Annotated in this window: 51 protein-coding genes and 1 tRNA gene (1 of these 52 cut by a window edge); 41 read left to right on the top strand and 11 right to left on the bottom strand. The window is 53.9% G+C overall.

Annotated features, from left to right (window positions below; genetic code table 11):
- From PHU01S_RS03460 to PHU01S_RS03445, 4 genes are all read left to right on the top strand, one after another.
- Window positions 1-88: the 3' end of a mannitol-1-phosphate 5-dehydrogenase gene (locus tag PHU01S_RS03460; protein ID WP_048745420.1), read on the top strand. 1,052 nt of this gene lie to the left of the window's left edge; only the last 88 of its 1,140 coding nucleotides appear in the window; its start codon lies off the left edge, out of view; its stop codon occupies window positions 86-88.
- A 46-nt stretch (window positions 89-134) separates the two neighbouring features.
- Window positions 135-1,859, top strand: a complete 1,725-nt coding sequence (gene ptsP, locus PHU01S_RS03455; protein WP_127506117.1) for a phosphoenolpyruvate--protein phosphotransferase — start codon at window positions 135-137, stop codon at window positions 1,857-1,859.
- Window positions 1,860-1,861: 2 nt separating this feature from the next.
- Window positions 1,862-2,125 carry an HPr family phosphocarrier protein gene (locus PHU01S_RS03450; protein WP_021877772.1) on the top strand — a complete coding sequence of 88 codons (264 nt, stop codon included), beginning with the start codon at window positions 1,862-1,864 and terminating at the stop codon, window positions 2,123-2,125.
- 430 nt (window positions 2,126-2,555) lie between these two features.
- On the top strand, window positions 2,556-3,035 hold the full coding sequence (locus PHU01S_RS03445) for a hypothetical protein (protein WP_127506115.1): 480 nt from the start codon (window positions 2,556-2,558) through the stop codon (window positions 3,033-3,035).
- A 302-nt stretch (window positions 3,036-3,337) separates the two neighbouring features.
- On the opposite strand, the gene PHU01S_RS03440 is transcribed toward PHU01S_RS03445, so the two are convergent.
- Window positions 3,338-3,592 carry a GlsB/YeaQ/YmgE family stress response membrane protein gene (locus PHU01S_RS03440; RefSeq protein WP_048745422.1) on the bottom strand — a complete coding sequence of 85 codons (255 nt, stop codon included), beginning with the start codon at window positions 3,590-3,592 and terminating at the stop codon, window positions 3,338-3,340.
- A 340-nt stretch (window positions 3,593-3,932) separates the two neighbouring features.
- Here PHU01S_RS03440 and PHU01S_RS03435 point away from each other — a divergent pair, with 340 nt between their 5' ends.
- The 5 genes from PHU01S_RS03435 (at window position 3,933) to PHU01S_RS03415 (ending at window position 7,758) form a co-directional block, all read left to right on the top strand.
- A complete protein-coding gene (locus tag PHU01S_RS03435) occupies window positions 3,933-4,772 on the top strand; it encodes a transglutaminase domain-containing protein (protein WP_127506113.1) in 840 nt (279 codons plus the stop codon).
- A gap of 94 nt (window positions 4,773-4,866) precedes the next feature.
- Window positions 4,867-5,526 carry a hypothetical protein gene (locus PHU01S_RS03430; protein WP_049867024.1) on the top strand — a complete coding sequence of 220 codons (660 nt, stop codon included), beginning with the start codon at window positions 4,867-4,869 and terminating at the stop codon, window positions 5,524-5,526.
- A gap of 175 nt (window positions 5,527-5,701) precedes the next feature.
- Window positions 5,702-6,367, top strand: a complete 666-nt coding sequence (locus PHU01S_RS03425; RefSeq protein ID WP_049867025.1) for a nitroreductase family protein — start codon at window positions 5,702-5,704, stop codon at window positions 6,365-6,367.
- Window positions 6,368-6,517: 150 nt separating this feature from the next.
- Complete coding sequence (locus PHU01S_RS03420) at window positions 6,518-6,877, top strand: DUF3243 domain-containing protein (RefSeq protein ID WP_048745427.1); 360 nt, start codon at window positions 6,518-6,520, stop codon at window positions 6,875-6,877.
- Between the two features lie 194 nt (window positions 6,878-7,071).
- Complete coding sequence (locus PHU01S_RS03415) at window positions 7,072-7,758, top strand: TerC family protein (RefSeq protein ID WP_049867026.1); 687 nt, start codon at window positions 7,072-7,074, stop codon at window positions 7,756-7,758.
- 40 nt (window positions 7,759-7,798) lie between these two features.
- Here PHU01S_RS03415 and PHU01S_RS03410 read toward each other — a convergent pair whose 3' ends face one another.
- Window positions 7,799-8,674 carry a LysR family transcriptional regulator gene (locus PHU01S_RS03410; RefSeq protein WP_164762958.1) on the bottom strand — a complete coding sequence of 292 codons (876 nt, stop codon included), beginning with the start codon at window positions 8,672-8,674 and terminating at the stop codon, window positions 7,799-7,801.
- 186 nt (window positions 8,675-8,860) lie between these two features.
- On the opposite strand from PHU01S_RS03410, the gene PHU01S_RS03405 reads away from it, so the two are divergent.
- The 6 genes from PHU01S_RS03405 (at window position 8,861) to phoU (ending at window position 14,096) form a co-directional block, all read left to right on the top strand.
- A complete protein-coding gene (locus PHU01S_RS03405) occupies window positions 8,861-9,775 on the top strand; it encodes a phosphate ABC transporter substrate-binding protein PstS family protein (RefSeq protein ID WP_021877762.1) in 915 nt (304 codons plus the stop codon).
- 115 nt (window positions 9,776-9,890) lie between these two features.
- Entirely contained in the window at window positions 9,891-10,898 is a 1,008-nt protein-coding gene (gene pstC / locus PHU01S_RS03400; RefSeq protein ID WP_083436337.1) for a phosphate ABC transporter permease subunit PstC, read from the top strand.
- Window positions 10,899-10,900: 2 nt separating this feature from the next.
- Window positions 10,901-11,788, top strand: a complete 888-nt coding sequence (gene pstA / locus PHU01S_RS03395; RefSeq protein WP_048745457.1) for a phosphate ABC transporter permease PstA — start codon at window positions 10,901-10,903, stop codon at window positions 11,786-11,788.
- Between the two features lie 24 nt (window positions 11,789-11,812).
- A complete protein-coding gene (gene pstB, locus PHU01S_RS03390; protein WP_083436334.1) occupies window positions 11,813-12,619 on the top strand; it encodes a phosphate ABC transporter ATP-binding protein PstB in 807 nt (268 codons plus the stop codon).
- Between the two features lie 31 nt (window positions 12,620-12,650).
- Window positions 12,651-13,406, top strand: a complete 756-nt coding sequence (gene pstB, locus PHU01S_RS03385; RefSeq protein ID WP_048745432.1) for a phosphate ABC transporter ATP-binding protein PstB — start codon at window positions 12,651-12,653, stop codon at window positions 13,404-13,406.
- A 30-nt stretch (window positions 13,407-13,436) separates the two neighbouring features.
- Window positions 13,437-14,096: a phosphate signaling complex protein PhoU gene (gene phoU, locus PHU01S_RS03380; RefSeq protein ID WP_021877758.1), complete on the top strand. Its 660-nt coding sequence runs from the start codon at window positions 13,437-13,439 to the stop codon at window positions 14,094-14,096.
- A 235-nt stretch (window positions 14,097-14,331) separates the two neighbouring features.
- Here the strand turns inward: phoU and PHU01S_RS03375 are convergent, their stop codons facing one another.
- Complete coding sequence (locus PHU01S_RS03375; RefSeq protein ID WP_048745460.1) at window positions 14,332-15,090, bottom strand: glycerophosphodiester phosphodiesterase; 759 nt, start codon at window positions 15,088-15,090, stop codon at window positions 14,332-14,334.
- Window positions 15,091-15,364: 274 nt separating this feature from the next.
- Between PHU01S_RS03375 and PHU01S_RS03370 the strand changes: the two genes are divergently transcribed.
- From PHU01S_RS03370 to PHU01S_RS03335, 8 genes are all read left to right on the top strand, one after another.
- Window positions 15,365-16,324 carry a carbohydrate ABC transporter permease gene (locus PHU01S_RS03370; RefSeq protein ID WP_083436335.1) on the top strand — a complete coding sequence of 320 codons (960 nt, stop codon included), beginning with the start codon at window positions 15,365-15,367 and terminating at the stop codon, window positions 16,322-16,324.
- Window positions 16,321-17,160, top strand: coding sequence for a carbohydrate ABC transporter permease (locus PHU01S_RS03365; protein ID WP_048745433.1), 840 nt, complete (start codon window positions 16,321-16,323; stop codon window positions 17,158-17,160). The genes PHU01S_RS03370 and PHU01S_RS03365 overlap by 4 nt, the downstream gene beginning before the upstream one ends.
- 80 nt (window positions 17,161-17,240) lie before the next feature.
- Window positions 17,241-18,656, top strand: coding sequence for an ABC transporter substrate-binding protein (locus tag PHU01S_RS03360; RefSeq protein WP_048745434.1), 1,416 nt, complete (start codon window positions 17,241-17,243; stop codon window positions 18,654-18,656).
- 266 nt (window positions 18,657-18,922) lie between these two features.
- Window positions 18,923-21,583 (top strand): DNA polymerase I, encoded by a 2,661-nt coding sequence (polA, locus tag PHU01S_RS03355; RefSeq protein ID WP_048745435.1) that lies wholly within the window; start codon window positions 18,923-18,925, stop codon window positions 21,581-21,583.
- 78 nt (window positions 21,584-21,661) lie between these two features.
- The gene (gene mutM, locus PHU01S_RS03350; protein WP_048745436.1) at window positions 21,662-22,516 is read left to right on the top strand and encodes a DNA-formamidopyrimidine glycosylase; all 855 of its coding nucleotides are present in this window, start codon (window positions 21,662-21,664) and stop codon (window positions 22,514-22,516) included.
- A gap of 119 nt (window positions 22,517-22,635) precedes the next feature.
- Window positions 22,636-23,349 (top strand): MntP/YtaF family protein, encoded by a 714-nt coding sequence (locus PHU01S_RS03345; protein ID WP_232316737.1) that lies wholly within the window; start codon window positions 22,636-22,638, stop codon window positions 23,347-23,349.
- An 82-nt stretch (window positions 23,350-23,431) separates the two neighbouring features.
- Window positions 23,432-24,028, top strand: a complete 597-nt coding sequence (gene coaE, locus PHU01S_RS03340; RefSeq protein WP_127506107.1) for a dephospho-CoA kinase — start codon at window positions 23,432-23,434, stop codon at window positions 24,026-24,028.
- Window positions 24,025-24,624, top strand: a complete 600-nt coding sequence (locus tag PHU01S_RS03335; protein WP_127506105.1) for a lytic transglycosylase domain-containing protein — start codon at window positions 24,025-24,027, stop codon at window positions 24,622-24,624. The genes coaE and PHU01S_RS03335 overlap by 4 nt, the downstream gene beginning before the upstream one ends.
- Before the next feature lie 68 nt (window positions 24,625-24,692).
- On the opposite strand, the gene PHU01S_RS03330 is transcribed toward PHU01S_RS03335, so the two are convergent.
- Complete coding sequence (locus PHU01S_RS03330) at window positions 24,693-24,914, bottom strand: alpha/beta-type small acid-soluble spore protein (RefSeq protein WP_021877750.1); 222 nt, start codon at window positions 24,912-24,914, stop codon at window positions 24,693-24,695.
- A 164-nt stretch (window positions 24,915-25,078) separates the two neighbouring features.
- On the opposite strand from PHU01S_RS03330, the gene nrdR reads away from it, so the two are divergent.
- Window positions 25,079-25,546: a transcriptional regulator NrdR gene (gene nrdR / locus PHU01S_RS03325; protein WP_048745439.1), complete on the top strand. Its 468-nt coding sequence runs from the start codon at window positions 25,079-25,081 to the stop codon at window positions 25,544-25,546.
- Window positions 25,547-25,682: 136 nt separating this feature from the next.
- On the opposite strand, the gene PHU01S_RS03320 is transcribed toward nrdR, so the two are convergent.
- Both PHU01S_RS03320 and PHU01S_RS03315 read right to left on the bottom strand, forming a co-directional pair.
- On the bottom strand, window positions 25,683-26,435 hold the full coding sequence (locus tag PHU01S_RS03320; protein WP_127506103.1) for an SDR family NAD(P)-dependent oxidoreductase: 753 nt from the start codon (window positions 26,433-26,435) through the stop codon (window positions 25,683-25,685).
- Between the two features lie 28 nt (window positions 26,436-26,463).
- Window positions 26,464-26,856: a MarR family winged helix-turn-helix transcriptional regulator gene (locus tag PHU01S_RS03315; protein WP_246029128.1), complete on the bottom strand. Its 393-nt coding sequence runs from the start codon at window positions 26,854-26,856 to the stop codon at window positions 26,464-26,466.
- 249 nt (window positions 26,857-27,105) lie between these two features.
- Here PHU01S_RS03315 and PHU01S_RS03310 point away from each other — a divergent pair.
- Window positions 27,106-27,178: transfer RNA gene (locus PHU01S_RS03310), tRNA-Ala, on the top strand.
- A gap of 248 nt (window positions 27,179-27,426) precedes the next feature.
- On the opposite strand, the gene PHU01S_RS03305 is transcribed toward PHU01S_RS03310, so the two are convergent.
- Entirely contained in the window at window positions 27,427-27,981 is a 555-nt protein-coding gene (locus tag PHU01S_RS03305) for an IS3 family transposase (protein ID WP_246029127.1), read from the bottom strand.
- Between the two features lie 204 nt (window positions 27,982-28,185).
- Here PHU01S_RS03305 and PHU01S_RS03300 point away from each other — a divergent pair, with 204 nt between their 5' ends.
- The 6 genes from PHU01S_RS03300 to PHU01S_RS26960 all read left to right on the top strand — a co-directional run bounded on the left by PHU01S_RS03300 (window position 28,186) and on the right by PHU01S_RS26960 (window position 39,348).
- On the top strand, window positions 28,186-28,917 hold the full coding sequence (locus PHU01S_RS03300) for a hypothetical protein (protein ID WP_127506097.1): 732 nt from the start codon (window positions 28,186-28,188) through the stop codon (window positions 28,915-28,917).
- A 71-nt stretch (window positions 28,918-28,988) separates the two neighbouring features.
- Window positions 28,989-29,795, top strand: coding sequence for a hypothetical protein (locus PHU01S_RS03295; RefSeq protein ID WP_127506095.1), 807 nt, complete (start codon window positions 28,989-28,991; stop codon window positions 29,793-29,795).
- 629 nt (window positions 29,796-30,424) lie between these two features.
- Window positions 30,425-35,422: a glycohydrolase toxin TNT-related protein gene (locus PHU01S_RS03290; protein ID WP_127506093.1), complete on the top strand. Its 4,998-nt coding sequence runs from the start codon at window positions 30,425-30,427 to the stop codon at window positions 35,420-35,422.
- Window positions 35,423-35,653, top strand: coding sequence for a hypothetical protein (locus PHU01S_RS03285; RefSeq protein WP_127506091.1), 231 nt, complete (start codon window positions 35,423-35,425; stop codon window positions 35,651-35,653).
- A 267-nt stretch (window positions 35,654-35,920) separates the two neighbouring features.
- Entirely contained in the window at window positions 35,921-37,873 is a 1,953-nt protein-coding gene (locus PHU01S_RS03280; RefSeq protein ID WP_127506090.1) for a hypothetical protein, read from the top strand.
- A 1,250-nt stretch (window positions 37,874-39,123) separates the two neighbouring features.
- The gene (locus PHU01S_RS26960; RefSeq protein ID WP_307721773.1) at window positions 39,124-39,348 is read left to right on the top strand and encodes an integrase core domain-containing protein; all 225 of its coding nucleotides are present in this window, start codon (window positions 39,124-39,126) and stop codon (window positions 39,346-39,348) included.
- A 471-nt stretch (window positions 39,349-39,819) separates the two neighbouring features.
- Here the strand turns inward: PHU01S_RS26960 and PHU01S_RS03265 are convergent, their stop codons facing one another.
- From PHU01S_RS03265 to PHU01S_RS03250, 4 genes are all read right to left on the bottom strand, one after another.
- Complete coding sequence (locus tag PHU01S_RS03265; protein ID WP_127506086.1) at window positions 39,820-40,338, bottom strand: SRPBCC family protein; 519 nt, start codon at window positions 40,336-40,338, stop codon at window positions 39,820-39,822.
- A 75-nt stretch (window positions 40,339-40,413) separates the two neighbouring features.
- Window positions 40,414-40,752 carry a DUF1801 domain-containing protein gene (locus PHU01S_RS03260; RefSeq protein WP_127506296.1) on the bottom strand — a complete coding sequence of 113 codons (339 nt, stop codon included), beginning with the start codon at window positions 40,750-40,752 and terminating at the stop codon, window positions 40,414-40,416.
- Window positions 40,752-41,375 (bottom strand): TetR/AcrR family transcriptional regulator, encoded by a 624-nt coding sequence (locus tag PHU01S_RS03255; RefSeq protein WP_048745442.1) that lies wholly within the window; start codon window positions 41,373-41,375, stop codon window positions 40,752-40,754. Before PHU01S_RS03255 ends, PHU01S_RS03260 begins: the two co-directional genes overlap by 1 nt.
- Window positions 41,376-41,780: 405 nt before the next feature.
- On the bottom strand, window positions 41,781-42,821 hold the full coding sequence (locus PHU01S_RS03250; RefSeq protein ID WP_048745443.1) for a LacI family DNA-binding transcriptional regulator: 1,041 nt from the start codon (window positions 42,819-42,821) through the stop codon (window positions 41,781-41,783).
- Between the two features lie 431 nt (window positions 42,822-43,252).
- Between PHU01S_RS03250 and PHU01S_RS03245 the strand changes: the two genes are divergently transcribed.
- From PHU01S_RS03245 to PHU01S_RS03200, 10 genes are all read left to right on the top strand, one after another.
- Complete coding sequence (locus PHU01S_RS03245; protein ID WP_049867033.1) at window positions 43,253-44,623, top strand: ABC transporter substrate-binding protein; 1,371 nt, start codon at window positions 43,253-43,255, stop codon at window positions 44,621-44,623.
- A 95-nt stretch (window positions 44,624-44,718) separates the two neighbouring features.
- Window positions 44,719-47,643 (top strand): extracellular solute-binding protein, encoded by a 2,925-nt coding sequence (locus PHU01S_RS03240; protein ID WP_127506083.1) that lies wholly within the window; start codon window positions 44,719-44,721, stop codon window positions 47,641-47,643.
- A 21-nt stretch (window positions 47,644-47,664) separates the two neighbouring features.
- A complete protein-coding gene (locus PHU01S_RS03235) occupies window positions 47,665-48,633 on the top strand; it encodes a carbohydrate ABC transporter permease (RefSeq protein WP_127506081.1) in 969 nt (322 codons plus the stop codon).
- A gap of 1 nt (window position 48,634) precedes the next feature.
- Window positions 48,635-49,498 carry a carbohydrate ABC transporter permease gene (locus tag PHU01S_RS03230; protein WP_021880281.1) on the top strand — a complete coding sequence of 288 codons (864 nt, stop codon included), beginning with the start codon at window positions 48,635-48,637 and terminating at the stop codon, window positions 49,496-49,498.
- A gap of 13 nt (window positions 49,499-49,511) precedes the next feature.
- Window positions 49,512-50,969 carry an NHL repeat-containing protein gene (locus tag PHU01S_RS03225; protein WP_049867036.1) on the top strand — a complete coding sequence of 486 codons (1,458 nt, stop codon included), beginning with the start codon at window positions 49,512-49,514 and terminating at the stop codon, window positions 50,967-50,969.
- A complete protein-coding gene (locus PHU01S_RS03220; protein ID WP_048745451.1) occupies window positions 50,950-51,570 on the top strand; it encodes a Yip1 family protein in 621 nt (206 codons plus the stop codon). Before PHU01S_RS03225 ends, PHU01S_RS03220 begins: the two co-directional genes overlap by 20 nt.
- A 14-nt stretch (window positions 51,571-51,584) precedes the next feature.
- Complete coding sequence (locus tag PHU01S_RS03215; protein WP_049867037.1) at window positions 51,585-54,170, top strand: DUF5696 domain-containing protein; 2,586 nt, start codon at window positions 51,585-51,587, stop codon at window positions 54,168-54,170.
- The gene (locus PHU01S_RS03210) at window positions 54,167-55,066 is read left to right on the top strand and encodes a carbohydrate ABC transporter permease (protein ID WP_049867038.1); all 900 of its coding nucleotides are present in this window, start codon (window positions 54,167-54,169) and stop codon (window positions 55,064-55,066) included. Before PHU01S_RS03215 ends, PHU01S_RS03210 begins: the two co-directional genes overlap by 4 nt.
- A gap of 24 nt (window positions 55,067-55,090) precedes the next feature.
- Entirely contained in the window at window positions 55,091-56,122 is a 1,032-nt protein-coding gene (locus PHU01S_RS03205) for a carbohydrate ABC transporter permease (RefSeq protein ID WP_127506079.1), read from the top strand.
- Between the two features lie 22 nt (window positions 56,123-56,144).
- On the top strand, window positions 56,145-57,581 hold the full coding sequence (locus tag PHU01S_RS03200; RefSeq protein ID WP_127506077.1) for a glycosyl hydrolase: 1,437 nt from the start codon (window positions 56,145-56,147) through the stop codon (window positions 57,579-57,581).
- Window positions 57,582-57,671 lie beyond the last annotated feature (90 nt).

Here is a 57,671-nt window from a genome sequence, read left to right as displayed (position 1 = left end):
GGCTGCCGCAGCCTTCAGCGAAGTGAGCGGAGTGGAATCCGGCCATCCGCTCGCCGTGAGCGTCATCGAGAAGTACAGCCGGGTATAAAACAGACAGAGACAAACGAGTGCGATAGAGAAAGAAGGAGTTCAGCATGAGCCAACTGATTACTGGAGTAGCCGCATCGCCCGGCATCGCGATTGCGAAGGCGTACCGCCTTCAGCAGTCGGAGTCGGTTCCGCCGCGCAAGACTGCCGGGGATGCCGGAGCGGAGAAGCAGCGGCTGAAGGAGGCCGTCGAGGCGGCACGGGTCGATATCGACCGCATTCGGGAGCGTACGCTGGAGAAGCTCGGAGCGCAGAAGGCGGAAATATTCGAAGCCCATCTGTTCCTGCTCGACGATCCCGACCTGATCGACGCTGCGATGGACATGATCGACAGCGATGGAGTGGATGCCGCTTATGCGCTGCATGAAGTGTCCTCGTCCATCGTCGAGGTGCTCCGATCGATGGACAACGAGCTGCTGAGGGAACGCGCCGCGGACGTGAAGGACGTCGCCGGGCGGGTCATCAGCAAGCTGGAGGGACGCGAGCACAGCGCGCTGTCGGAGCTGGACGAGGAGACGATTCTGATTGCGAACGATCTTACGCCGTCCGATACGGCTCAGCTCGATCTCGATTACGTGCGCGGCTTCGTGACGGAGATCGGCAGCCGCACTTCCCATTCTGCGATCATGGCCCGTTCCCTGGAGCTTCCCGCCGTCGTAGGGGCAGGAACTGCCGCCGCAGGAATCGAGTCCGGAACCATCGTCATTCTGGATGCGGTGGAAGGCAAGGTGATCGTGGCTCCTTCCGATTCCCAGCTTCAGGACTATCAGGCCCGCAAGCGGGAATACGAGGACTACAAGCTGCGCATGCAGCAGTTCGTGAACCGTCCTTCCGTCACGACCGACGGCCATGAGGTGGAGCTGGCCAGCAACATCGGCGGCGTCGAGGATCTGGAGAAGGTGCTGGCGAACGGCTCGGACGGCATCGGATTGTTCCGGACGGAGTTCCTTTATATGGGCCGTTCGACGTTCCCGTCCGAGGAGGAGCAGTTCACCGTCTACAAGCATGTGCTGGAGAAAATGAACGGCAAGCGCGTCGTCATCCGCACGCTCGACATCGGCGGAGACAAGGAGCTTCCTTACTTGACGCTGCCTAAGGAAGCGAATCCGTTTCTCGGCCTTCGCGCCGTCCGGCTCTGCCTGGAGCGGCAGGATCTGTTCCGCGCCCAGCTTCGCGCGCTGCTGAGGGCGAGCGCCCACGGAAAGCTGGCGATCATGTTCCCGATGATCGCTGTCGTCAGCGAGCTTCGCGAAGCGAAGCGCATCCTGGCGGAAGAGCGGGCTTCGCTGGAATCCGAGGGCGTGCCGGTATCCAATTCGCTTGAGGTCGGAATCATGATCGAGATTCCGGCAGCGGCGCTCAATGCCGAAGCGCTTGCGAAAGAAGTGGACTTTTTCAGCATCGGCACGAACGATCTCATCCAATACACGATGGCGGCAGACCGCATGAACGAATCGGTCGCTTATCTGTACCAGCCGCATCATCCATCCATCCTGAGGCTGGTGAACATGGTCATTCAAGCCGCGAAAAAGCACGGCAAATGGGCCGGCATGTGCGGCGAGATGGCCGGCGATTCGGCAGCGATCCCGCTGCTGCTCGGCATGGGCTTGCATGAATTCAGCATGAGCGCCTCCTCTGTGCTGCCGGCGCGCGAGCTGGTGTCGCACCTGTCGCAGCAGGAATGGGCCGTGCTGGCCGAAGAAGCTCTCGGCATGGACTCGCAGCAGGAAGTGCTCGATTTTGTCAACCAACAACTAAGGAGTGAAGCATAATCATGGCAACCGGAACTTTCACCGTCATTCATCCGCAGGGCTTCCATGCCCGTCCGTCCAAGCTGTTCGTCGAGAAGGCAAGCTCTTTTCCTTGCAAGGTGACGCTGCATAAGGGCAGCAAGAAAGCCAACGGCAAAAGCTCTCTCGGTCTTTTGACGCTCGGCATCGCCGCAGGCGACGAGATCACGGTGGAAACCGAAGGGGAGCAGGAAGAGCAGGCGCTGCAGGAGCTTGGCGCGATGCTGACGAAGATTTACGAGGAATAGATTATCCTGCGAATTGCATACAGGCCGTATGGCGGCGCCGCTTGAGAGCGGCTGTCGCCATACGGCTTTTTTTCATTTCGCTGCATTAGAAGGATGCTCGATGACATCGGCTTCATATGGAATCATCGAATAATAAACGGACTTTTCAAAAAATGAATTCCTGCCGAAAGGGGGAAGGGGGTGAAATAAACGTACACTAAATCCAAATCAAACAGGTCCGCGACCATAGTCATTCTTTTCTTGAGTTCTATTCTTTCCTTTCAAAGAATAAACTGAATTTAATGCCTTGTCGTTCAAGCGATGCCTATGCCGGCGAAATTTAATGCTTTCTTAAGAGTCGCTTAAACCGGGCTTAACCTATGCCCGTTACAATGAAGGTATATAAGCGGCTTGTCCGGGCATCCGGACGCCGGCGAAAGGCGGTATGAACGTGGACCAAAGACAAGGAGCTGATCTCCCGGCTGTCAACGCTGCGGCGAGGACTTCAAGGAGCGACCGCAAATCCAGGCAAGCCCGGCTCATCGCAGCCAGCGCTCTGCTGCTGATGCTGTCGATGAGCAGCGCGATGTCCGTCCCTTCCCGCGCGAATGCATCGGCAGCCGCGCTGGAGAAGACGCAGTCCGACCGGATCGACGCAAGCCGCATAGGGTGGACGGCGGCTGCCGCGCAAGCGGCGGGACTGCCTGTGGACCAGCTTGTGGAGCGGCTGAGGAACGGAGAGACGCCGGCCGAAGCGGCCAGCTTGTCCGGCAGCGCGGAGGACGCCGTCATCCGGGGCGTCTACCAGCCATGGGAGGCGGAGCTGGAGCGTCAGATCTCCGCAGGGGAACTGACCGAGACTCAGGCAGCCGCTCAAAAAAGGGCTCTCCTGACCGCGGCGCGCGGGCTTGTCACCGGCGAGTGGAGCTGAAAAAGGAACAAGCCTGAGAGAGAATCCGGCCATGAGCCAGCGTCTGCATAGGCGGAAGGAAGCTGAGCGAATCGACGCTATCAGCGATCAGCTAGCATGACAGCTCGTTCCATTGCTCCAGCGAGAGCTTGTCCGTTATATCCCTCATTGTTTCGGGTACTTCCACGGCGCATATGAACTCCAGGCTGTTGCCATCCGGATTGTTGAAATTTGCTTCGCTCTGCCAATAGTGCATGAAAAAACCGCCCAAGCCGGGCGGTTTTTTCATGCGCTATTTTGCTTAAGCGTAGCGCTGCTTCCAATTAAGAAGCTCTGCGCATGCTTCCGAGAATAAGGCTGACGATCGCGACAAGCACGATAGCTCCGATCAAAGCCGGAATGAAGTAGAAGCCTCCAACGACAGGACCCCATTCGCCAATCAGCATGGAACCGAGCCAAGCGCCGACAAAACCTGCGATGATGTTTCCGATAATGCCGCCTGGAACGTCGCGGCCAACTAACATGCCCGCCAGCCAGCCGATGATGCCTCCTACAATCAATGCCCATAACCATGCCATGATGATTTCCTCCCTTTTCTTCTTTCAGTGTCGTGTTTCCCTCATGCCAATAAGTAACCTCTGCCGCGAATTTAGAATCAGGCTGCCCGAGAGTCATTTCGGAATTTGTCCAGACGGACGTGCCGTGAATCCCGGTCTCTATTCCACCTATATAGAAGAAGCGAAAGAATGATGATAGGCCTAAAGAACTATTTCTATAGTCATATATACATTATGAAATGGTTCGATCCGAATAATCTAGTAAACAAAAACCCGCTACTTGCGAACTACAACATGATATATTGATAGTTCGATAGATACATAACAGGCGAGGCCGCGGGCTCAAACGGAGGTTATCGGAATGAAGATTATTCGCTCAGCATTCAAGGGATGGTTCAGAGGGATCGCCGCCGCAGCTGCGGCAGCCGCATGGATCGCAGCTCCCGTGCAGGCTTCCGCTGCGTCGGAGCCTGCGGCTGCAGCCGCCGTTTATGCCGCAGGAGGCGCCTATGCGGCCGGTTCCTTCGAGGAAGCGGCGTCCATCGTCTACGGCGTCATGAAGCAGGCGTACGGGACTTCCGTCACGGTCAACTATACAGGCGACACCTCCGATTTGGCCAAGCAGCTGGACAAGCTGTTCAAGCAGGTCGGAAGCAAGGACGACTACATGCGCTTTGTATTGAAAAAAATGAGCTGGAGCTGGACGAGCACCAGGAACCAGGCCTCCATCACGTTCAAGATGGAGTATTGGGAAACAGCCGAGCAGAGCGAATACGTCCGCAAAACGGCGAAGGAAGCCGTCGATTCGCTGGTGAAGCCGGGCATGACGGACAGGCAGCTGGTGAAAGCGATCCACGACTGGGTGATCGGCCGGTTCGCCTATGATTATTCGCTCTCCAGCCATTCCGCTTACGACGGCCTGGCGAAGGGCGGGAGCACTGTATGCCAGGGCTATGCTCTGATGACGCAGCGGATGCTCGAAGCGGCTGGATTCGACAGCCGGATCGTATACGGGGACTCCAAGGGATCCAAGCATGTATGGAATCTGGTCAAGCTGGGAGATTCGTGGCTCCACCTGGACACGACCCTTGACGAGGGCGGCGCCGCCAAGCCGGGAACGGCTTACCTGCTTGTGTCGGACGACGCGATCAGCAAGGATCACAGCTGGGTCCGTTCCGAGTATCCGGCGGCAAGAGGATGAAAAAAGGAAGTTTATTCCTCTGCTGAAATCGCTTTATGGCTTTCCCTTTCCTATGCGGAATGGTAAGATGGACGCATGATAGGAGGATGCGTGCATGACGACAAACCATGATACCGAAGACAAGCAGGCAGCTCCGGGAACCGAAGTTCCTGAAGGACAGCCCGGACTTACCGAAACCGAATTGATGAACATGATATCGGCGCTCTACCAGCATGGAGAGACGGCGCTTAGAACGTTTTACCAGGATGAATACGAAGTGGACGGGCAGGTCATCAGCCACCCGATGTACGGACCTCTCGTCATGTACAGGCTGACGGATCCTAACGGCAACTTGTATACATGCGGATTTTTCATGAACGAGCTCGTCCAGAACTTCCAGAAAAACGAAGACCCGGCCTTATGGCTGTCTTCTTTCTTCGTGGATATACTAAGGGGAGAACGCAGCAGGCTCGTACCGCCTCCGCCTCAAAACGAAGACGAAGCGAAGTTCCTGTTCGATCAGGTCATCGTCCCGCATATCGCCAAGACGGTCCGCGAGGAGTTCGCTCCGGAGCCGGTTCATGTCGATATCGATGTCCATCCCGAGCATGGGCCGGTTGTCGAAGCCGGGTTCCCTTCGATCACCGACGGGAACAACGTTGTCGCCCTGCCGTTCCATTACCTGCTGGCGCTCCATCTGCTCAACCGGGATACGGCGGATCCGCTTGTCACCGGCATGTACAAGATCCGCGAGGAACATGGACTGGATACGTAATCGAACGCGTGCACGCAAGTGCGGATGCAAGGCGGGCAGGTGCGGATCAGCGATCCGCGCCTGCCTCTTTTTTCAAGACAAAACCATTTATTCCTATCCGTTGACACGGATATGTGACGATGTTACTATACTGTCATCAATGTAGATACAGTTGACGATGAGGAGAGTGCAGAGAATGACCATCATTCCTGAGCAAAGCAAGGTCCAGCAGCCGGTTATCGATTTTCACACGGTCATCAAGGAACGCCGTTCCGTCCGCAAGTATGACGCTTCCCATAAGCTGACGGATGAGGAAATCCGGGAGCTGCTGTCCGCAGCCGTTTTGGCTCCATCGGGCAGCAACATGCAGCCATGGCGCTTCATCGTCATTACGGATCCGGAATTGAAGCAAAAGCTTCTTCCCGTAGCCTTCAACCAGGAGCAGATCGTTTCTTCCTCCGCCGTCATCGCCGTACTTGTCGATCTGGAGGCCTATAAGCAAGCGCCGCGCATCTATGCCAAGGCGGTCGAGGCTGGATATATGAACGAGGAGACAGCTGACAAGCTGATCGGCAATATGAACAAATTCTACGGCGGGCTCAGCCGGGACCGCGTGCTGCACGGCGCTCTGATCGACGGCGGCCTGGTGTCCCAGCAGCTCATGCTGGCCGCTCGCGCCAGAGGACTGGACACGGTGCCGATGGCTGGCTACAACACGGATCAGTTCCGCGAAATGTTCGGTGTCTCGGAGCGTTATGCCAACGTCATGCTGATCGCTGTCGGCAAGGCAGCCGAGCCGGGCCATCCTACGGTCCGTCTCTCCGTAGACGATGTGACGAGCTGGAACGGATTCCATCAATAACTTTATTCGTTCTTGAAGTTTATTCATTCATGGCTTGGAATGGACCTTCGCCGGCATGCGGCAGGTCCATTTCTTCGTTTAAGGCGAATATCCCCAGGGTAATGAAGGCTCAGGCAGGACAAACCCTTTACCCGAGAGGATGAAATGACTATGGCACAAGAGCAGGAGATCAAGAACGGCGCGGAAGCCTACGACAAAGTCAAGGAAACGATCGGAAATATGGACGAGGGCAAAAAAGAACAGATTCTCGCCAGCTTCGGCGAATTCAAAAGCTATCTGGGCAACCGGATCGATCTGGCGAGGAGAATCGGCCTCGATGAAGAGCAGCTCGCGGTAGCCGCCGAGAAAGTCGCCGATTATCTGGCCAAGCACGAAGAGCCCCGCAACAGCGAGGAGAAGCTGCTGCAGGAGCTGTGGAAGGTCGGCAAGGACGATGAACGCCACAAGCTCGCTCATATGCTGGTCCGCTTGAGCCAGGAGACGAACGAGCCTGTTATCGAGCGCTCCTAGCAGGATGAGAAAGGCATCTGTCCGAGGCTGCATCGCAGCCCGGATCAGATGCCTTTTCGTTTGACCTTCAAGACAAGCCGATTATAGGCAGGATTTGATATGGGTTTTATAATATGTTTACATAGAATAAGTTTACTCATCAAGATTATGGACGGGCAGCAGGCTGGAGCCTGCTCCGGAAAGAAGGACTTGCGTTGGAATTTTGGGTTGGATTGTTGGAATTGATCTTGATCAATATCGTCCTAAGCGGAGACAACGCGGTCGTCGTAGCGATGGCAAGCCGCAAGCTGCCGCCCGAACAGCAAAAAAAGGCGATCCTGTGGGGCAGCATCGGAGCCATCGCATTGCGGGTCATGTTGACGTTCGTGGCGGTGAAGCTGCTTTCGATTCCTTACCTGCAGCTTGCCGGAGCCATCCTGCTCGTCTATATCGCCGTGCAGCTGCTCCAGACCGGAGACAAGGAAGAGGAAATCAAGGCTGGCGGCTCACTGGGCGCGGCGATACGGACGATCATTCTCGCGGATCTCGTCATGAGCCTCGACAACGTGCTGGCCATGGCAGGCGCAGCGCAAGGCAACTACCTGCTCATCTTCATCGGCCTCGCCATGACGGTTCCCCTCATTATATGGGCAAGCAAGCTGCTCGTCATGATTATGGACAAGTATCCGATCATCGTCATTCTTGGGGCTGCGCTGCTCGGCTACACGGCAGGGGAGATGCTTCTGGACGACAAGGCGGTCGGGGAGAAGCTGTCCGGGCTGTTCGCCTACGCGGACCATGTCATCCCGGTTGTCATCGCCATTGCCGTGTTGATTGCCGGGCGTATCCTGAACAGCCGCCATTCATCCGCGGAACCGAAGCCGGAGGCGGGAGACCGCTGAGCGGACGATCGCGCTGCAAGCCGGATACGGCTTGCGCTGCTTATTCCGGCGGGCTCTGCAGCCAGGAGGAGATCGCGAGCCGTGCTTCGGATGGAACTCCGGCGCCGAGCTTGAGTTCAAGCCGATAGGGCGGAATGCCGTTCAGCGGCAGCAGCAGCATTCGTCCCGGATCCGGCAGAACGCATGTTGCCGCTTGGGCGAAGCGGGGATCCGAAAAGATAGGCACGACAGCCACGCCCAGCCCGGCTGCTGCAAGCGAAGCCGCCATGACGGCATCGGGCACCGCATGCCCTTCTTCCAGATCCAGTCCCCTTGCGGCCGCCCAGGTCAAGATTTGGCTTCGCAGCCGGGTGCCGGCAGCCGGCGCGATCCAGGGCTTGCCGGATTCCAGGGCGGCCTGTGCGGCTTGGATGCCTGCTGCCTGGGCCCATTCACGGGAGACCGCAAGTCTCAGGTCGGCATCGGGAAGGGGCAGCCAGTCTGCATCAGCCGTTTCCTGCCGCTCCCGAATACGAATATCGGCATGCATGCCGGATCCTTCTTCAATACGGAGCCATTCGATTCCGTACCCGGCCGGCTCCAGCGCGAATGCGGCGAATGACGCCATGATGCTGCTGCAAGCAGCGTCCGCGAGCAAGGACAGGCGCTTGCGGCTGCCTCCCCGGAGCCTCATCTCGCGAGCGGCTTCCTCTTGCAGCGCCAGCATCTTCAGCGCGTACCGGTGAAGCCTGCGGCCTGCGTCCGTCAGAAGGATCCGGCCTGTCTTCATTTCGAACAGAGGCATCCCCCATTCTTCCTCCATCGATTTCATATGAAAGGTCACCGTAGGCTGCTTCAGGCCCAGTTCCTGAGCAACCAAGGTGACCTTTTTCAGTTGTTCAATGAGCATTATAATTCTCCATTTGATCAACGTCATGATAAATGACCTCATTCCGGATAGAGTATAGAATAAGTATATCATTTTTAAGGGTATTCATAGAGTGCGTCTATTCAATTTTACAATTGCCTTTACAAACCGAAGATATCCCTTTAACAAGGCGCTTGTACAATAAGTCTTGTGAGGCAGAACAAACTTGGTTCTCGGAAGGGGATTTAAAACGAAATGAAGAAAACGATGTTGGTCCTGATGACGATGGTGCTTGCGCTGACGCTGGCAGCCTGCGGAAGCAAAGCAAACGACAACGGCACGAACAATGCAGCAGGCGGCTCCGAGCTCAGCGGTTCCATCCTGGCAGCAGGCTCGACGGCTATGCAGCCGCTGGTTGAGCAGGTGTCCAAGAAATTCATGGCCGACTCCAAATATTCCAGCATCACGGTTCAAGTCCAAGGCGGCGGCAGCGGCACCGGCCTGACGCAAGTATCCGAAGGCCAAGCCGATATCGGCAACTCCGACATCTTCGCCGGCGAGAAATTCAAAGATGCCGATGCAGCGAAAGCTCAAGAGCTGGTTGATCATCAAGTCGCAGTTGTAGCCATGGCAACGGTCGTGAACAAAGAAGTCGGCATCGACAACCTGACGAAGCAGCAGCTGGTCGACATCTTCACCGGCAAAATCACGAACTGGAAAGACGCCGGCGGCAAAGACGAGAAAATCGTCATCGTCAACCGTCCATCCAGCTCCGGAACGCGCAAGACGTTCGAGAAATACGCTCTTGGAACGGCATCCGAAGACCTTCCCGGCAACATTCAAGAGGATTCCTCCGGCACGGTCAAGAAGCTTGTCGGCGAAACTCCCGGAGCCATCGGCTACCTGGCTCTCTCCTACCTGGACGATTCCGTCAAAACGATCAAGCTTGACGGCGTAGACGCTACGGCCGACAACGTGAAATCCGGTTCCTACCCGGTATGGGCTTACGAGCACATGTACACGAAAGGCGAGCCTAACGAAATCGTGAAAGCTTTCATCGACTACATGCTGAGCGACGACGTTCAAAAAACCGACATCACGGATCTGGGCTACATCTCGATCCACGAGATGCAAGTAAAACGTGACGAAGCAGGCAATATTACGAAATAAGATCAGTTGCGCCAACGGCGCGCTGCAGCAGGCCAAGCGCGCGGAAACCACTTCCGCGCCTTGGCTTTGCGCCATGAAAATGCCAAGGCGTAAGGAGAGATGAGAAATGAACGCCATGAGACAACCTTCCCCGGGCGGCCCCGGAGACGCAAAGCCTGCAGCAGCGCCAGCCCAAGGCAAGCCTGATTCCGCCGGTGCCAAGAAGGGGGGGCCTTCCGCCGGCAATCCAGCTCGGCCGAAGCGTTCCAGACGCAGCCGTACGGCGAGCGAATGGCAAGGCAAAGCCTATACCCTTATTTGCGTAGCCATACTTATTGTTACGATTTTTTCCATGGTCTTTTTCGTCGCATCCAAAGGACTTGCCACCTTCTTCACAAACGGGGTCAGCGTATCGGAGTTCCTGACCGGCATCAAGTGGTCGCCGGACGGAGAGCCGCCTTCTTTTGGCGCGCTTCCGTTCATCACGGGGTCGTTCGCGACATCCATCCTTGCGGCCTGCATCGCGGCGCCGCTCAGCTTCTGCGCGGCCGTCTTCATGACGGAGCTGATGCCGAAGTTCGGCAAACGCTTCATGCAGCCGGTCATCGAGCTGCTCGCCGGCATTCCTTCGGTCGTGTACGGCTTCGTCGGCCTCAGCGTCGTCGTGCCGTTCCTGCGCTCGATCTTCCCCGGACAGGGACTCGGCATCGCGGCGGGCGCGATCGTCCTGTCGATCATGATCCTGCCGACGATCACCTCCATCGCCACGGATTCGTTGTCCAACCTGCCGCGCGGCCTCAAGGAAGGCAGCTATGCGCTCGGAGCCACCCGCTGGCAGACGATTTCCCGCAGCATATTGCCCGCTGTGCTGCCATCGATGCTGACCGGCGTCGTGCTCGGCATCGCCCGCGCGTTCGGCGAGGCGCTTGCGGTCCAGATGGTCATCGGCAACTCGCCGCATATTCCCAGATCCCTGTTCGAATCGGCTTCCACGCTGACGAGCGTCATTACGCTTAGCATGGGCAACACGGTCAAAGACACGGTGCAGAACAACGTTCTTTGGAGCCTGGCTCTCGTCCTGCTCGTCATGACGTTTGTCTTTGTCGGCATTGTACGCCTTCTGGAGAGGAGAGCACGCAGATGAGAATGTCCAACAAAACGGCAGACCGCATCGCGACCGCCGTATTCTATTTCTTCGCTTTCCTGATCATCGCCGTCCTGGCTTCGCTGATCGGATTCATCCTGTACCGGGGCCTCGGACAGATCAGCTGGCATTTCCTGACCTCTCCTCCAGAGACGTTCAAGACGGGAGGCGGCATCGGGCCGCAGCTCTTCAACTCCTTGTTCCTGCTTGTCCTGACCATGATCATAACGGTTCCCCTCGGCATCGGAGCCGGCATCTATATGGCGGAATATTCCCGTCCGGGACGGTTCACGGACTTCATCCGCCTCGTTGTCGAAGTGCTCTCTTCCTTCCCTTCCATCGTCGTCGGCCTGTTCGGCCTGCTCGTCTTCGTGCAGTATTTCGACCTTAAGTTCTCGCTGCTCGCAGGAGCGCTGGCTCTGACGGTGTTCAACCTGCCGCTCATGGTAAGGATCACCGAGCAAGGCATCCGCGGAGTGCCGCGCGAGCAGAAGGAAGCCGGGCTTGCGCTCGGCCTGACGCGCTGGCATACGATCACCAAGGTGCTGCTGCCGGTATCGCTGCCGACAATTCTGACCGGCACCATCCTCGCTGCAGGCCGCGTCTTCGGCGAAGCGGCGGCGCTGCTGTTCACGGCGGGCATGAGCTCGCCGCGCCTGGACTTCACGGACTGGAATCCGCTCAGCCCGGTATCGCCTCTCAATCCGCTGAGGCCTGCCGAGACGCTGGCGGTCCACATCTGGAAAATCAACAGCGAGGGCGTCGCGCCCGATGCGGCGCAGATCGCCGCCGGCGCCTCGGCGGTGCTCATTCTGACCGTGCTGCTGTTCAACCTCGGGTCGCGCTGGCTGGGCCGCTTCCTATACCGCAAGCTGACCGCATCTCGTTAATCTCATCTGAGGAGGCTATATTCCATGGCATTGTCTACACAGTCGGCCCCCGGGGCCCGTGCAGAGGAACACGCCGGGACGGATGCGCTTAGCGCGGATAACCTGAGCGTATTTTACGGGGATAAGGAAGCGGTGAAGAAGGTCAGCCTGCGCTTCGCCAAGGGAAGCGTCAACGCCTTGATCGGGCCTTCCGGCTGCGGCAAGTCGACGTTCCTGCGCAGCCTGAACCGGATGAACGACACCATTCCCGACGCCCGCATGACTGGGAGCATCTGGTTCGACGGAGCGGATATCAACGCTCCCGGCACCGATGTCGTCTCCTTGCGGCAGCGGATCGGAATGGTCTGGCAGAAGCCCAATCCGTTCTACAAGTCCATCTACGAGAACATCGCCTTCGGTCCGCGCTATCATGGCGTGAAGAAGAAGCGCGAGCTGGACGAGATCGTGGAATCCTGCCTGCGGCGTACGGCTCTGTGGGAGGAGACGAAGGATCGTCTCCACCAGTCCGCGCTGTCGCTGTCCGGCGGCCAGCAGCAGCGTCTGTGCATCGCCCGCACGCTGTCGGTCGAGCCGGAAGTGCTGCTGATGGATGAGCCGGCGTCGGCACTGGATCCCGTCTCCACGTCCAAGATCGAAGAGCTGATCTCGGAGCTGAAGCAGGAATACTGCATCGTCATCGTCACGCACAACATGGCCCAAGCGGCCCGTGTGTCGGACAAGACCGCATTCTTTTATATGGGCAACCTGATCGAGCACAACGATACGAACATCATTTTCACGAATCCGGAAAACAAGCAGACCGACGATTACATCTCGGGCCGCTTCGGCTAAGATTCCAAGACGAATGGGAGCAGGGGACACTATGAACCAGGTAATGGAGATCGACCGTCTTAATTTGCATTATGGAGACTTTCACGCCCTGAAGGAGATCAATCTCGGCATTCCCGAAAAAACCGTGACGGCCTTCATCGGACCGTCCGGCTGCGGCAAATCCACCTTCCTCCGCACGCTGAACCGGATGAACGACCTCGTGCCCGGCGTTCAGATCGGCGGCAGCGTCAAGCTGGACGGACAGGATATCTACGGCGCGGACACCGACGTGGAAGTGCTCCGCAAGCGTGTCGGCATGGTGTTCCAGCAGCCCAATCCTTTTCCCAAGTCGATCTTCGACAATGTCGCCTATGGTCCGCGCCTGCATGGCATCCGGGACAAATCCCGCCTGAACGATATCGTCGAGCGCAGCTTGCGCGGCGCCTCGCTGTGGGAGGAAGTGAAGGATCTGCTCGGCAAGTCCGCGCTGAGCCTCTCGGGCGGACAGCAGCAGCGGCTGTGCATCGCGCGCGCTCTGGCCGTGGAGCCTGAGGTGCTGCTCATGGACGAGGCTACGTCCGCTCTGGACCCGATCTCGACGCTCAAGATCGAGGAGCTCGTCCGCGAGCTCAAGAAAGAGTATACGATCGTCATGGTGACGCACAACATGCATCAGGCGGCCAGGGTTTCCGACCGCACGGTATTCTTCCTCAATGGAGAGCTCGTGGAAGCGGAAGAGACGGAGAAGCTGTTCTCCAATCCTACGGATGCGCGGACGGAAGACTATATTACAGGGCGATTCGGTTAAGGCTGAAGCCGGGAGAGGGAGAGAGAGAACGTGATCAAACGCAAGGAGCTTGACGAAGGACTGGATCAATTGAAGGCCATGCTGGTCGAAATGGGAGACCATGTCGAATCGGCGCTGACCAAATCCATGCATTCCCTCATCCATATCAATGCCAAGGAAGCGGCTCAGATCATCCAGGAGGATCCGGAGCTGAACCGCCTGGAGGAGAAGATCACCGAGCTCGGCTCCAAGCTGATCGCGACGCAGCAGCCGGTCGCCAAGGACCTGCGCCGCATTCTCGTGGCGTTCCGGATCTCGGGAGACCTGGAGCGTATGGGCGATCTGTCCGTCGACATCGCCAAGGTCGTCATGCGACTGGACGGCCAAGAGCTGATCAAGCCGCTGATCGACCTGCCGCGCATGGCGGAGACCGTGCAGACGATGATTTTCGAATCCATCCAGTCCTACGTGCAGGAGAATGTGGATCTGGCCTACAAGATGGCGAAGGACGACGACATCGTCGATGCCCTCTATTCGCAGATCATCCGGGAGATGTTCACGATCATGGTCGAGAATCCCCGTACGATCAACCAAGCGATGCTGCTCAGCTTTGTCGGCCGCTATATCGAACGGATCGCCGACCATGCGACGAACATCGGCGAGAGCGTCACTTACCTCGTTACGGGCAAGCGCCCGGATTTGAACGTATGATGTCCCGAGCCCCCCGCTTTCATGCGGGGGGCTTTGTTATGTTCTTTTCTACCGGTTCTCAAAAACGTGAACGCGGCCATGAACATCATGCAGGAGGAGATTTCGATCCGATTCTCCAGATACTGACTTATAGAGACATCGAGGAAGCCATCCAGCATGTCAACGAGCGGGACGCTCGAATAAAAACAAAGAACAGCCTGCACAATCGTGCAGGCTGTTTGCTTTGCGCATGGCTTCAACGGCTGCTCAGATGCTCCTTCAATCGGCCTGGATAATCGGTGATGATGCCCGTCACTCCGACGGAGACTAGCCGGTCCCACTCGGCAGGATGATTGGCCGTGTAAGGATAGATGCGGAGCCCTGCGGCGATGGCATCCCCGGCATCCTTGGCTCCGATGAGGCCGTGATGCGGATGGAGCGACCATACCTCCGTCTCCAGCAGAGCCGCATAGGAGGCATGATGGATGAGATCGGCGGCATACAGCAGTCCGATGCGGAGCTCCGGCTCCGCCTGTTTCAGCCTGAGCAGCAGCTTGTGGTCGAAGGAGGACACGACGGTGCGTTCCAGGCGATTGCCGCCGCGGAGGTAGTCCAGCAGGACTTCGTCGAGCAGCGCGCCTCCGGCATCCTTGACTTCAACGTTGATTTCGATGTGCGGCGGAAGGAGGTCGTAGACTTCCTCCAGAAACGGCACCCTTTCCCCGGCAAACGAAGGCGAGAACCAGCTCCCGGCGTCCGCCCCGCGGATGGCGTCCGAATGCAGCGAGCGGATCGCTCCGGTGCGGTCCGTCGTTCGGTCGAGCGTATCGTCATGGCAGACGATGAGCTTGCCGTCCTCCGACAAGTGAATGTCCAGCTCCACCATATGGCTTCCCTGCTCGGCCGCAAGCCTGAAGCTCGCCAGCGTGTTCTCGGGCGCCTCCCCGGCTGCGCCTCTATGCCCGATCACGATCGGGCTGCCTGCATTTCCGTCCAGCTCGATTTCTCCTGTCATCCTCTTGTTCCCTCCCAGTGTGGCTCCGTTCCGGCAGAAGCCGCTTTCGGCGATCCCGTTCGCCATCATTATATGCCGTCTCTGAAAGCCTGTCTCCCATGGATTTGAAATCTAAAGAAATCTTTAGAAAGAGATGCCTGCCATCAGGCAAGCGTTATGGCCTTTCCTAATCTTAATAAATTGCTGACATAGGGGTTACAAAAGGGCGTTATCGTTGGAGTTGCCAAGCCGACTCCGGCCATGCAATCTCTTGAAAGGGCGGTGGCAATCACCCATGGACTCATCCCTCTATAAGGACAAGCCTGAACCGGTCTTGTCCCCGGTCTCCGAGGCTGGTACCCCGATCGCCGCAGCCAGACTGAGGCGGATGCGGGAGCAGCTGCTCGGTTACTTGTTTCTGGCGCCGAGCCTGGCCGTATTCACCTTGTTTCTCTTTTATCCGATGGCCCGCTCGGTCTATCTGAGCTTTCAGCTTACCGATCCCCGCGGCAGGGTCGCCGCTTATGCGGGCTGGGACAATTATTCGCGGATGATGGAATCGTCCGCATTCTGGAACAGCCTCTGGATTACCGTCAAGTTCACGCTGCTCACCGTGCCGGCCGGGCTTGCTCTCGGCTTGCTGTGCGCAAGCCTCGTCCATGCCGCGGGCAGGGGCAGCAAGCTTTTCCGCTTCGTCTTCTCGGTTCCGCTCGCCCTCTCTGTCGGCACGGCATCCATCCTGTGGATGATTCTCTATCATCCCACTCTCGGCATGCTCAATTACTTGCTGGGCCAGGTCGGCATCGCGCCGATCCAGTGGCTGACCGATCCGTCCGCAGCGCTCGGTTCCGTCTCGCTCATGACGATATGGATGAACTCCGGGTTTCCGTTCGTCCTCCTGCTGGCCGCTATCCAAGGGCTCGACAACGATGTCATGGACAGCTCGCGGATCGACGGCGCATCGATGTGGAGAACGTTTTTCTCGATCAAGCTGCCGCTGCTGTCGCCGACGCTGTTCTTTCTTGCGGTCGTCTCGATCATGAGCGCCTTCCAATCGTTCGGCCAGGTCAACATCCTGACCCGCGGCGGCCCTGCCGGCTCTACGGATGTGCTGGTGTACTCCATCTATCGCGAAGCTTTCGTCAACTACCAGTTCGGCACCGGGAGCGCTCTGGCGATCGTCCTGTTCGCCCTTATGCTCCTGCTGACGGCGGTTCAATTCCTCGTACTTGGAAAGAAGGTGCATTACCAGTGAGGGGATACGGCCATTCGCGCCATCCGGTCCGGCTGTTCAGCCTTTACGGCTCGCTCATCCTGCTGGCGCTGTTCGTGCTGGGACCGCTGCTGTATCTGCTTGCCCAGAGCTTCATGACTCCGGCCGAAGCGGGTCAGTATCCGCCCAAGCTGCTTCCGTCCGGCTTGTACACCGGCGGGCTCAAAAACGCGATTGAAACGGTGCCGATCTTCGGCTTCATCGTCAACAGCTTTGTTCTGGCGATCGCCATCATGGTGCTTCAGGTGCTGACGGCGGCGCTGGCCGCCTACGCATTCGTCTACATCCGGTTCTCGGGAAGCCGATTCTGGTTCGCGCTGTTCATCAGCACGATGATGATTCCGTGGGAAGTGACGATCATCCCGAATTATTTGACGGTCAAAAGCTGGGGATGGCTCGATTCGTTCCAAGGGCTCATCGTGCCCTTCGCGGCTTCGGCATTCGGCGTGTTCCTGCTCCGCCAGTTTTTCCTGCAGCTGCCGCGCGAGCTGTTCGAGGCGGCGCGCATCGACGGCTGCGGGCATTTCCGCCACTTCGTCTCCGTCGTCCTGCCGTTGTCCGGGCCTGCTGCCGCATCGCTGGCCGTATATGTATTCCTGAACGGCTGGAACCAGTACCTGTGGCCGCTGCTCATCACGAGCAGCGATGCCATGCGGACGGTTCAGATCGGAATCGCGATGCTCCAGTTCGAGGAGCTGACGAGCTGGAATCTGGTGCTCTGCGGAGTGGCGCTTGTCCTGGTGCCGTCCCTCGTGCTGCTGGCGCTGGGCCTCAAGCCGCTCGTGCGGGGAATTACAGCCGGAGCGGTCAAGGGCTGATTCCAGTCCTCATACGGGTATTCGTCCTTCGGGACTTGCCATATATACAAATATTGATTCAAAGGGAGAGAAATCCAACCATGGTCAAACGCAATTGGAAAATGGCGCTGCCTGTGGCGGCTATGCTCGTGCTGCCTCTGTCTGCCTGCGCATCGAATCCGAGCAACGGCGGAACTAGCGCCGATCCGGCGCCAACCGCCGCGGCTTCCAATACGGACGCCGCCGCGAATGCGGGCGGAGCTTCCACGGAGCCTGCCAAGGAGCCGGTCAAGGTTGTCTGGTGGCATTCCATGAGCGGCGAGCTCGGCAAGGCTGCGGACAAGCTGGTCAGCGATTTCAACGCCTCGCATCCCGATGTGAAGGTGGAGGGCGTCTTCCAAGGAACCTATGACGAGAGCCTGAACAAGCTGAAGGCTTCGATGGATTCGAAGTCCGGGCCGTCCTTGATCCAGGTGTATGAGATCGGGTCGAGATTCATGATCGATTCCGGCGCCGTGACGCCGGTGCAGCAGTTCATCGACGAGGAAAACTACGACGTGTCCTCCCTGGAGCCGAATATCCGGAGCTATTACACGTTCGACGGCAAGCAGTACTCGATGCCATTCAATACGTCCAACCCGATTCTTTACTATAACAAGGATCTGTTCACAAAAGCGGGACTTGATCCGAACAAGCCGCCTGCAACTTACCAGGAGGTAGCCGACGCGGCCAAGAAGCTGACCGGCGGCGGCGTGACGGGAGCTTCCTTCGCCATCTACGGCTGGTTCGTAGAGCAGCTGCTGGCAAACCAAGGCAAGGACCTCGTCAACAACGGCAACGGCCGCGACAGCGCCGCTACCGAATCGCTCGTAAACCAGGAAGCGGCCGTCAAGACGCTGACCTGGTGGAAGGGCATGGTGGACAACAAGTCCGCGCTGAATCTCGGACGCAAGACGGACGACACGAAAAAAGCGTTCCTGGCCGGCCAGATCGGCATGACGCTGGATTCGACGGCTTCGCTGCGCGGCATCGTCGACGGCGCCGCAGGCAAATTCGAAGTCGGCACGGCCTTCCTGCCGAAGCCGGATGCATCCACCGAAGGCGGCGTTGTCGTCGGCGGCGCAAGCCTGTGGGTTCTGAACAACAAGCCGGCCGAGGAGCAGAAGGCTGCCTGGGAGTTCATCAAGTATTTGGCCGAGCCGGCTGTACAAGCAGAGTGGCACATCAACACCGGCTACTTCCCGATTACGACGAAAGCGTACGACGAGCAGATCGTCAAGGACAATCTGGCGAAGTATCCGCAGTTCCAGACGGCTGTAGACCAGCTGCATGCCTCCAAGGCGGGCACGGCCAGCCAAGGCGCCGTCATGGGCGTCTTCCCGGAAGCGCGCCAGACGGTGGAAGGCGCGATCGAGGAAGCGTTCACGGGCAAGAAGGACGTCAAGGCCGCGCTTGACGATGCGGCGAAGCAGATTACCGAGAAGATCGGCATCTACAACAAGACGGTAGCCAAATAAGGAGCGAAAGCTTCCGAACAATCAAACAGCCCCGGGATCGACGAGCCCGGGGCTGTTTTTTATCGTCCTGGATGGGTTTGGCGCTCGCTTTTGACGGTTTTGAACCGAGACGGATAGAGGCTGGATGCTGTTCAGGCTTCATAGAGCGAGGAATAGAAATCCGATTCCGAAAAGTTCGAGCCGATCGAATCGGGAGAGTCCCGTCCGGGAATCGGAGTGCCGTTTATGGTATGATGGAAGCAACCATGAACAGGACGAGGTGCCCAATGGACAAGTGGATATTGATCGACGGCAACAGTATTGCCAACCGGGCTTTCTACGCCATGCCGCCGCTGACGAACGCAGCGGGATTACATACGAACGCCGTATACGGCTTCACGACGATGCTGCTCAAGGTTCTTGAGGAGGAGAAGCCGACGCATGTGCTCGTCGCCTTCGACGCCGGCAAGGTGACGTTCCGCACCGAGAGCTTCGCGGAGTACAAGGGAACCCGCCAGAAGACGCCATCCGAGCTGTCGGAGCAGTTCCCGCTGATCAAGGAGGTCGTGGCCGCGTTCGGCATCAAGCAGTTCGAGCTGAGCGGATACGAAGCGGATGACATCATCGGGACGATGACCCGTCTGGCGGACGAGAAGGGGGTCAAGACAATCGTCGTGTCCGGAGACAAGGACATGCTCCAGCTGGCCTCCGAGCAGGTGACGATCGCCGTGACGCGCAAGGGCGTCAGCGAGACGGAGCTCTACGATCCCGCCGCCGTCAAGGAGCGCTACGGCCTCGTACCGAGCCAGATCATCGACCTCAAGGGCTTGATGGGCGATACGTCCGACAACATTCCGGGCATTCCGGGAGTCGGGGAGAAGACCGCGCTCAAGCTTCTGCATGAATACGGCACCGTCGAAGGCGTGCTGGAGCATTCCGGCGAGCTGAAGGGCAAGCTCAAGGAGCGGGTGGAAGAGAATCGGGAAGCCGCGCTCATGAGCAAGCAGCTGGCGACGATCTTCCGGGAGGTTCCTCTCGAGGAAGGAACGGCGGAGTTTTCTTATAGCGGCTTCGAGCCTTCCGTACTGGCCGATGTGTTCGGCCGGCTGGAATTCCGCTCGCTGATGGAGAGGCTCGACCTGTCGGCCGGAGGGGGAGCGGCGGATGCGGCTCCGAGCCGGGAACTGGCCGTCGTTCCGGTCGAGATCGGGGATACGGAAGCCAGGTCGGCGCTGGAAGCCGCGCTGGATGAATCCGGAGGCTTTTTCCTGGAATCGCACGGGGACAACCCCCATCATGCCGATATTCTCGGAGCGGCTTATGCCGTGGAGGACCAGGTGTTCGTCATGGATGCGGAATGGCTCTCGAGCGCGGACGCGGACGGGTTCAAAAGCTGGCTGGCCGATCCGTCCCGGCCCAAGACCGGCTGCGATCTGCATCGTGCGGAGCTCGTCCTGAACCGGATCGGCGTCCATCTGCAGGGAGCCGGCTTCGACATCGTGCTGGCCGCCTACCTGCTCGACCCGACGGATACCGACCAGAGCGTCACCGGCATCGCCGCCCGCAGCGGCCTTCCATCCGTCCCTTCGGACGAGTCGGTCTACGGCAAAGGCGCCAAGTTCAAGGTGCCGGACAAGGAGACGCTGTACGCCCACCTGGCAGCGAAGGCCGAAGCCGTGCGCTCGCTTGCGCCGCTGCAGCGCGAGAAGCTGGAGCAGAGCGGCATGAACCGTCTCTACTTCGAGCTGGAGCAGCCGCTGTCCGGCGTGCTGGCGGACATGGAGAAGCTCGGCATCTGCGCGGATGCCGGCGCGATCCGCGAGCTGGGCCGGGAGCTCGAGAAGGGCATCACCGCCGACATGGCCGAGATTTACCGCCTGGCGGGCACGGAATTCAACATCAACTCTCCGAAGCAGCTTGGGGAGATTCTGTTCGACCGTCTGGGACTTCCCGTCATGAAGAAGACCAAGACCGGCTATTCCACGGACGCCGATGTGCTGGAGAAGCTGGAGCCCTACCATGAAATCATTCCGCTCATCCTGCATTTCCGCCAGCTCCACAAGCTGCAGTCCACCTACGTGGAGGGCCTGCTCAAGGAAATCCGCGAGGACAGCGGCAGGATCCATACGTACTACCGGCAGACGATCGCGGCTACGGGCCGGCTGAGCAGCCAGTTCCCGAACCTGCAGAATATCCCGATCCGCCTGGAGGAGGGACGCAAGATCCGCAAGGCGTTCGTGCCTTCCGAGCCGGGCTGGAGCATTCTGGCGGCCGACTACTCGCAGATCGAGCTTCGAGTGCTGGCCCATATATCGGGCGACGAAGGGCTGACCGAGGCCTTTACGCATGACATGGACATCCATACGAAGACGGCCATGGACGTATTCGGCGTGCAGGAGTCCGAGGTGGATTCCAACATGCGGCGCTCGGCGAAGGCGGTCAACTTCGGCATCGTGTACGGAATCAGCGACTTCGGCTTGTCCCAGAACCTGAACATCACCCGCAAGGAAGCGTCGCGGTTCATCGAGCAGTACTTCGAGGCGTTCAAGGGCGTGCGCAAATACATGGACGATATCGTCCTGGAGGCGCGCAAGGACGGTTATGTGAAGACGCTGCTGGAGCGCCGCCGCTATTTGCCGGAGATCAAGGCGTCGAACTTCAACCTTCGCTCGTTCGCCGAGCGGACCGCGATGAACACGCCGATCCAGGGAACGGCGGCCGACATCATCAAGCTGGCGATGGTGAAAATGCAGGAGCGGCTCCGGACCGACGGCTTGAAGAGCCGCATGCTTCTGCAGGTGCACGATGAATTGGTGTTCGAAGTGCCGCCGGAGGAGCTGGAGACGATGAAAAAGCTCGTTCCGGAAGTGATGGAGAGCGCCTTGGAGCTGAATGTGCCGCTGAAGGCCGAAGTCAGCTTCGGAGCCAACTGGTACGAGGCGAAGTAGCCTCCGTGCAGTCAGAATCTGCGCAATGCGCCGCCAGGATGGTTCCGGTATAATAGAAGCCGAAGAGGTGATGACATCATGCCGGAATTGCCGGAGGTAGAAACGGTAACCCGAACGCTCAATATTCTCGCGGGAGGCAAGACGATCGAGAAGGTCGTCGTCAGCCTGCCGCGCATCATACAGCGCCCCAAGGAGCCCGAAGACTTCGAGGCCGCCCTTGAGGGACATACAATTCTGAATGTGGAACGCCGGGGCAAGTTCATCCGTTTCGTTCTGGACGGGCTTGTGCTCGTTTCCCATCTGCGCATGGAGGGCAAGTACGGCCTGCATGACGCCGAGGACGAAGTGGCGAAGCATACGCATGTGCGCTTCCGCTTCACGGACGGAACCGAGCTGCGGTACAAGGACGTCCGCCAGTTCGGAACGATGCATCTGTTCAAGCCGGGCGAGGAATTCACGATGCCGCCGCTGCTGAAGCTTGGGCTGGAGCCGCTGAGCGAGGAGTTTACGTACGAGTCGCTGGTGGACAGGCTCGCCAAGCGGACGACGCGCATCAAGCCGCTGCTGCTGAATCAAGAATATATCGTGGGGCTTGGCAATATTTATGTGGATGAGGCGCTGTTCCAGGCCGGCATCCACCCCGAGCTGACGGCGGACCGGCTGAAGCCGGCCCAGTGGAAGCTGCTTCACGCGGCGATCCGCGATACGCTGCAGAGGGCCGTCGATGCGGGAGGCTCCTCCATCAAGTCCTATGTCAACGGACAGGGAGATCCCGGCAAGTTCCAGCATGAGCTGCTTGTGTACGGCCGCAAGAACGAGCCTTGCCGCAACTGCGGCAGGCCGATCGAGAAGAGCGTCGTCGGCGGACGCGGCACGCATACTTGCGCGGCTTGCCAGCCGCTGCCGAAGTCGCGCGTCCGCAAGAGCGGCTGACGGCTGCCCGGGCAGCGTCGAAGCCGGCGTCGGCCGGTGTTGGATGAAGAGACAGGAACAGACGCCCATTCCTTGCATATGATGATCCTAAGTCAAATGCAGGGAGGTAGGGCTGGAACGTGTTCGCCCACATACTGCCGCTGTTGCTCTTGTCATTTGCCGTCAGCGTGGACGGATTCGGTGTAGGAGTCACGTACGGGCTGAGGCGTATCCGCATCCCGATGCTGTCTGTGCTGATCATTACGGGCTGTTCGGGCATCGTCATCCTGCTCGCCATGAAGGTCGGGGCTTGGCTCTCCGGATTCGTATCCCCCGAAGGAGCGAAGCTGATCGGGGCCGCCATCCTGATGCTGATCGGATCTTATACGCTTGTGCAGCAGCTTCGGCGCGGCAAGGAGGACGATGCCAAGCCGGATGCGGGCTCGGCCCGCGACCATCCCAATCCGGCAGCGATGCCGGAGGGCGGCTCGAACGAGGCTCCCTTGCCGCCGGCTGCGGTGCTTACGTTCGAAATCAAAAAGCTTGGCCTCGTCATTCAGATTCTGAAGACGCCTCAAGCCGCCGATATAGACAGCTCCGGGAGCATAAGCCCGGGCGAAGCTCTTCTGCTCGGGTCCGCGTTGTCGCTGGATGCGTTCGGCGCCGGTCTCGGCGCCGCCATGGTCGGCCTCGTGCCTTGGGTGACGGCATGCTGCATCATGCTGGCGAGCGGCCTTTTCCTGGTAGGAGGACTGCGCTTCGGCTTCCGGTTCTCCGGCGTCAACCGGATGAAGGCGCTGAGCTTTCTGCCCGGCGTCCTGCTGCTTTTGATCGGATTCGGCAAACTATGGTAACATCTCCCTATCCCTCCCGCGGCGGAGGGATATTGGGCTTTACAAGAGGTAATATGGCTGCAAAAAAGGAGGTTCGAATCTCTTGAGAATAGGACTTACAGGCGGGATCGCCAGCGGCAAAAGCACCGTATCCCGCTTTCTGCGCGAAGCGGGAGCCTTCGTATCGGATGCCGACGAGGCGGCCCGGAAGGTTGTTCTGCCCGGAACGCCGGCATTGGACGGCATCGTTGCGGCTTTCGGCCGCAGCCTGCTGCTCCCGGACGGCATGCTCGATCGGGCCGCCTTGGGGCGGGTCGTATTCGGAGATCCGGACAAGCTGAGGCAGCTCGAGTCGATCCTGCACCCGGCGATACGTGGATATATGAAGGATGAAATGGACCGCGCCGAGGCGGAATCGCCCGGAAGGCTCATTGTGGCTGATATCCCGCTCTTGTATGAAACGGGACAGGACAAGGCTTACGACGGCGTCCTGGTCGTCCATGTGCCGCATGGGCTGCAGGTCATGCGTCTCATGGAGCGAAACGGCATGGACGAAGCGGAAGCGGAGCGGCGAATCGGCCTGCAAATGAGTCTGGACGAGAAAAAGCGGCGGGCAGACTGGGTCGTCGACAACAGCGGCAGCCTGGAGGATACCCGCACCCAGATTGTGCGCTGGATGACGGAGCTTCCACCGGCATGAGATGGCTGGCCAAGAAAAGGGTGCTGCTCGTCGTGCTGGCGGGATTCGTCCTCCTGCTTTTCCTCAAGTCCGACTGGATGGGCCGGATGATGTATCCGATCTCTTTCGTCGACGAGATCCAGGCCGGCGCTTCCGATTATGAAGTCGATCCGTATCTCATCGCGGCCATCATCCGCGTGGAATCGAATTTCCATACCGGCAAGGTTTCCAAGAAGGGAGCCGCGGGGGTGATGCAGCTCATGCCCGACACGGCCCAGTGGATCATCGAGACGGCCAAGCTCGAGGCTTTGACCGCGGAGGGTGTGACTTCCGATACGAAGCTCAGCATCCGGGCAGGCTCTTGGTACATACACTCCCTTCATCAGCAGTTCAAGGGCAATTCGGTCGCGGCGGTCGCAGCGTACAACGCAGGCCCAGGCAAAGTGTCCAAATGGCTGCAGAACGGGACTTGGGACGGCACGCTCAAAAACCTGAGCAGCATTCCGTACGGAGAGACCCGCCACTATGTACAACGTGTCGATTATTATTATAATAAGTATAGGGATTTGTATCCCGACATGGCCAGCGCGTCAGGCGCTTCAGGCCGGCTCAGCTGAATGCAAAAAAACCCGGAACGCCTCCCGTTGCGGGGGGACGTTGCCGGGCTTTCCGATATCAGGCCAAATTATTTGTATTGACCTGCCAGGGATTGCTCGCCGATCGTTACCAGGCGTTTCGTGATGTAACCACCAAGGGAACCTGCGTCATACGTCGTGAAGTTGCCGTAGTAGCCGTCCTGCGGGATGGCGATACCCAGTTCTTGAGCAACTTCGAATTTCATTTGATCCAGTGCCGCGCTTGCGTTTGGCACGACCAGTTGGTTGCTGCCGCTGTTGTTGTTAGCCATTGTTGTTCACCTCCTCGCTGTTGGTAAAAGTATTATGTGCGGAATTTGCCGGATCATACGGCGAGCTCGGCAATAATTTGTCCGACAGTCCACAAATCCCGCAGCCGCGCGGATATCAGACGAAAAACAAAAGCCATCACACCGAATCAAGGGAGGGAATCCCCATGAAATGCCCATATTGCGAGCATTCCGGAACGAAGGTGCTGGATTCCCGTCCCGCCAACGGGGACAAGTCCATCCGCAGAAGGCGCGAATGCGAGCGCTGCAGCCGCAGGTTCACGACCTTCGAGATGATCGAGGAGACTCCTCTGATCGTCATCAAGAAGGATGGAAGCCGGGAGGAGTTCAGCCGGGACAAAATCCTGCGCGGGCTCATCCGCGCCTGCGAGAAGCGCCCCGTTCCTGCCGAGAGGCTGGAGGAGATCGTCTCCGAGGTCGAGAAGGAAATCCGCACGACCGCGCAGGCGGAAGTCGAGAGCCGCGATATCGGCGAGATTCTCATGCAGCAGCTGTATCCGGTCGACGAGGTCGCCTATGTGCGCTTCGCCTCGGTGTACCGGCAGTTCAAGGACATCGACATGTTCATGAAGGAGCTGTCCAGCCTGCTGTCCAAAAATCCGGCGGATGCATGATTTGCCGGCAAAATGGAATGACCGAAGCCTGTAGAGCTTTAGTATTCACATCCGTCCGCTGCAATTGCGGCTCAAGTCTGCGCGTTTGTCAGCAGCAGAAAAGCACCCTCGAAGGGTGCTTTTTTCATGGCGGTTCTTATTTTGCGTAGTAGCCGCCGTCGATCGGGAGCTCGACGCCGGTGATGTACGAGGATTCGTCGGATGCGAGAAACAGGACGCCTTGAGCGATGTCCTCCGGCTTGCCGAGGCGCGGCAGCGGAGTCTGCATCAGGAACCATTGAACCATCTGCTCGTCCTTCATCAGATCGACGGTCATCGGCGTTTCAATGTAGCCCGGGTGAATGGAGTTGGCGCGAATGTTGTGCTTCGCGTAATCGACGGCTGTCGCTTTCGTCAGCATGCGCACGGCGCCTTTGCTGGCGGTGTAAGGGCCGGCGCCGCTGCCGCCTGTCAGGCCGGCGATGGAGGAGATGTTCACAATGGATCCGCCGCCGGCTTCGATCATATGCGGGATGACGTATTTTTGACCGAGGAAGATGCTCGTCACATTGACCGTCATCGTGCGCTCCCAGCGCTCGACGGTCTGATCCAGGAATGGAACGGCGTCGGAGATGCCGGCATTGTTGACGAGAATATTAATCTGTCCGAACTTGGCGATCGCCGCGTCGACGACGGATACCCAGTCCTCTTCGGAGGCAACATTATGCTTGAGGCCAATCGCTTCTCCGCCGAGCGTTTCGATTTCCTTCACGACTTCTTGGATTTTTTCTTCCTGGAGGTCGGTGATGACGACCTTGGCGCCTTCTTTGGCGAACAGAAGGGCGTCCGCTTTACCCATGCCGCCTGCCGCGCCTGTAATGATGGCTACTTTGCCTTTGAGTCTGTCCATATTTGTAGCCTCCCGTATAGTGGGTTTCTTAGGTTTCTCGAATTCGCTTTTGCAGGTGGGCAATCATTTTCTCGTAGGAATGGATCAGAAGATCCAGCTCCTCCGCCGAAAACTCCGTCCACAAGCCATCGGTCAGCTGCAAAAATCGATCTACCAGCCTTTGCTCGGCGGCGCGCCCGGATTCCGTGATGCGAAGATGCACATGCCGCCGATCCTCTTCGCTGACGACCCGCTCGATGTAGCCTTTGTCCACGAGCTTCCCGCTCAGGTTCGTAACGGCCGACGGGGTCACGCCCAGCTTGGCCGCCAGCTCGGAGGAGGTTCTGCTGCGCTCGTGAGCGAGCGTCTGCAGGATGGAGTATTGAGGGGCCGTCATGTTGGCATCCTGCAGCTTGGCGTAGCTGTCGACAATGGTCTGCATATGGAGACTGATCAATTGGGACAGTCGGTCCTGCTGTTTCAGCGGGCATCACCTCAGGCATATTGGTTAAGATCATTCAATGGTTAAAACCTTTTAACTATTTCAGTATAGTCCCGATAAAAAGGCGGAGTCAACTTTTTAAAATTAACAGTTGACACTAATTATATGCCCATGGTATGATCTTTCTTGTCGCGGTACTGATTTGTTTGAGAGTGTGAAGAACAAATACATAGTCGAGACCGATCATACGGGGCCTTAGCTCAGCTGGGAGAGCGCATCGCTGGCAGCGATGAGGTCAGGGGTTCGATCCCCCTAGGCTCCATACTAGTAGAGTCCACAACTTTTATAGTTGTGGACTCTTTTTTTCTTTATCCATGTCTCTTTCCCGTTCGCTTTTATCTCCTCACTCGTTAAAGATAGTCATAAGGCCAAACGTTGAAAGGGGAGCAAAAACAGAGAGTGCGCCAAATTTCAGGCAATTGTGGAATTGAATCCGTCGATGCGGAAAAAAGAAAAAAATACCTAGCAGCATTGGTCAAGACTCCATTTAGCGGACATTGAAGAAAAGCCCTACCCAACAAGCTGTTGACGGTACTTAACCGGTGACAGCTTGTTTAGTTTTCTTTGCGGACGGTTGTTGGTATAAAAGTGGATGTATTCCTCCATTCGTCTTTGTGCTCCTTCCATTGATCGAATACCATAGGGATAGAGATCTTCTGTCTTGAGATGCGAGAAGAAGCTCTCCATGGAGGCATTGTCGTAACAATTGCCTCGGCGTGACATGGTGATTTGGGCTCCCTGATCTCTATGAACAATCAGTCCAGTCACGACCTTCTCCTTTTCAAAAACCTTCGCACACGTCTCCAACACGAGCTCCGTGTCATTGCGGTGGCTCATGGGAAAGGCGACAATTTCCTTCTGACACAAGTCTTTGATGGCAGAGAGGTAAAACCAGGCTTCTCCAATGCGGTACGGTGTGATGTCTGTGACCCACTTTTGATTTGGCGCATCAGCGCGGAATCCACGCTGCAACATATTCCTCGTAGCGCGGTCGCCCTCATTCCATGCTCGACCGTAGTGGAGATACTTGCGGCGTATTCTAGAGCGTAATCCCATTGCTTCCATTAGCCGCAAAACCTTCTTATGATTCATCCAAACCTTGTGGTCTTGGAATAGCGCTCGAATGTCTTGCGAATAAGTCGTTTAGGCACCTCGTCCTTATCTACTTTTAATCGTCTCAAGTAGGCGTAATATCCGCTTCGCTTCTTGAAATGCCTAAATGCCTACTTCTTCGCAGAGCTCTGAGACGCTAAAGCTTTTACGAAGCTCATGGACGAGCCTAATTCTTATAGTGGAACTAATCAATTGTCTCAAATTCAATTTTCTGATGGCAGTTATTTTAAATATCAATATGATCTAAATGGAAATGTAATAAATAAACGAAAACTTCAGCAAGGAAATATGTTGGTTAACCCCGGCTTTGAATATTATTCTAATCAAAACGGAGTAGCAGATGGATGGAATAAAGAAGCGTGGGGAGGCGCAGTTGAAACGATGGCGGTGTTAGAAACAGGGGACGCCCCATCAGGAAGCAAGGTACAACGAGTACAAGCAAGAGATATAACGGATGGAAATTATGCAGGAATTGTTCAAACGATAAAGGTGAAAGAAGGAAAAACATTTACTTCCAGCGGCAAATTTAAAGTCGAGGAGCTCAAAAATGCCAAGCTACAATATCATATTGATTTCCTGTCCGAGCCTGGTAAATACGTTGGAGCGTTTATGGACGAAGCGGCACAAACATCCAACGGAGAATACTATACACTATCTATAAGCGGTAAAGTACCGTCGGGAGCAAAAATGGCCTATGTTTTTGTTCTAATAAGGGGCAATGGCGGTATAGGACCAGGAACCGTTTATGTGGATTTGTTAAACTTTCATTATGGAGAGGCTAACTCTTTAGGTAATGGTAGTTTTGAAGATTATTCTAGGCAAACTGGAGTAGCAGATGCATGGAATAAGGTAGCTTGGGAGGGCGCAGTTGAAACGATGGCGGGTTAGAAATAGGTGACGCCCCATCTGGAAGCACAGTACAACGAATACAAGCAAGAAACATCAAGGATGGAAACTACGTGGGAATTGTTCAAACGATAAAGGTGGAAGAAGGCAAGACATTTACCGCCAGTGGGAGATTTAAAGTCGAGGAACTCAAAAGTGCCAAGCTACAGTTTCATATTGATTTCCTGTCCGAGCCTGGTAAATACGTAGGAGCGTCTATGGACGAAGCGAATCAAACAACCAACGGAGAATACTATACATTGTCTACAGGCGGAAAAGTACCGTCTGGAGCAAAGATGGCCTACATGTACGTTTTAATAAGAGGAAATGGTGGTATAGGAGCTGGAACCATTTATGCGGATTTGTTGAACTTTCATTATGGAGAGGCTAATTCCTTAGGTAATGGTAGTTTTGAAGATTATTCTAATCAATCTGGACTAGCAGATGGATGGAACAAGGTAGCGTGGGGAGGAGCTGTAGAAACCATTGCAGTGTTAGATGCATGGGATGCCCCAGCAGGAAGTAAGGTACAACGAATTCAAGCAAGAAATATACCGGATGGAAACTATGCAGCAATTATCCAAAAGATAAAGGTAGAAGAAGGTAAGACATTTACTGCCAGTGGAAGATTTAAAATCGAGGAGCTCAAAAATGCCAAACTGCAATATTATATTGATTTCCTGTCCGAGCCTGGTAAATACGTAGGAGCATCAATTGTTGAAGCGACTCAAACAACCAACGGAGAATACTTTACATTGTCTACAAGTGGTAAAGTACCGTCAGGAGCAAAGATAGCTTATGTGTATGTTTTAATAAGAGAAAATGGCGGCATAGGAGCTGGGACTGTTTATGCTGATTTGTTGAAGATTGATATTTCATAACATACATCTTTAATGAGTGAAAAGTAGATAAGAAGATAACAAGTGAGTTTTTGAAAGTTTTAACCCAATGGAATCTTTTTGGGGAAAGCTTAAAATGGATTGGCTTAAGAGTAAAAATTTAAGATACGAGCTGAGGCTAAAAAGGACGTGTTTGAATATAGTGAGTTCTTTACAACCGTCTGAGAACACATTCTTGAGCAGGGTCAGAACCTTATCAAAAAGGTTCTTTTTTTTAAATAATATTTGGAAAAAAGATGGGGCGACTGTACTGAAGTTATGTCAGGTTTCCCTAGGGCTGTCATTTAAAAGATCGGTTTACTAACTTTAGATATAAACTCTATAGCCTATGAGATAATGAGGGCAACCTTCTAAGCTTTTGAATGAAAAATGTAATTGATATTATTGGAACATTTGTATAAACTTATTTTATTGAATGGAGTTTTAATTGTTTTTATAAGCTCAACTTTTTAGTGATAAGCTGTTATTATTTTATCGGAAATTTAATATATTAGGTGGTATGTATAAAATATGAGTTTTATCACTTCGGAGTAGTATTAGTATTTTAAGGGTGAGATAAAATGAATAGAAAATGATTGATTTAATGTAAAAAAATAACAGGAGGGTTATTGTTGAAGCAAATTCTGTCAGTAGTTATGATTATTGTGATGTTGCTAATTCCTTTGAATGAAAGCTATGGTGCTTCGTACTCAAATAATACTCAAACTCAATCAGTCACAAATGGTTTCCAAAACAAGACTGTTTCTCAAGATACATATGAAGAGTTTGAAAATGTTACCCAAAATACTTATGAGGAATATAAGACTGTCTCTCAAAGCACATACAATCTTTTTCCGGTATTCATGTCTGGGACACCTAGTGTTGTTTCTTCTACTTATTCAAGGGCATCAACTTTTGCGGTAAATGCAGCAAATGAACCTCCAAGAGATATAAATTTAATTAAAGCGATAAAAAATTTGAGTTTAAAGGATCCTCAGTCTCTTTATTCATTAACTTCTGGATCCGAAAGTATTTCTACTCTAAATGGAGATGTACAGTTAACGGAGACAGATTTAACTCTTCCGGGGCGAGGTGGACTCTCATTTTCCCTTACTCGTTTTTACAGTGCTTCTTCTTCAAATGCATACGATAAACAGACTGAATATGCCCCCTATTGTGAATGTTCTATAACTCTTGATGCGTATTCAGGTATTCAATGGAGTTTAAACAAAGAAACGATCATTAACGATTATAGAGAACAAGGATATTTTTTGTGGAATGATAGTACGTATAATGGGAATAACAAGCCTGGATCTCCAAGTTACAATGATAGCTTTACAAATTTGACAGATGCAATGGCTTGGATGCCGTATTTAGAAAAAAATAATACTAATAAGACTGTAAGTGCTGGAGAATGGGTAGGCCCAGATTACAACGGGTATTATTACAGATCTGCTGTATGGTCAGGCTCGAATTTAGTTTTTAATAATGGAGGAACACTAACCCCTTTTTGGAGAACTATTGCACGTAATAAGTCCTATGAACAACAATTGTTCCCGCTTGGATCCGGTTGGAGCTGGAATATTCCCTATATCAAGACCATTGAAGAAACAAATACGAGTTATCTGAGTATGGGAATCCAAGGTACCTATGAACTAAGTGGAAACAATATCATAGGTTACCCTTGGAGAGACTTGACGATCGAATCCAATAGTTCCGTGAATGTGAATGGAGAATGGTCATCAAAAGTTGTCAAAACGAAGGATAATAAATTTTATTATTTCGGACAGGACGGACGATTAATCCAAATTTCTGATCGTTATGATAATACAATTAAATTCTCTTATACTCAGGATCCGGAGTTTGGGAAAGTGCTTACAACTATAACGGATGCATTAGATAATAAAATTAGTATGACCTATGATAGTTGGGGGATTTTTTTATACCAAGGGAATAATGTTATTCGTTATACAAAGGGGTCGAAAGGTTTCAATCGTCCGATGCCCTATTTGACTTCTCATAAAAGCGCTTATTTAACCGATGTTTCTCATTTGGTTGGTCCCGATACCCATTATAGTTATGATTACAAAAACGCAGAGGTTAATTTTGCCTTAAATTTCCCGATTAATAATCCTTATTATCTTCTTACTACAGTAAATCACCCTTCAGGAGGACGGACAGAATACAGATACGAACCAACTCCTGTAACCCGAATATTCGGAATGAATTCAAGAGATCAAGCATACCGGGTTATATCTAGACAAGATGTTTCGAATACAGGTGTGTATAATCACCTCGATTATACTTATCATTCTGATCCAGGAGTTACATATGATCATAACATTGACAGCTTTGGATCAACTGTTTGGAATGGCCAAAGTAATACGGTATATGACTATAGAAAGGTTCAACCTAATAGTGAGAAACCTATGTATTACACGAATTATATTACGACAACGGCCAATGATGAAAAGATTACAAGTACATTTAAATATGACGAAAATCGGAGAATTCCAACTCCAACTGAAACCACCAAAACATTTTATAAGGGATCGCAGCAGGCTCCTTCTGAAAAAACCTTTGTAAATTATGATGATTTTGGAAACATAACGACAAGCACAGATGCAGCAGGAAATACGATGGAATATAAGTATGATGAAAATACTCATCTGCTAAGTTATGTGAAACAACCGATTGATCAAAGGCAGACACTAAACACTGAAATACTGAGAAACAATAAAGGTACCGTCACTGAAATTATTTTGAAGAATCAAGATGATACAGTTCTAAACAATGTAAAGTATGGCAATATTGATAGTCATGGTAATCCCGGTTTATTTGAGGTGAAAGACAATGATAGGCAGACAGTATATTATAATGAATATGGATATAATGGTGGATTTTTAACCAAACAATCTGTTTATGCTACTAACGTTGATAAAAATACTGAAGAAATTGTTAATTTTGCCGAATACAATCCTTCAACAGGAGCAATGACTTCCTTTACAGATGGGAATAGTAATACCTCTCGGTATGAATACGATGCCATTGGGCGGATAACTCGAGTGGTTAATCCGGATAATTCATACTCCTCTATTCAATATAATGACTCTCTAAATGAAGCAACTCTTCGCGATGAAACTGGAGTTACAACTCATCTTAAATGGGATTCTATTGGTCAAAAAATAGAAGAAGGTTATGATGATGGGTACTACCGTGTCAGGGGAAAAAGTGGATATGACCAGCTTGGCAGATTGAAATGGACCGAAGATGGAGATTTGAAGCGAACGAATTATAGTTATGATGCATGGGGTCGGAATACTCGTATTGAGTATCCGAGCGGAGGCGGAGTAGCCATAATTAGTTACGATGGCATCAATCGGACCAAGACTACAACCGATGATTCCAGTGGTGTTCAGACTCGTGACACATACGATGTACTTGGACAGCTAATCGCAAAAGAAATAGACCGTGGAAATGGCCTTGAACGAATGCAGTCGATTACGTACGACTATACGGGAAAAGCGTTAACTTTAACCGATTCTAAAGCACAGACAACTACGAATTCATATGATGCGATGGGCCGACTGCTAAATGTATTGCAGCCTAATGGGGAAAGAACGCAATATCAATATTCTATTGCAGGTAATCTCACTCAGATTCAATATCCCGATGGTAACAAATTAACAAAGCGTTACGATGAATTAGGGCGTATGATCAATGAAATAGATGCAAAGAATCAGCAAAAAAAATACTATTACGATAAAGCTGGCAATGTTGTCGGTACGGTAGATAAGAAAGGAAAAGGATTTACGTTTGTATACAACAATCGTAACTTCCTTTTAATTAAACAGGCTCCAGATAGCAGCATATCCTATACTTATGATTCTGCAGGACGTCGAGAATCAATGACGGACTTAACAGGTACCACTAATTATAATTACAAAAGTACAACGCGAGAACTGCAAGAGGTCGTTTTTCCGGATAAAAGAACAATCTCCTATCAATATAATAATGTAGGATTGCGTTCGCAAATGAAAGATCCGTTCGGAATGTACCTGGACTATAGGTATGACGACATGCACCGCTTGCGTACAGTTGAATCAGGCGGATACGCAGAAGCCACGTATGATTACTATGACAATAGTTTACTTAAAGAAATTAGGCAGATAAACGGAGTAAAAAGTTCTTTTGCTTATCGTGGACTTGATTTGTCTACGCTTACTCAAACCAAAGCCGATGGAACGACAATCAATACCTTTAAATACACACGGGACCTGAATGGAAATATAACACAACGAACTGAAAAACTTGCCGGAAAAGTAGAGCAGACGTCGAACTTTGATTACGATGCATTGAACCGAATTAGTACATCCAGTCAATTTAATGAGCTTTATGTTTATGATGCTCGAGGTAATCGTCAATCTCTTCAAAGTGATCGAAATGTCACGGGTATGGAGGGAGCAAGCTATCAATACGATTCTTGGAACCAACTCATTCAAGTGAAAAAAGATTCGGGAGCACAAGTCAATTATAAATACAACGGCGATGGATTAATGGTGGAACGTAGCGAGAATAACAAAACCGTTCGTTATTATTATGACGGAGATCAAATCATTGCCGAAGGAATAGTAACAAATGGAAGTGCAGCTCCTCAGGCACAATACATTCGTGGCAACGGGTTGATTGCAAGACAAGATCCAGCTGGAGGTAAAACCTATTATCTTCAAAATGGTCGCGGAGATATAGTCGATTTACGAGATAATACCGGTAATAGTAGTCTTAACCAATACGAATACGATATTTGGGGAGGTTTGATCTCTTCTAAAGAAACGGTGTCTAATCCTTTCCAATATTCAGGGGAGTATTGGGATCAGTCAGCTGGACTGCAGTATTTAAGAGCTCGTTGGTATGACCCTAGCATGGGACGGTTTATTAGTGAGGATACGTATGAGGGTAAAATTACGGACCCGTTAAGTTTTAATTTGTATGCATATGTAAGCAATAATCCGTTAAGATATACTGACCCGACAGGACATAAGCAAGAAGTTAGTGCAGGAGGTGGCGCTGGAATCGATTGTGGTTGTTATAAGCGTGTTGATGAAATGTCACCTGGTGAACTAGCTGCAATAATGACAGACCCCACTATTTCAGAAGCTACTAAAAATCAGGTTTCTCTTTACATTTTAACACATCAAGTTATAGGAATGGCTGTTGCAGTGGAGTCTAAAGCCCTTCAAGGTATAACAAAAGCATTATCAGGGTTAAAGGGGTTAACTACAACGCCTAAATGGGTTGACGAGGCTGGAAATATAAAATGGCCAGGAAATGATGGGTTTGCAGGGGCACCAAGTAAAGTAACACTTAAATCAGGTACTATGATTGACAGGTTCGGTTATGAATCAGGGAGCTATGCTTCACCTGTAGGTACATCATACGCAAAACGTGCACTAGCTCCTGGAACTGAAAACAAACCATATCATATCTATGAAGTTGTTAAGCCAATCGAAACTTTAAGTGGCAAGATTGCTGCTTGGTTCGATCAACCTGGCGGAGGTATTCAATATAAGTTCAATATGTCTATTGAAGACTTGCTTAAAGGTGGCTATATTAGAGAGGTGAAAAAATAAATGAATATTATTCAGTTAGAAGCCAGGATTAAGTTGGATAATATTCCTCTGGATGCTTATTCACTGACTGGAGGATATCCAAATGAAGCGTATTGTATTTGCAACATGAATGGGGTATGGGAAGTCTATTATAGTGAACGAGGTAACAAAACAAAGCTTAAAATTTTCTCAAGTGAAGAAGCTGCATGTGAATATTTTTATCATTGGATAATTTCAGTGTTTAAGAAGTGAGTGTAATGGTATTATGAAAAGGTGGATGAGAATTTATTTTTATTATAAAATCAAAAGAATGGAAGATGAAAAAATATTTTTTTTGCGTATGAAGCATTTTTTTGATACTGATGAAGTTTGGGGTGGTTTAAATGAATACTTTAATAAGTAGGAACGTTCTTGAAACAGTGTGCATCGCAAAAAAATGATTATTCTTAAACTCAAATTAAACTGAGTAGTAAAGCTGAATAAATTGTTACTTCGAAATAAGAGGAAATCGGAGGGATTATGAGAAATAAAATTATAATTTTATCTGTGCTATTGTGTACTGCGTTATATTTTATAGCTGCCGCGAATGCGGCGGCTATAAAATATAAAGAACTGGGAAAAGAAAATACTAACTCAGTAGTAAGCAGTACGTATGAGACTCATTCTCCTTCAGCTACTCCCCAGCCCAAAATTAGAGTAAAAAAAACGGACAGAAATTTCATTAGTACAATGAGTCTTGCAACGGCATCTATTCAAGGTGTTGTAAAAGATGCATCTTCGATTAAATGGACGGCTGTCTATCCGGATTCAAATGCTTATGGAAACCGGTTGGAATTGTGGAATTCAGTAACGGGTTGGAGAAATGTGACTCCTGACTTTTATACAAAAAACGGAGACTATGTCAGTAGCAATCTTGCGCCAGGATCCTACATGGGGAGGCTTACATATCTGTCGAATGGAAGCTGGGTCATTTTGGATACATGGGTTTCACTGCCTATTTATTCTAAAAGTCAAACGTATCAATATAATAAAATCTCAATAGTGGAGGATAAAACCTTTATTCAAAACGGAATTCATTATCAAACAAAATTCTTATCCGATGAAAACGGGAATTTAACGAATAAACTTAATTTGAATAACAACTTTACAGTTATGAAAAGTTCTTTTGAATCCAATGAAAAACAATGGGAGTATAACTATAATAACAACTCAATATGGTTTAAGGATTCAAGTATAAAGAAAGACGGGGAATCTTCTCTTCGATTTTATTCTGAATCGCCTGTTGTAGCTACCGCAGAGTATGGTTTTATAAATGTTACACCTAAAACTATCTATACTTTAAGTGGATGGATATTAAAAAATATAAAGTCGGGAAGCTTTTACATTGATTGGATGGAATATGATGATAAAGGCGGACTTGTTTTTGACGGTGGAACAATTGAAAATACTCAGAAAAATGTTTGGCAGTATGGGAATGTTGAATTCACAACTCAACCCCAAACAACGAAACTTAAAATTCGTATTGTATGTGATGCTAATACTGCAGGTACCGGGTATGTAGATGCTATACAGTTATTTAAAGGGAAAAATCCTCAGCTGTACAGCACCAGTTTTGAGTCATCTGATATTCCATGGAACAACTTAAATGACTCTCGGATGACTATGAGTGACGAAGCAAGACGAGATGGTATTAGGAGTATGAAATTTTCATCAGATGTCTCTACAACAGTTGAGACCAACTCTGGATTGATAATTACAAGTCCTAATACAACCTACACTTTGAGTGGATGGATCTTAAATAAGCTGAAAACCGGGAATTTTTATATTGATTGGATGGAATTTGACCGAGATGGGAACATGGTTTATGACGGTGGAACGATCTGGACTTCCGAAAAGGATAGATGGCAATTTGGTGCGGTTGAGTTTACCACTCGCCCCAATACGGCAAGTCTGTCTCTTCGTGTTGTGGCCGATGGCGGGGCGGCTGGATTAGGCTTTGTTGACAGTGTACAACTGAGCAAGGGCAGTAATCTTCCACTGGTAAATACTTCGTTTGAATTGAATGATCTTCCTTGGAATCTCAATGCTCCGAGCTCAGTGTTTGATAAAGACATTGTGAATGTTAAAGATGGAAAATTCAGTTTGAAGTTTGATACAAGCGTACCTATTACGGTGACAGCTGACTCAGGAGAAATTATGGTAAGTCCCAATACTACCTATGTGTTGAAAGGATGGATCTTCAATAATTTGAAAACAGGTAGTTTCTATTTTGACTGGATGGAATATGACCCGAAAGGTAGCTTAGTTTTTGATGGCGGAGGTTTCTCTTCTTCTGAAAAAAATAAATGGCAGTATGGCACGGTGGAGTTTACGACAAAACCCTTAACCACGAAATTAGAAGTGCGCATTGTGGCAGATGGAAATGCTAGTGGGACTGGATTTGTAGATGCAATAGAACTTCGAAGGAAATAGACCTATCATTTGTGAAGTTGCATTTGTTTTAAACATATTAAATTAGCAGCCCAATAATGTGACCTTATTTCCGAAAAAAGATGACTTCTAATAAAATTAGAAGTCATCTTTTTTTGTTATTTAGTTAGATTATAAATTACCTCAGTCGATTCGGTGGGTATATTTTTTTGTCAAGTTTCTATTTTCGTCGTAGATAAATCGTTGTTCCTTTCCATTATAGAGGTGTATCTTTAGTAATCTTCCGTTCTGATCATATTCATATTGAGGGGGCAAATCTAAGCTACTTGGTAAGACGCCGTGGCCACCAGAAATACTCCGAATGGAGAGCTGATTGAAAAGTGTGTTCACAGTTCCCCTTCAATAGACTCGGAATTCTAATTTGTGGCTCGGCGATCCAGAATAGAATGACAAGGGGAATTCTTGTATCCCTTTAGAAATTGTTTCTTGATATACTTCGAGTTGTAAGTACTTTGTTTGCAGTGGAATCAAAAATATCTAATACAGCAATTTCCTCATTGTCAGAAATATTATCATTAAATTGTAATTGCCATGTAGCATTCCACGAACCTTGTTGGAATCCAGATCTATATGGGCCATAACTTAAATAAGCAGCATTGTGTGTACCTATTTTGACACTCTATCCATCAGTTACCGATTTCCAGTTTGATGTGATAATTCTCTATCATTTGCTTTCCAAATCTTTGTGTAATTCAAGGTTTGAAATCTGGACAATGTTTTTGTTATTTGACATTGTAGAGGAACCGCTTCAGTAAATAAACACGGAATTCCAGTGAATGCTCAGAGCCAGAAGTAGTAAAGGGGAGATTGAAGCGGGCGCGTTGGTCATTAAAATGAGGATGGAGAAATTAAATGACGTTGTCATGAATCATAAGAAGATTCGCTGTAATATGCGTAAGTTCGGTTTAGTCGCTACGATCCGTCAAGCTAATCCCTATCGCAAGATGGCTAAGCAACGCAAGAACATCGCATATGTCCTAACCATCTGGAGCGTCAATTCAATCAAGGGGAACCAGAGAAGATCCTTCTTTCCGACATTACATACATGCGCTATGGCCGCGGTCAATGGGCGTATCTATCTTGTGTAAAGGATGATGCAACGAAGCAGATATTGGCGCACTATCTTTCTTCTACATTGGAGTTATCCTTGGTTGAGCGGACAATGACTCGCTTGCTCAAACGACTAGACGGTAATAATTCATCCCGATGCCATCTTCGATTCTGACCAGGGAATGCACTATACGCACCCCAAAACCCGTCTCCTCATTGCCAAAGCCGAGTTTAAACAGTCGATGTCTCGCAAGGGGAATTGCTGGGATAATGCGTCTATGGAGACATTCTTTGGTCATATGAAGGACGGGCTTGGCTACAAAGACTGTACCTCTCTTCAAGAGCTGCGTATGAGGGTCGATGAGTACATGGCCCACTATAATTGTGAACGCTACCAATGGACATAAAAAAAATGACTCCTGATGAATTCAAAAGCCATCTCCTTGCTGCTTAAAGCTATTGTACCGTTTTTCAAATCTGACCATAAAAGAGGCTACAGTTCAACGTGCGTCATGGGTGGTTTTTGATCACAATCGCATCTGCCGGATTCTCCTCCCCTCATACGAAGGACCACCTAGCAAATTTATCTGACGATTTTTTCCTTTTTTGACTGCAGCCCAACCGTGAGAGGTCAGATGCTCCACAGACTCAGCAAGTGGTTGAACTTACAGTATGTCCGAGATCGCGAAAACTGGTTTTGGGTACTACATCTGTATTCTTAATTAGATTGTAGAACATGCGAAGGAGATTACGCGGCAGGACAGGCGTTTAATTCGGTGAGAATGCTTACAGCAAAGAAAGCCACCTGACCTGAGGCGGCTCACCATTGCCGTATTAACCTATAAGACCCGTTGGTTTTGGCCAGCGGATATCGCTATTTACTTCAGGGATAGGGAGTCGAGATAATCGGCAAGTTGATCGAAAGTGCCTTCAAGACCTTGTTGAAGCATTGGAGCCATACCCTTGTAGGCTTCTAGCTCGTCTTCGGATGCGTTCACAGGGCCGCCTTTCAGTGTTAAGGCAGTTTTCCCTTCGTTATCTTCTAGCGTGATGATATTCATCACTTCAAGAGGCCAGCTCGTGCTGAAAGGCGCTCGGATCGTATTGCCTTGTTCATCGGAAAAGGATTGGATAAAGGCCACTTTTTCGGGTTCAACAACATCTTGGTAGGCAAATTTTCCCCACATGACGTGGTGTCCGTCAGGAGACGTCTGATAACCTAAAAATTCGCCACCTGATCGAGCGTCCATTTTGACGACTTCGAGGCTAAACCCCTTTGGTCCCCACCATTTCGCGAAATGTTCCGGCTCTGTCCATGCTTGAAATACGAGTTCGCGAGAAGCATCAAATACACGTGTAAATGCAATCTCAAACGATTGATCCTTATTGTTGTTCATGAGAATCCTCCTTGTATTTTGCAGGGAACCTATGCCCTGCAAGATAAATGTGAAAGTTCCGACAATCAGTCCATGCTACAGAGTGCTTGAAGCCTGAACCAGCAGATTGGCCAGGAGGGAGTAATCGGGTGTATCCTCTTTACGGATTTTTATCCATTTTCTCTCTTCCGGTCCTTCAAATCCTTTGGGAAACGTAAGGCCGGAAGCATTCATGATCATGAATGCAATGGCATCTTTCGATGGTGAAATAACCGCTGCATAATGTCCATGTTTCAGAAAGTGGGGCTTTTTGTACTGAATGCGTTCCTCGGCTTCTGGAATAACCTGATGTACCATCTGGCGCAGCTGGTTGCTGACCTCGGTTTGCCATGGTTGACTAAGGTTCTCGATAAATGCGGAAACTTCCTCGTTCATCATCTCGTTTGCAGCTCCTTTTCACACGGTGTAGCAGGAAGAGTTAAAGATCTAACGAAGATTTTCACGTTCTCTTGTATGAACTCATCGAGACTGATGCCAGAATAATTGGTTCCAGCTTCCAAATCGTTCATGAACGCGCCATATTGAGCCATCATGAATGTAAATGCTTGCATGATGGGGTTCGGACAAGCTATTTTTCCTTTTTCGCTCATTGCAATGAAGTAATCTGTCAGAAACGTCAATAGTTGGCGGGGATGCTGCAGTCGACGTTCTTTAAAGCCAGGGATATGGACCTCATCTTTTAGGGCGATCATAATCAGCTTTCGGTCTCGGTTCATGATGGCATGGTATTTTTTGCTGATGGCTAGTAGGTCGATTTCCAACTCCCACACAATCTGCTCGTCGAAGAGAACTCGCATTTCTTCGGCATACTGAAAACGCTCAAGAGCGGTTTCCAGCAAATTTTGTTTGCTTCCGAAATGTCGAAAAAGCGTCTTTTCGCTTAATTCGGCAGATGAGGCTATTTCCTGTGTCGTGACGCCGTGGTAGCCTCTCTCTGATATTAAGTCGATTGCAGCCCTTAGCAATTTCTCCGCGCTCCCCTGCTTAATTTGACGCATGATCAACTCCCTTTCTGTAGATTAAGAAGTGTCTGTCAGTGGTGACTGACATTAATGTATTTCAAATTTATCCTACCGTCAAGACGCCTGCGCCTCGCATAGCTCCCAGCACTGTGGGGAAAACGTATTTGGCGGGGTTCCAACCATTCATGGGACGACCGGAAAAAATTCTTTCATCTGGCTTTGGTTGTTCCCCCTTTAGAGAGAGAGCGGATGATAAAGGCTGCCGGCTTTCCGTCGTCCCATGATTGAACCGGATACAGGTGAGGAAAAAGCGAAAACGGGACGAAGCCGAATGATCCTCGGCTTCGTCCCGTTTTCCGGCTTCGGCATAATATCTGCCGGATTTTACAGGATAGGAGCTTTTTTGGGAAAGCCCCGGTTTTCGTTCAAACCAAGAGCTGCCTAACGGCGCGAAGCGATATCCTCGCGGACGATCACGTCGGCATGGAGCATCTTGCGTTCGCGGCAGCTCTCGGGGTTGGAGATGCGCCACAGCATCTGATCGACGGCGCGGACGCCGAGCTGCTCCGTATCGACGTGGACGGTGGCCAGAATCGGATCCTCGCTGTACGTATTGTCGAATCCCGTCACAAAACAATGCTCCGGCACGGCTACTCCCATCCCCGCAAGCGCCTCGATGGTGATCTTGGCCCAGAAATCGTTCGCGCATACAAAAACCTCGGGAAGCTTATCCGGCTGCACATGCCGGACAAACGTCTCGTGAAATTGGTTCCCGATGCTCTTGCCGGTCAGCTCGGAGATCTGTTGATGCGGGACCTGATGCTCATCCAGCGCAAACCGAAAGCCTAGCCATCTCTCATAGTAGCTGTGCGCGTCCGTGATATCGCCGACGAACTGAAAGCTCCGGAAGCCCTTGCGGAGCAAGTACAGCATGATTTCCTGCATGCCGGCCAGGTTGTCCGTAAAGATGCTGTCGCAGTGAAAGGCGGGATCCAGATGGTCGACCATGACGACAGGGATGCGGAGACGTTTGATCTCGAGCAGAATCGAGGTCGAAATGCTGCCGAGAGTGATGATGCCCCGGATCGCTTGCGGATTGAGCAGGGTGAACAGCTGGTCGACGGACGGCTCCGTCAAGGTGAGAATATGGATCCCCCGGGCATTGAGGCGGGAGGTGACTCCGTTGAACAAAGGCCCCCAATAGATGGACTCCGGATTCTGGTAACGAATGTTGGGGAATAGAATGACGACGGTTCCGCCAAAGGCGCCATCATCGATCACAGGCAGCTCTGATTTGGAGAAGGACTCCGCAGGCGCTGCTGCCGGATTGTCCTTGAAGTATCCGAGCCGTCCGGCAGCTCTCAAGATCAAGTCCCGCGTCTGCTCGCTCACGCCGGATTTGCCTGACAGCGCTCGCGATACGGCGAATTTGGACAAACCGGTGAAATCGGCAATTTCCTGAATGGTGACTTTAGTCTTCATACGATCATCCTTAAGCTCCAATTTTCCTGTTTCTCTACCTCGTTCCAGTATACAACAAGCCGCTCAGCTCTACTAATCTTCCCTGGAAGCATACCGAAAAGGATCCGTTAGTCTTGATGATAGCTGCGAAATAGATATTGCATAATATGTTATGTCATAAATAACATATTTTCAACTTTAACCTAAACTTATTTCCGGGTCTGAAAAAAGAGAATAAAGACCTATATACGGGGGGGTAATCGATGAATTCAGAAACAACCTGTCTCCTCCAAAACGACCAAAATTATTTTTGTTGACGCTTACATTGGATATGTGGTACCGTTCTTTTTGTGATTGAAATAACTTGATACCTAACAAAAATAATTAAAAACTAAAAATTGTTATGTGTCGAGAGCGCTGAACTCATTTACCATTCCCGGGAGGTCTTATCGATGACAAGCAAATGGAAAGCATTGTCCGTCCTCACCCTCAGCGGATTGCTGCTGGCAGCAGGATGCAGCTCCAACAACGGCGGAAGCCCTGAAACCTCGTCCGCTCCTACGGCATCGCCGGCAAATGAAAGCGCATCCCCTTCGCCGAGCCCTTCACCGAGCCCTGCTCCTGCTGAGGTGCCCGATCTCGGAGGCCGCATCATCAAGGTATCGGCCTGGTGGGATCTGAAGCCGGCAGGCACGACCGCCTCCGACAAGGCTCGTCTGGACAAGATCGCCGAGGTGGAGAAGAAATACAACGTCAAGTTCGAATTCGTCAACGTCCCGTTCGAGAACTACATGGATAAGTTCACGACTACCGTGCTCGCAGGAGAGCCGTTCGCGGATATCATGCAGATGGAGTACAAGTCGGCTCTTCCTGCCATCAAGAAAGGCCAGCTGCTGCCGATCTCCGAGTTCACGACTCCCGACAACAACATCAACAAGGAAGCCAATCTCATTGCCAAATATCCGGCGATCGCCGGCGGCGAGTATGCCTTCGACAATCCGACCAGCATCGGCTTGGGCCTTCACTACAACCGCGACATCTTCAAGAAGCTGTCGCTGCCGGATCCGCAGGAGCTGTACGCGAAGGGCGAATGGAGCTGGGACACTTTCCTCGACCTGGCGAAAAAAGCGACGAAGGATACGGACAATGACGGCAAGATCGACGTATTCGGCTTCTCGGGCTGGGCGAACGATGCGTTCAAGCATTTCACCGCGGCCAACGGCGGCTCCGTCGTGGACGACCGGGACGGCAAGGAAGGGCTGAGCGATCCGAAAACGATCGAAGCGGCCGAGTTCGTGAAGCGCCTCTACAACGTGGAGAACGTCGTCAAGGTCAAGACGGGCGACAAAACGAACTGGGAAGAGAGCAATACATTCAAGGACGGGGATGTCGCGCTGTTCACTGCGGCGGAATGGCAGCTTCCGGATCTCAAATTCGAGGTTGGCCTTGTGCCGATTCCGAACGGTCCACAGGGAAGCAAGGAGATCACGTATGCGAATACGGCCCAATCCGGCAAATTCATTCCGAAGGGCGTCAAGGATCCCAAGCTCGTCTACCAAATTTACGAAGAGACCTTCGACATTCCGCAGATCGAAGAGTATCCGGGCCAGGATTACCTCGAAAGCCTGTATACCGACGAAGCGGATATCAAGATGATGCGCGAGCATATCGCCGGAACCGGCAAAATCACGCTGGATGACGCGTATCCGGAATATCCGACCGGGGCGTTCGTGTCGGATATCATCAAGAACAACGCTTCCGTTGCGGCTACGGCAGAGAAGTACAAAGCCCAAGCCCAGGCTTCCATCGACAAGCTGAAGTAAAGGACCGGCAAGGGCAGCGAAGCGGTGACCCTCCTGGGAGCCGTCCGCTGCCCGCTCGTCGTCGGCTACCGAACTGCTAGGGGAGGATATGAGGCATGGCTGGATTGAGCCTACATAAGGGATGGGCCAGGGCGGGAGCCGCTCTGCTGAGCGTATCGCTGCTGCTGGCTCCGGCGGCAGGAGTCATAGGCGCTTCAGACAGCAAGGCCAAGGCTGCCGGGCCGGCGGCGAGCGGATGGGCCCGGCAGACGGCGATCAAGGCGAACAGCTACGCAGCCTACATAGAGCCGCATTCCAACGCTCCCATGCCGGAGCGTGAGATCGTCATCGAAGCGTCGTCGTATTCCTCCGCCATCGGCGGCGATTTTGCCATCAAGGACAACCTGGAAGGGATGAGCGGCGCTTCCCTGCTTACGGGAGAAAGCGGCACGGTCCAATGGACGGTCGACATTCCCGAGGAAGGCTTGTACCAGCTGGCGCTCACCTATTTTCCGACGGAAGGAAAAAGCTCGGCGATCGAAAGAGAGCTGAGGATCGACGGCAGCCTTCCTTTCTCTGAAGCGCAATACCTGCAGTTCGACCGGGTATGGGCCAACGAGAAGGATGAGGTGGAGAGGGACAATCAGGATAACGATCTCCGTCCCCGGCAGAAGGAGCAGCCGCGCTGGATGGAGCAGCCTTTCGAGGATCCGAGCGGCTACGAGCAGGAGCCTTACCGGTTCTACTTTTCCAAAGGAGTCCACAGGCTCTCGCTCACATCCGGACGCGAGCCGATGGCGATCCGCTCCCTGAAGCTGTATCAGGCGCCGAAACCGCCCTCTTACGAGGAGGCGAAGGCGGCCTACAGAGAGGGAGAGGGAGCCGGCCAGCCGGCGGATGTGCTGCTGCGAGTGGAAGGAGAGTCCGCCGCAGCCAAGTCTTCCCCTACGCTCTACCCGATGACGGAAAGATCGAGTCCCGCGGTCAAGCCTTACAGCGCCTCCAAGATCCGGGTGAACACGATCGGCGGCTACAACTGGCGGCTGCCCGGCGAATGGATCGAATGGGAAGTTGAGGTGCCGGAAACGGGACTTTACCAGATCGCCTTCAAGAGCCAGCAGAATTTCGTCAAAGGAATCTATGCGACCCGCAAGCTCACGATCGACGGGAAAGTTCCTTTTGCCGAGATGGAAACCGTGCCGTTCCGCTACAAGAGCGGGTACCGCCTGGATGTGATGGGTGGAGAGGATCCCTATCTGTTCCGGCTTGAACAAGGAAAGCATGTCATCCGGCTGCAGGCGGTGCTGGGGGATTTTGCGCCGCTGATCCAGAGCGTCGAGGACAGCCTCTACAATTTGAATGCGATGTACCGTCAGATTCTGATGATTACAGGGACGAAGCCGGACGAGTTCCGGGACTACCGGATCGAACGCCAGATTCCGAACCTGCTGGACGTATTCGGCGCGGAGAGCAAGCGCCTGAAAGGCATCGCCTCGGAGCTGCGCAAGCTGTCCGGCCAGTCGAGCGACCAGGAAGCGCTGCTGAACACGATGTCCCGCCAGCTCGACGAGATGATCGCGAGCCCGGAGACGATTCCGCGCCGTTTGAACGCCTACAAGACGAACACGGGCGGTCTCGGCACCTGGGTGCAGCAGGCCAGGGAGCAGCCGCTGGAGATCGATGCGCTGTACGTCGCTTCCCCCGGCAGGAGGATTCCGGACACGGGAAGTGGCTTCTGGCCGCAGCTGAAGCATGAAGCGGGCACCTTCATGAGCTCCTTCTTCACGGACTACAACAATATCGGCAACGTTTCCGACGGCAAGCAGAACCGCACGGTCACGGTGTGGATCGGCAGCGGACGCGACCAGGCGAATACGATGAAGGCGATGATCGACGAGAGCTTCACTCCGGACAGCGGCATCAGCGTCAATCTGAAGCTCGTGAACATGGGGACGCTTCTGCCGGCGACGCTGTCCGGAGAAGGTCCCGATGTGGCGATGCAGATCGGCAACGATCTTCCCGTCAACTTCGCCATGCGGCGCTCCGCGGTCGACCTGACCGGCTTCCCGGACTTCGAGGCTGCGGCCAAGGAGTTTCGCGACAGCGCCATCGTGCCCTATCGCTATGAGTCCGGCGTATACGCCTTGCCGGAGACGCAGACGTTCAACATGCTTTTCTACCGCAAGGACGTCCTGCAGGAGCTTGGGCTGGAGGTGCCTCAGACGTGGGACGACGTCCAGGATCTGCTGTCCATCCTGAGCAAGAACCATATGGAATTCGGGCTGCCGGTCGTCGCCCAGGCGAACATGCAGGGCGTCAATATCCCTCCGAACTCCCAATATTCCACTTTGCTGCTGCAAAACGGCGGCTCCTTCTATCGGGACGGAGGGCGGCAGTCGGATCTGGATTCGCGCGTGGGCATCGAGACCTTCAAGCAATGGACGGAATTCTATACGGACTACAAGCTTGAGCGCGAATACGACTTCGCCAACCGGTTCCGGACGGGCCAGATGCCGATCGGGATCACCGATTATACGATGTACAACCAGCTCTCCGTCTTCGCTCCGGAGATCCGGGGGCAATGGGGCTTCGTTCCGGTTCCCGGAACGCTGCAGCAGGACGGCTCCATCCGCCGGGATACGCCGGCTTCCGGAAGCGGCGTCATGATGCTGCGGGAAGCGCGCGACAAGGATGCCGCCTGGCAGTTCATGAAGTGGTGGACCAGCGCCGGCATCCAGGCCGAATTCGGCCGCGAGATGGAAGGGCTGATGGGGGCGGCCGCACGCTATCCGACGGCCAACATCGCCGCGCTGGATTCCCTTCCTTGGCCGGCACAGGATTACGCCAGCCTGAAGGAGCAGTTCGCGGAGGTCAGAGGCGTTCCCGAGGTGCCGGGAGGCTACTTTACCGGCAGGCATTTGTTCAACGCCTTCTATCAGACCGTCGTCGGCGGCGTGGAGGCCAGAGAGTCCATGATGGATTACACGGAATACATTCAGGACGAAATTCGCACCAAGCGCAAGGAATTCGGGCTGCCGTAAAGCTTGGGGGGAGGACTAACCATGCCGCAATCATCGGTTCGCAACGAACAGGCTGCCGTCGCCCAAGCTCCGGCCCGCTCCCGGCTTGGGGCTCGGCTGAGCCTGCTGTGGCAGCAGATCAAGGCCGCACGGCACAGCTATTTTCTCATGGCGCCCTATATGGCGCTGTTCTTCCTGTTCACCGTCGTGCCTGTCGTCATCTCGATTCTGCTCAGCTTCACCTATTTCAACATGCTGGAATTTCCGAAATTCATCGGGTGGCAGAACTATGCTCGTCTGTTCCTGGAGGACGACGTCTTCCTGATCGCCATCAAGAATACGATCCTGTTCGCGATTATAACGGGACCGATCAGCTATATCGCCTGCTTCGTCTTCGCCTGGATCATCAACGAGCTTCCGCCCAAGCTGAGGGCATTCATGACCCTTGTCTTCTACGCTCCGTCCATATCGGGCAACGTGTATTTCATCTGGCTGATGATCTTCTCCGGAGACCGCTACGGCCTTGCGAACGGGGTGCTGATCAAGCTCGGCGTCATTCTGGAGCCGATCCTCTGGCTCAAGACGGAAGCCTACGTCATGCCGATCATCATTCTCGTCCAGCTGTGGCTCAGCCTCGGCACCGGCTTCCTGGCCTTCATCGCGGGCCTGCAGACGGTAGACCGCACGCTGTACGAGGCCGGCGCCGTCGACGGCATCCGCAACCGCTGGCAGGAGCTCTGGTATATTACGCTGCCCTCGATGCGTCCGCAGCTGATGTTCGGCGCGGTCATCCAGCTGACAGCCTCGTTTGCGGTGGCGGACGTCTCGATCGCCCTGGCCGGCTTCCCAAGCGTCAACTATGCCGCAGAGACCGTCGTCACGCATCTGATCGACTTCGGCACGAACCGGTTCGAGATGGGATACGCTTCGGCGATCGCGACCGTGCTTTTCCTCCTGATGGTCGGCACCAATCTGCTCGTCCAAAAACTGCTGAGAAGGGTAGGGGAATGACATGGCTGCCATCCTTGCGCCGCGCAAGCGTGTCAATCGATCGCTCTCCGGCAGCGTTTCTCTCTTCCTCCTGCTGCTGCTGTTCGGAGCGTTCATGGTGCTGCCTCTCATCTATGCCGTCAACAACGCGTTCAAGCCGCTGGATGAAATCTTTACGTTTCCGCCTACGCTGTTCGTCAAAAATCCGACGTTCAGCAACTTCACCGATCTGATGAATCTGCTCGGCAACACCTGGGTGCCGTTCACCCGGTATGCGTTCAATACGATCTTCATTACCGGCCTCGGCATCGTCGGCCATGTGCTGCTCGCTTCGGCGGCAGCCTATCCGCTGGCGAAGCATGTCTTTCCGGGCAAGGGCTTCCTGTTCCAGATCGTCGTCCTGTCGCTCATGTTCACGCCAGCCGTGACGGCGATTCCGAACTATATGATCCTGTCCTGGCTCGGATGGATCGACACCTACTGGGCCGTAATCATTCCTGCTTTCGCCTATTCGCTGGGGCTCTATCTCATGAAGCAGTTCATGGAGCAGATTCCCGACGCGCTGCTGGAGGCGGCCAAGATCGACGGCGCCAGCGAGTACCGCATCTGGTGGACGATCGTCATGCCCAACGTCAAGCCGGCCTGGCTGACGCTGATCATCCTGCTCTTCCAGATGCTGTGGGGCAGCGACGGCAACGGCTATATCTACAGCGAGCAGCTCAAGACGCTGCACTACGCCGCCGGGCAGATCGTCCAGGGCGGCATTGCCCGCGCCGGAGCCGGAGCCGCCGTCGCTCTCATTCTGATGAGCGTGCCGATCACGCTGTTCGTATTCTCGCAGAGCCGCATCATCGAAACGATGGCGAGCTCGGGCATGAAGGATTAGGGGGAGAGAAGACATGGCCGTCAAAAAAAGCTTGCTTCTGCTCCTTGGCGCCGCGCTGCTGCTGGGCGGAGCGCTGCCCGCCGCCGCAGGCGCCCCGTATGAGAGCTATCTGTACAACTATTGGGGCGATGCGGTGCCAGCGCCGGATGCGTACTTGCCGGACAAGGCCGTCACGGGCTGCGATCTGGGCATCGGCAGCTTCGCCGAGCCGTCCGATGTCGCCGTCTCTCCGGCCGGAGAGGTATACATCCTTGACAGCGGCAACAAGCGCATCGTCGTGCTGGATAGGGAGTACCGGCTCAGGCGTGTGCTGGAGAGCTTCGACAACAACGGGACAAAGGACGGCTTTCAGGGGCCGTCCGGAATATACGTCGACGGGGAAGGACTCGTCTATGTCGCGGATACGGCAGGCAAGCGGATCGTCGTCCTGAACGCAGAGGGGCAATTGCAGCGGATCGTCGACAACCCGCAGTCGGATATTCTGGCCTCGGGCTTCCAGTTTCTCCCGCTCAAGGTGACGGCCGACCGCGCGGGCCGCATCTATACGGTCGCCCAAGGCGTATTCGAGGGCTTGATGCAGTTCGACGAGCAGGGCCGCTTCATCGGCTATATCGGTACGAACAAGGTCAGGCGGGATTACCGCGAGTACATCTGGCGGCTGTTCTCCACGGATGCCCAGCGGGCTCAGGGCGTGCTGTTCGTGCCGACCGAGTTCTCGAATGCGGATGCCGATTACAAGGGCTTCCTGTATGCCACCAATATCGATCCGAACTCTACGGTTCCGATCAAGCGGCTGAATCCGTCCGGCGAGGATGTGCTGAAGCGCTTCGGCTACAACGACGTAAGAGGCGACCTGATCTATCGGACCTCCGTCGGACCTTCCAAAATGATCGACATCAAATTCATCGGCGACGGCATGTACAGCGCGCTGGATGCGACCCAGAACCGGGTGTTCACCTATGACGACGAAGGCCATCTGCTGTACGTGTTCGGCGGCAAGGGGAATCAGCTCGGCACGCTGAAGACGCCGGTGGCGGTCGAGAAGCTGGGAGGCGACCGCCTCGTGCTCGACCGGGGCAGAGCGAGTCTGGTCGTCTACAAGCCGACTTTCTACGGGGCGGCGATCAACGAAGCCGCGGCGCTCCATTACCGGGGGGAGGATGCCGAGGCGCTGGGCTTGTGGCGCAAGGTGCTGCAGCTCAACTCGAACTTCGACCTCGCCTACATCGGGATCGGCAAGGCTTATCTGATGGAAAAGAACAACAAGGCGGCTCTGGACTATTTCAAGCTGGGCTCGGACAAAAAGAGCTATTCGGTGGCGTACAAGCGCTACCGAAGGGAAATGATGAAGGAGCATTTCGGCACCGTGCTTACGGCAGCCGCATCCGCCGCGGCGCTGCTGGCAGCGCTGAAGCTCGCGGCAACCTGGAGAGGAAGGAGAGGACGGGATCGTGAAGCAAACCTACATTAAATTCCCGCTGCATCTGATCTTCCATCCGTTCGACGCCTTCTGGGATCTCAAAGCCGACAACAGGGGACGGCTTGGCGTCGCTTTCTCGGCGCTGGCGCTGACGGCGCTGGCGATGGTGCTGCAGAAGCAGTACGCTGGTTTTCTGGTCAACAATTTCGATCCGAGGTATATGAACAGCCTGATGGACATCCTTGCCGTCGTCGCTCCTTTCTTCCTCTGGTGCGTCGCCAACTGGGCCGTCACGACGCTGATGGAAGGGGAGGGCAAGTTCAAGGAGATCATCCTGGCGAGCGGCTACTCGCTCGTTCCGATCTTCCTCATCTACCTGCCCATGATTGCCGCAAGCCGGTTCATGGTTCAGGAAGAGACGTCCTTTTATTACCTCTTCAACTCCATTGCCGTCGCCTGGTTCCTGCTGCTGCTGTTCATCGGAAATATGACGGTCCATCAGTACTCGGTCGTCAAAACCGTGGCGACCATGGCCCTGTCGGTCGTCGTCATGGGAATCATCGTCTTTCTCGGCGCGCTCGTACTCAGCATGCTGCAGCAACTGGCCGACTTTTTCGTCAATATGTACCGTGAGCTTATCTATCGCACGTAAAGGAGGCGGCAGCCGTGAACAAACGGCAAAAAACCTGCACGGCGCTTGCCTGCACAGGCGTTGCAGCCATCGCCCTGGCGGCGCTGCTGCTCGGCAGCCGGGGAGTCCCGGCTGCGGACTTGTCCGCTTATGCGGAGCCGTCCCGTGCAGCCGCCTCTGCGACGGCCGAGGCGGGCACGCTGGCGTATCTGGACGGGGATGCGGATACTGTGGAAGGAATGGGTCTGGTCGCCAAGGACGGCGGCATGTCCTTGTACTACAACGAGAAGACGACAGAAATCGCCGTCCGGGACGGCAGCGGCCGGCTCTGGTACAGCAACCCGCCGCAGCGCGAGCAGGACGGCCTGGCCTCCGGCTACGAGAAGGAATCGCTCGCCTCGCAGCTGAGCGTCCAGTTCCGCGATTCGGTCGGCACGAACCAGATCTATACCAACTTTGCCCGCAGCATCAGCGGCGGCCAGTTCAAGGCGGCTTCAATCGAAGGCGGCATCCGCATCGAGTATACGATCGGAGACACTTCTCTCGGCATCAACGCTCTCCCCAGGCTCATCTCCAAGAAGCGGCTGGAGGAGAAGGTCGTCTCCAGGCTGGAGCCTGCGCTCGCCAAGTACGTATCGGCGCGCTATTATGCTTCCAAGTCGAACCCGGACGTGCTGGAGCGGCTTGACGGCCAGATTTCCAAGAAGCTCGTCCTCGACAAAATGGTCGATGCCTTCGAGAAGGCGGGGTATACCGCCGACGATCTCGCGGCGGATAATGCCGAGAACGGAATCGGGGAGGCGGGGGGCAGCGACAAGCCGAGCTTCACGATTCCGGTGGAATACCGGCTCGACCGCGGCAGCCTGCTCGTCACCGTGCCGCTCGGCCAGCTGCAGGAAAGCGGACCTTTCCGGCTCCGCAGCCTCGATCTGCTGTCCTACTTCGGGGCGGCGGACGGCAAGGCGGAAGGATACATGCTCGTTCCCGACGGCTCGGGCAGCCTGATCAACCTGAACAATGGAAAAATAACCCAGGAGCAGTATGTCCAGCGGGTATACGGCTCCGACCGCAACGACAACAGCCGGACCCGCGGGCAGGTGAGCGAGGATGCCAAGCTGCCTGTTTTCGGCATGAAGAGCGGAGACGGGGGCTGGTTCGCCGTCATCGAGAAGGGCGATGCGATTGCAAGCATCGCCGCCGACATCGGCGGCAAGCAGAGCAGCTACAACCATGTGTACGGCAGCTTCGCGATTCGCGGCGAGGATGAGCTGGAGATGTACACCGGCCAGAAGATGCAGGAGATACAGCTGCTCACCGAGGAGCGGTACCGGGGAGACGTCGAGATCCGCTACAGCTTCCTCGGCGGAGCGGAAGCCAGCTATTCCGGCATGGCCCGTCTATACCGGCGGCAGCTGGAGGAGCGGGGCGCGCTGAGGCGGCTGGATGCCGACGGGCCTCTTCCATTTTTCCTGGACGTGATCGGAACGGTAGACAAGCGGGCGTCGCTGGCCGGCGTCCCTTACCGCGAGACGGTGGCGCTCACGACCTTCAAGCAAGCCGGCAAGATCGGCAGCTTGCTGCGGGACAACGGCGTCCAGGCCGTGCAGATGCGCTACCTCGGCTGGTTCGGCGGCGGCATCAGCCATCATTCGCCTTCTTCGGTCAAGATCGACTCCGAGGCGGGCAGCGCTGCCGGGTTGAAGTCGCTGGCGGCACAGCTCGATGACGGCGGAGGCATGCTGTTCCCTGATGTCGCTTTCCAGACGATTTACAACAATGACCGGGGCTTCACCCCGACCTCCGATGCGGCCAGATTCGTCACCAAGGAGCAGGCGAAGCTGAATCCGTACAATCCGGCGCTGAGCCGCATGGACAGCATGAAGCCGGCCTATTACCTGCTGTCCCCGGCCAAGCTTCCTTATTATGTCGGCGAGTTCAGCTCCGATTACGGCAAGCTAGGGCTCGGATCGCTGTCGCTGCGCGATCTTGGCGGCGAGCTGGCAGCAGACTACAGGGACAGCCGGCCCGTGTTCCGCGAGACGGCCAAAGCCATCGCCAAGGAGCAGCTCGGCAAGCTGAAAATGGCCTATCCGCAGCTGCTGATCCAGTCTCCGAATGCATACGCGCTTCCATTCAGCAGCCGGCTGATCGGCATTCCGTCCGGCTCCAGCGGCTTTACGCTGACGGATGAAGCCATCCCCTTCTATCAAATGGTGCTTCACGGCTACGCCGATTACGCGGGCGAGCCGATGAACCGCTCCGGCGACTCCGATCTGCGGCTGCAGCTCCTGAAAAGCCTCGAGCTCGGAGCGGCTCCGCGCTTCGAATGGAGCTGGCTGCCCTCCTCGGAGCTCAAGTCGACCGACTTCGAGCAGCTTTACTCTACCGGATACGAGGCTTGGCTGGCTGATGCGGCGGAACTGTACAGGGAGGCGGACAAAGTTCTAGGTCCTCTCCGAGGAGTGAGAATGAGCAGTCATGAAATCATCCAGGAAGGGCTCGTTCTGGTCAGCTATGAGAACGGGGCTTGGGTTGCCGTCAATTACACGAAGCAATCCGCCGAGGTGAACGGCGTGTCGATAGAGCCGGAAAGCTACGCGACGGGAGGGACGGCGACATGAAGACGGTCGGAATGTCTTTCCGCACGCGCCGGACGCTGCTTGGTCTTGCCTTCATCTCGCCTTGGCTGATCGGCTTCCTGCTTCTGTTCGCGGCGCCGTTGATCCAGTCCTTGCGCTTCAGCTTCAGCAAGCTGAGCATCGCGCCGGGCGGCTATGGACTTGAACCGGTCGGCTGGGCGAACTTCAAGGAGTCGCTGTTCGTCCACGCGAGCTTCAACCGGGTGCTGGTGGATTCCATCGCCCAGATGGCTCTCAACGTGCCGATGATCCTGTTCTTCAGCCTGTTCACGGCGACGCTGCTGAACCAGAAGTTCCGCGGACGGGCTCTTGCCCGGTCGGTCTTCTTCTTGCCTGTCATCCTGGCATCAAGCGCGGTAGCCGCGGCGGAGTCCGCCGGACTCATCAACCTGATGGGAGACGCGAACGCCATCGAGGCCTCGAGCGGAGCGGGGGTATCCTACAATATTTTGTCCATGGTGCGCATGCTTTCGGATGTCGGCATTCCGGCCGCATTCACGGATTATATCGTGGAAGCGATTTTGCGGATCTATGATATCATCAGCAGCTCCGGCGTGCAGATTCTGATCTTCCTCGCCGCGCTGCAGTCGGTGCCGGGCTCCATGTATGAGGTAGCCAGGATCGAAGGAGCCACCGCCTACGAGTCCTTCTGGAAGATTACGTTCCCGATGGTCAACCCGCTGATTCTGACGAACGTGATCTATACGATCATTGATTCCTTTGCCGGCAGCCCCGTGACCAAAATCATCTACGAGACTGCATTCAAGACGCAGAACTTCGGCCTCAGCTCGGCGATGGCCTGGCTGTACACGCTCGTCGTGGGCATCCTGCTGATCGTCATCGGCTGGGTGCTGTCGCGCCGCATTCACTACAATTAATGAACTCATAGGGGGTGCAGGGGCATGGCAGTCGATCCGTCCCGTTCGATTCCTTCCGGCATCGGCAAGCTGCGGTCAGGCGAGGAGCGCTCTATCCGGCTCAAGAAAGCAGGCGGCAAGGCAGCCGACATCTTATACGCGGTTTTCAGGTACGCGCTTGTCGTCGGCATTTCGTTCATCATTCTTTATCCGATCCTGCTCAAGATTTCCGTCGCCTTCAAGGACAAAATCGATCTGTACGATCCGACGATCTTTGTCGTTCCGAAGCATTACACGCTGGACAATATCCGGATGGCGATGCAGATCATGGACTACGGCCCGCTGCTGGCCAACACGCTGCTGTTCGTCGCTGTGACGACAGCGCTGACGACGGCAGCCTGCGCGCTGGCCGGCTACGGCTTCGCCCGCTTCTCGTTTCCGGGCAGCAATCTGCTGTTCGCGCTCGTCATCCTGACCATTCTGGTGCCGACAAGCACATTGATGGTGCCGATGTACCTGCATTTCCGGAGCTTCGACCTGTTCGGCCTCTATGAGCGCATGAGCGGCCGCCCCGGCGTCAATCTGCTTAATACGTACTGGCCATCCATCATTACGGCGGCGACGGCTATGGGACTGAAGGCGGGACTGTTCATCTACATTTTCCGGCAATTTTTCAAAGGCATGCCCAAGGAAATCGAGGAAGCGGCCCTGATCGACGGCGCGGGCGGAATCCGCACGTTTACGGGCATCATGCTGCCAAATGCGATCTCCCCGCTCATTACGGTCATCTTGTTCTCGTTTGTCTGGCAGTACAACGACACGCTCTATACGTCCCTCTTCATGAGCGAAAGCGCGCTGATGCCGCTGAAGGTGGCTTCGCTGCCGGCACAGGCCAATCAGCTCATACCTCAGCTGATGGGCTATGCGTCCAACTCCGGCATCAAATCGGATCCGAACCATGTCGCCATGATCGTCGACACGGGCATTCTGCTGGCTATCGCGCCGCTCATCCTGCTGTATCTGGCCGTGCAGCGCTACTTTGTGGAAAGCATCGAGCGCTCAGGCATCATTGGATGACCGCAGCCGGGGAGGAGTAGGGATGAACAAGAAGCTTCGCCTTTTGCTGGCCGCCTCTGCGCTGCTGCTGGTCGGCGGAGCGGCGCCGTTGTTCAACGGGCTGCTTCGCGAATGGGAGCCTGCGGAGATTCGTCTGGAAGCGGAGGACGGCGAGCTGGCAGGTCCGTCCATCGGAACGGATGCCGCCGGATATTCCGGCACCGGCTATGTCGCCGGCTTCGTCGCCGAAGGCGATGCCGTCGTATTCAAGCTGGAGGCGCCGAAGTCCGGACTCTACGAGATCCGGCTCGGCTACCGTTCGGAGAGCGGCGACAAAAGGACGAATCTGGGCTTGAACGGAGAGCCTCTCGGTGAACTCGTATTGAAGCAGAGCGGCGAGTTTACCGAAACATCCGCAGGAAAGGCGTTTCTGCGTCAAGGAGAAAACCGGATCGTGCTCTCTCGCGGATGGGGCTACTATGACATCGATTATTTGACCTACAAGGAGACGAAGCCGGTGGAAGCGCCTGAATTGGACGGCAGCCTGGTCAACAAAAACGCAACGCCCGAGGCGAAGCGGCTGATGCGCTATCTGGCGGACAGCTTCGGCAAGGCGACCTTGTCCGGCCAGCAGGAATACAAGAATCTGGGCTGGATCTATGAGCTTACGGGCAAGGAGCCGGCGGTGATGGGCTTCGACCTGATCGAGTATTCGCCCTCCCGCGTCCAGCGGGGAGCCCAGTCGCAGGAGATCGAGCACATGCTCGACTGGCATGCCAAGGGCGGCATCGCGACGCTGTGCTGGCATTGGAACGCGCCCAAGGACCTGATTGACGAGCCGGGCAAAGAATGGTGGAGCGGCTTCTATACGCGGGCCACGGCCTTCGACGTGGAGAAGGCGATGGACGATCCGCAGTCGGAGGAGCATAAGCTGCTCCTGAGCGACATCGAGGCTGTCGCTGTCCAGCTGCAGCGGCTGTACGACGCGAAGGTTCCGGTGTTATGGCGTCCGCTCCATGAAGCGGAGGGAGGCTGGTTCTGGTGGGGGGCGAAGGGCGCTGAACCGGCCAAAAAGCTGTATCGGCTCCTATATGACAAGCTGGCGATCGAGCATGGCTTCGACAACCTGATCTGGGTGTGGAACTCAGAGGATCCTCAGTGGTACCCCGGGGACGATGTCGTCGATATCGTCAGCGTCGATCATTATCCTGAGCCCGGCGACCATGGCGCGGTGAACGCGAGGTTTGAGAAGCTTGTCCGGCTGAGCGGCGGCCATAAGCTGGTCGCGCTGGCGGAAAACGGCGCCATTCCCGATCCGGATCAGATGAAGATGTATGGAGCGCTCTGGAGCTGGTTCTGCACCTGGACCGGAGAGTTTCTCCGGGACGGCAGGCACAACAATCCGGAATTCCTTCGGAAGGTATATGCGGATGAGAGAGTCGTCACGCTCGACGAGCTGCCTTGGAATAAGAACGGATAGGTTGAAGTAAGCATCGATCGGCCATGTGCGCTTATGCCTGAACCGATGCCAAGCCCCTGCTTGAGCTCATGCTCGGCAGGGGCTTTTTCA

The sequence above is a fragment of the Paenibacillus humicus NBRC 102415 genome (genome assembly GCF_004000905.1).
Lineage (GTDB): Bacteria > Bacillota > Bacilli > Paenibacillales > Paenibacillaceae > Paenibacillus_O > Paenibacillus_O humicus.
Note: the sequence above shows the minus strand (reverse complement) of the source record. Positions and strands in the feature narration are given on the sequence as shown.

What these genes read in the sequence shown, in the direction of transcription:
- PHU01S_RS03425 (WP_049867025.1), top strand. Translation starts at nt 5,702, where the DNA reads ATGACCATCATTCCTGAGCAAAGCAAGGTCCAGCAGCCGGTTATCGAT.
- PHU01S_RS03210 (WP_049867038.1), top strand. Translation starts at nt 54,167, where the DNA reads ATGAAGACGGTCGGAATGTCTTTCCGCACGCGCCGGACGCTGCTTGGT.
- pstA (WP_048745457.1), top strand. Translation starts at nt 10,901, where the DNA reads ATGTCCAACAAAACGGCAGACCGCATCGCGACCGCCGTATTCTATTTC.
- PHU01S_RS03260 (WP_127506296.1), bottom strand. Translation starts at nt 40,752, where the DNA reads ATGAACGAGGAAGTTTCCGCATTTATCGAGAACCTTAGTCAACCATGG.
- PHU01S_RS03265 (WP_127506086.1), bottom strand. Translation starts at nt 40,338, where the DNA reads ATGAACAACAATAAGGATCAATCGTTTGAGATTGCATTTACACGTGTA.
- PHU01S_RS03230 (WP_021880281.1), top strand. Translation starts at nt 48,635, where the DNA reads ATGGCTGCCATCCTTGCGCCGCGCAAGCGTGTCAATCGATCGCTCTCC.
- PHU01S_RS03235 (WP_127506081.1), top strand. Translation starts at nt 47,665, where the DNA reads ATGCCGCAATCATCGGTTCGCAACGAACAGGCTGCCGTCGCCCAAGCT.
- PHU01S_RS03430 (WP_049867024.1), top strand. Translation starts at nt 4,867, where the DNA reads ATGACGACAAACCATGATACCGAAGACAAGCAGGCAGCTCCGGGAACC.
- PHU01S_RS03320 (WP_127506103.1), bottom strand. Translation starts at nt 26,435, where the DNA reads ATGGACAGACTCAAAGGCAAAGTAGCCATCATTACAGGCGCGGCAGGC.
- PHU01S_RS03305 (WP_246029127.1), bottom strand. Translation starts at nt 27,981, where the DNA reads ATGGAAGCAATGGGATTACGCTCTAGAATACGCCGCAAGTATCTCCAC.
- ptsP (WP_127506117.1), top strand. Translation starts at nt 135, where the DNA reads ATGAGCCAACTGATTACTGGAGTAGCCGCATCGCCCGGCATCGCGATT.
- PHU01S_RS03315 (WP_246029128.1), bottom strand. Translation starts at nt 26,856, where the DNA reads ATGCAGACCATTGTCGACAGCTACGCCAAGCTGCAGGATGCCAACATG.
- PHU01S_RS03370 (WP_083436335.1), top strand. Translation starts at nt 15,365, where the DNA reads ATGGACTCATCCCTCTATAAGGACAAGCCTGAACCGGTCTTGTCCCCG.
- polA (WP_048745435.1), top strand. Translation starts at nt 18,923, where the DNA reads ATGGACAAGTGGATATTGATCGACGGCAACAGTATTGCCAACCGGGCT.
- nrdR (WP_048745439.1), top strand. Translation starts at nt 25,079, where the DNA reads ATGAAATGCCCATATTGCGAGCATTCCGGAACGAAGGTGCTGGATTCC.
- PHU01S_RS03375 (WP_048745460.1), bottom strand. Translation starts at nt 15,090, where the DNA reads ATGACAGGAGAAATCGAGCTGGACGGAAATGCAGGCAGCCCGATCGTG.
- PHU01S_RS03405 (WP_021877762.1), top strand. Translation starts at nt 8,861, where the DNA reads ATGAAGAAAACGATGTTGGTCCTGATGACGATGGTGCTTGCGCTGACG.
- PHU01S_RS03205 (WP_127506079.1), top strand. Translation starts at nt 55,091, where the DNA reads ATGGCAGTCGATCCGTCCCGTTCGATTCCTTCCGGCATCGGCAAGCTG.
- PHU01S_RS03280 (WP_127506090.1), top strand. Translation starts at nt 35,921, where the DNA reads ATGAGAAATAAAATTATAATTTTATCTGTGCTATTGTGTACTGCGTTA.
- PHU01S_RS03300 (WP_127506097.1), top strand. Translation starts at nt 28,186, where the DNA reads ATGGACGAGCCTAATTCTTATAGTGGAACTAATCAATTGTCTCAAATT.
- PHU01S_RS03250 (WP_048745443.1), bottom strand. Translation starts at nt 42,821, where the DNA reads ATGAAGACTAAAGTCACCATTCAGGAAATTGCCGATTTCACCGGTTTG.
- PHU01S_RS03255 (WP_048745442.1), bottom strand. Translation starts at nt 41,375, where the DNA reads ATGCGTCAAATTAAGCAGGGGAGCGCGGAGAAATTGCTAAGGGCTGCA.
- pstC (WP_083436337.1), top strand. Translation starts at nt 9,891, where the DNA reads ATGAGACAACCTTCCCCGGGCGGCCCCGGAGACGCAAAGCCTGCAGCA.
- PHU01S_RS03245 (WP_049867033.1), top strand. Translation starts at nt 43,253, where the DNA reads ATGACAAGCAAATGGAAAGCATTGTCCGTCCTCACCCTCAGCGGATTG.
- PHU01S_RS03240 (WP_127506083.1), top strand. Translation starts at nt 44,719, where the DNA reads ATGGCTGGATTGAGCCTACATAAGGGATGGGCCAGGGCGGGAGCCGCT.
- PHU01S_RS03330 (WP_021877750.1), bottom strand. Translation starts at nt 24,914, where the DNA reads ATGGCTAACAACAACAGCGGCAGCAACCAACTGGTCGTGCCAAACGCA.
- PHU01S_RS03335 (WP_127506105.1), top strand. Translation starts at nt 24,025, where the DNA reads ATGAGATGGCTGGCCAAGAAAAGGGTGCTGCTCGTCGTGCTGGCGGGA.
- PHU01S_RS03360 (WP_048745434.1), top strand. Translation starts at nt 17,241, where the DNA reads ATGGTCAAACGCAATTGGAAAATGGCGCTGCCTGTGGCGGCTATGCTC.
- PHU01S_RS03410 (WP_164762958.1), bottom strand. Translation starts at nt 8,674, where the DNA reads ATGACGTTGATCAAATGGAGAATTATAATGCTCATTGAACAACTGAAA.
- PHU01S_RS03435 (WP_127506113.1), top strand. Translation starts at nt 3,933, where the DNA reads ATGAAGATTATTCGCTCAGCATTCAAGGGATGGTTCAGAGGGATCGCC.
- PHU01S_RS03285 (WP_127506091.1), top strand. Translation starts at nt 35,423, where the DNA reads ATGAATATTATTCAGTTAGAAGCCAGGATTAAGTTGGATAATATTCCT.
- PHU01S_RS26960 (WP_307721773.1), top strand. Translation starts at nt 39,124, where the DNA reads ATGCACTATACGCACCCCAAAACCCGTCTCCTCATTGCCAAAGCCGAG.
- PHU01S_RS03440 (WP_048745422.1), bottom strand. Translation starts at nt 3,592, where the DNA reads ATGGCATGGTTATGGGCATTGATTGTAGGAGGCATCATCGGCTGGCTG.
- pstB (WP_048745432.1), top strand. Translation starts at nt 12,651, where the DNA reads ATGAACCAGGTAATGGAGATCGACCGTCTTAATTTGCATTATGGAGAC.
- PHU01S_RS03450 (WP_021877772.1), top strand. Translation starts at nt 1,862, where the DNA reads ATGGCAACCGGAACTTTCACCGTCATTCATCCGCAGGGCTTCCATGCC.
- pstB (WP_083436334.1), top strand. Translation starts at nt 11,813, where the DNA reads ATGGCATTGTCTACACAGTCGGCCCCCGGGGCCCGTGCAGAGGAACAC.
- mutM (WP_048745436.1), top strand. Translation starts at nt 21,662, where the DNA reads ATGCCGGAATTGCCGGAGGTAGAAACGGTAACCCGAACGCTCAATATT.
- PHU01S_RS03420 (WP_048745427.1), top strand. Translation starts at nt 6,518, where the DNA reads ATGGCACAAGAGCAGGAGATCAAGAACGGCGCGGAAGCCTACGACAAA.
- PHU01S_RS03225 (WP_049867036.1), top strand. Translation starts at nt 49,512, where the DNA reads ATGGCCGTCAAAAAAAGCTTGCTTCTGCTCCTTGGCGCCGCGCTGCTG.
- PHU01S_RS03200 (WP_127506077.1), top strand. Translation starts at nt 56,145, where the DNA reads ATGAACAAGAAGCTTCGCCTTTTGCTGGCCGCCTCTGCGCTGCTGCTG.